Source organism: Arthrobacter antioxidans (genome assembly GCF_023100725.1).
GTDB lineage: Bacteria > Actinomycetota > Actinomycetes > Actinomycetales > Micrococcaceae > Arthrobacter_D > Arthrobacter_D antioxidans.
Window position 1 is genome coordinate 1246826 of record NZ_CP095501.1, and the last position, 56451, is coordinate 1303276.

58 protein-coding genes (2 of these 58 only partly in view) are annotated in these 56451 nt (G+C 70.8%); 46 read left to right on the plus strand and 12 right to left on the minus strand.

What is annotated here, in order from left to right:
• The 7 genes in view from MWM45_RS05715 to MWM45_RS05745 are tightly spaced (at most 44 nt apart) and all read left to right on the plus strand, a layout consistent with a single transcriptional unit that may run on beyond the window.
• Positions 1–1387 carry the 3' portion of a carboxyl transferase domain-containing protein gene (locus MWM45_RS05715; protein WP_247828619.1) on the plus strand. 215 nt of this gene lie to the left of the window's left edge, so only the last 1387 of its 1602 coding nucleotides appear in the window; the start codon falls outside the window, past its left edge; the stop codon is at positions 1385–1387.
• Positions 1388–1391: 4 nt separating this feature from the next.
• Positions 1392–3509, plus strand: a complete 2118-nt coding sequence (locus MWM45_RS05720; protein WP_418909739.1) for an acetyl/propionyl/methylcrotonyl-CoA carboxylase subunit alpha — start codon at positions 1392–1394, stop codon at positions 3507–3509.
• A complete protein-coding gene (locus MWM45_RS05725; protein WP_247828620.1) occupies positions 3506–4678 on the plus strand; it encodes an acyl-CoA dehydrogenase family protein in 1173 nt (390 codons plus the stop codon). Before MWM45_RS05720 ends, MWM45_RS05725 begins: the two co-directional genes overlap by 4 nt.
• A gap of 44 nt (positions 4679–4722) precedes the next feature.
• On the plus strand, positions 4723–5517 hold the full coding sequence (locus MWM45_RS05730; protein WP_247828621.1) for a CoA transferase subunit A: 795 nt from the start codon (positions 4723–4725) through the stop codon (positions 5515–5517).
• Between the two features lie 2 nt (positions 5518–5519).
• The gene (locus MWM45_RS05735) at positions 5520–6170 is read left to right on the plus strand and encodes a CoA transferase subunit B (protein ID WP_247828622.1); all 651 of its coding nucleotides are present in this window, start codon (positions 5520–5522) and stop codon (positions 6168–6170) included.
• Positions 6167–6673, plus strand: a complete 507-nt coding sequence (locus MWM45_RS05740; RefSeq protein ID WP_247828623.1) for a MaoC family dehydratase — start codon at positions 6167–6169, stop codon at positions 6671–6673. The genes MWM45_RS05735 and MWM45_RS05740 overlap by 4 nt, the downstream gene beginning before the upstream one ends.
• The gene (locus MWM45_RS05745) at positions 6670–7494 is read left to right on the plus strand and encodes an HpcH/HpaI aldolase/citrate lyase family protein (RefSeq protein WP_247828624.1); all 825 of its coding nucleotides are present in this window, start codon (positions 6670–6672) and stop codon (positions 7492–7494) included. Before MWM45_RS05740 ends, MWM45_RS05745 begins: the two co-directional genes overlap by 4 nt.
• A gap of 1173 nt (positions 7495–8667) precedes the next feature.
• On the opposite strand, the gene MWM45_RS05750 is transcribed toward MWM45_RS05745, so the two are convergent.
• Entirely contained in the window at positions 8668–10233 is a 1566-nt protein-coding gene (locus MWM45_RS05750) for an HNH endonuclease signature motif containing protein (RefSeq protein WP_247828625.1), read from the minus strand.
• A gap of 343 nt (positions 10234–10576) precedes the next feature.
• On the opposite strand from MWM45_RS05750, the gene dxr reads away from it, so the two are divergent.
• The 9 genes from dxr to MWM45_RS05795 all read left to right on the plus strand — a co-directional run bounded on the left by dxr (position 10577) and on the right by MWM45_RS05795 (position 19550).
• Positions 10577–11851: a 1-deoxy-D-xylulose-5-phosphate reductoisomerase gene (dxr, locus tag MWM45_RS05755; RefSeq protein WP_247828626.1), complete on the plus strand. Its 1275-nt coding sequence runs from the start codon at positions 10577–10579 to the stop codon at positions 11849–11851.
• On the plus strand, positions 11848–13191 hold the full coding sequence (locus tag MWM45_RS05760) for a M50 family metallopeptidase (protein ID WP_247828627.1): 1344 nt from the start codon (positions 11848–11850) through the stop codon (positions 13189–13191). The genes dxr and MWM45_RS05760 overlap by 4 nt, the downstream gene beginning before the upstream one ends.
• 39 nt (positions 13192–13230) lie before the next feature.
• Positions 13231–13851 (plus strand): MarR family transcriptional regulator, encoded by a 621-nt coding sequence (locus tag MWM45_RS05765; protein ID WP_247828628.1) that lies wholly within the window; start codon positions 13231–13233, stop codon positions 13849–13851.
• Positions 13852–13922: 71 nt separating this feature from the next.
• Complete coding sequence (locus MWM45_RS05770; protein WP_043447457.1) at positions 13923–14369, plus strand: hypothetical protein; 447 nt, start codon at positions 13923–13925, stop codon at positions 14367–14369.
• 10 nt (positions 14370–14379) lie between these two features.
• Positions 14380–14670 (plus strand): YciI family protein, encoded by a 291-nt coding sequence (locus MWM45_RS05775; RefSeq protein WP_247828629.1) that lies wholly within the window; start codon positions 14380–14382, stop codon positions 14668–14670.
• 99 nt (positions 14671–14769) lie between these two features.
• Positions 14770–15936 (plus strand): flavodoxin-dependent (E)-4-hydroxy-3-methylbut-2-enyl-diphosphate synthase, encoded by a 1167-nt coding sequence (gene ispG, locus MWM45_RS05780; protein WP_247828630.1) that lies wholly within the window; start codon positions 14770–14772, stop codon positions 15934–15936.
• Positions 15937–15973: 37 nt separating this feature from the next.
• On the plus strand, positions 15974–16792 hold the full coding sequence (locus MWM45_RS05785) for a GNAT family N-acetyltransferase (protein ID WP_247828631.1): 819 nt from the start codon (positions 15974–15976) through the stop codon (positions 16790–16792).
• 140 nt (positions 16793–16932) lie between these two features.
• Positions 16933–18732, plus strand: a complete 1800-nt coding sequence (locus MWM45_RS05790) for a proline--tRNA ligase (protein ID WP_247828632.1) — start codon at positions 16933–16935, stop codon at positions 18730–18732.
• Positions 18733–18734: 2 nt separating this feature from the next.
• Entirely contained in the window at positions 18735–19550 is an 816-nt protein-coding gene (locus tag MWM45_RS05795; protein WP_247828633.1) for a sulfite exporter TauE/SafE family protein, read from the plus strand.
• 16 nt (positions 19551–19566) lie between these two features.
• On the opposite strand, the gene MWM45_RS05800 is transcribed toward MWM45_RS05795, so the two are convergent.
• Together MWM45_RS05800 and MWM45_RS05805 are read right to left on the minus strand one after the other, a co-directional pair.
• Positions 19567–20613 (minus strand): aminoglycoside phosphotransferase family protein, encoded by a 1047-nt coding sequence (locus MWM45_RS05800; RefSeq protein ID WP_247828634.1) that lies wholly within the window; start codon positions 20611–20613, stop codon positions 19567–19569.
• Positions 20606–21868, minus strand: coding sequence for a DUF4439 domain-containing protein (locus tag MWM45_RS05805; protein WP_247828635.1), 1263 nt, complete (start codon positions 21866–21868; stop codon positions 20606–20608). The genes MWM45_RS05800 and MWM45_RS05805 overlap by 8 nt, the downstream gene beginning before the upstream one ends.
• Positions 21869–21976: 108 nt before the next feature.
• Here MWM45_RS05805 and MWM45_RS05810 point away from each other — a divergent pair, with 108 nt between their 5' ends.
• The 5 genes from MWM45_RS05810 to rbfA all read left to right on the plus strand — a co-directional run bounded on the left by MWM45_RS05810 (position 21977) and on the right by rbfA (position 27708).
• On the plus strand, positions 21977–22603 hold the full coding sequence (locus MWM45_RS05810; protein ID WP_052274526.1) for a ribosome maturation factor RimP: 627 nt from the start codon (positions 21977–21979) through the stop codon (positions 22601–22603).
• 10 nt (positions 22604–22613) lie between these two features.
• Positions 22614–23603, plus strand: a complete 990-nt coding sequence (gene nusA, locus MWM45_RS05815) for a transcription termination factor NusA (protein ID WP_043447478.1) — start codon at positions 22614–22616, stop codon at positions 23601–23603.
• 105 nt (positions 23604–23708) lie between these two features.
• Complete coding sequence (locus MWM45_RS05820) at positions 23709–24059, plus strand: YlxR family protein (protein WP_082046451.1); 351 nt, start codon at positions 23709–23711, stop codon at positions 24057–24059.
• Between the two features lie 124 nt (positions 24060–24183).
• A complete protein-coding gene (infB, locus tag MWM45_RS05825) occupies positions 24184–27162 on the plus strand; it encodes a translation initiation factor IF-2 (protein ID WP_247828636.1) in 2979 nt (992 codons plus the stop codon).
• 108 nt (positions 27163–27270) lie between these two features.
• Complete coding sequence (gene rbfA, locus MWM45_RS05830) at positions 27271–27708, plus strand: 30S ribosome-binding factor RbfA (protein ID WP_043447483.1); 438 nt, start codon at positions 27271–27273, stop codon at positions 27706–27708.
• Positions 27709–27785: 77 nt separating this feature from the next.
• Here rbfA and MWM45_RS05835 read toward each other — a convergent pair whose 3' ends face one another.
• Complete coding sequence (locus MWM45_RS05835; protein WP_247828637.1) at positions 27786–28964, minus strand: pyridoxal phosphate-dependent aminotransferase; 1179 nt, start codon at positions 28962–28964, stop codon at positions 27786–27788.
• Between the two features lie 55 nt (positions 28965–29019).
• On the opposite strand from MWM45_RS05835, the gene truB reads away from it, so the two are divergent.
• The 8 genes from truB to MWM45_RS05875 all read left to right on the plus strand — a co-directional run bounded on the left by truB (position 29020) and on the right by MWM45_RS05875 (position 37031).
• On the plus strand, positions 29020–29922 hold the full coding sequence (truB, locus tag MWM45_RS05840; RefSeq protein WP_247828638.1) for a tRNA pseudouridine(55) synthase TruB: 903 nt from the start codon (positions 29020–29022) through the stop codon (positions 29920–29922).
• Between the two features lie 2 nt (positions 29923–29924).
• The gene (locus MWM45_RS05845) at positions 29925–30293 is read left to right on the plus strand and encodes a hypothetical protein (protein ID WP_247828639.1); all 369 of its coding nucleotides are present in this window, start codon (positions 29925–29927) and stop codon (positions 30291–30293) included.
• Positions 30290–30733 carry a hypothetical protein gene (locus MWM45_RS05850; protein ID WP_418909740.1) on the plus strand — a complete coding sequence of 148 codons (444 nt, stop codon included), beginning with the start codon at positions 30290–30292 and terminating at the stop codon, positions 30731–30733. Before MWM45_RS05845 ends, MWM45_RS05850 begins: the two co-directional genes overlap by 4 nt.
• A gap of 125 nt (positions 30734–30858) precedes the next feature.
• A complete protein-coding gene (locus MWM45_RS05855) occupies positions 30859–31539 on the plus strand; it encodes a DUF4345 domain-containing protein (protein WP_247828640.1) in 681 nt (226 codons plus the stop codon).
• Positions 31540–31669: 130 nt separating this feature from the next.
• The gene (locus MWM45_RS05860; RefSeq protein WP_247828641.1) at positions 31670–32665 is read left to right on the plus strand and encodes a bifunctional riboflavin kinase/FAD synthetase; all 996 of its coding nucleotides are present in this window, start codon (positions 31670–31672) and stop codon (positions 32663–32665) included.
• 103 nt (positions 32666–32768) lie between these two features.
• Positions 32769–33038, plus strand: coding sequence for a 30S ribosomal protein S15 (gene rpsO / locus MWM45_RS05865; protein ID WP_043447493.1), 270 nt, complete (start codon positions 32769–32771; stop codon positions 33036–33038).
• A 254-nt stretch (positions 33039–33292) separates the two neighbouring features.
• Positions 33293–35548, plus strand: coding sequence for a polyribonucleotide nucleotidyltransferase (locus tag MWM45_RS05870; protein WP_247829151.1), 2256 nt, complete (start codon positions 33293–33295; stop codon positions 35546–35548).
• A gap of 112 nt (positions 35549–35660) precedes the next feature.
• Positions 35661–37031 (plus strand): M16 family metallopeptidase, encoded by a 1371-nt coding sequence (locus MWM45_RS05875; protein WP_247828642.1) that lies wholly within the window; start codon positions 35661–35663, stop codon positions 37029–37031.
• A 24-nt stretch (positions 37032–37055) separates the two neighbouring features.
• On the opposite strand, the gene MWM45_RS05880 is transcribed toward MWM45_RS05875, so the two are convergent.
• A complete protein-coding gene (locus MWM45_RS05880) occupies positions 37056–37613 on the minus strand; it encodes a glycosyl-4,4'-diaponeurosporenoate acyltransferase CrtO family protein (protein WP_247828643.1) in 558 nt (185 codons plus the stop codon).
• A gap of 88 nt (positions 37614–37701) precedes the next feature.
• Here MWM45_RS05880 and MWM45_RS05885 point away from each other — a divergent pair, with 88 nt between their 5' ends.
• Together MWM45_RS05885 and MWM45_RS05890 are read left to right on the plus strand one after the other, a co-directional pair.
• Positions 37702–38088: a PadR family transcriptional regulator gene (locus MWM45_RS05885; RefSeq protein WP_247828644.1), complete on the plus strand. Its 387-nt coding sequence runs from the start codon at positions 37702–37704 to the stop codon at positions 38086–38088.
• On the plus strand, positions 38085–38801 hold the full coding sequence (locus MWM45_RS05890; RefSeq protein WP_247828645.1) for a hypothetical protein: 717 nt from the start codon (positions 38085–38087) through the stop codon (positions 38799–38801). The genes MWM45_RS05885 and MWM45_RS05890 overlap by 4 nt, the downstream gene beginning before the upstream one ends.
• 16 nt (positions 38802–38817) lie before the next feature.
• Here MWM45_RS05890 and MWM45_RS05895 read toward each other — a convergent pair whose 3' ends face one another.
• From MWM45_RS05895 to MWM45_RS05905, 3 genes are all read right to left on the minus strand, one after another.
• The gene (locus MWM45_RS05895) at positions 38818–40257 is read right to left on the minus strand and encodes a DUF6297 family protein (RefSeq protein ID WP_247828646.1); all 1440 of its coding nucleotides are present in this window, start codon (positions 40255–40257) and stop codon (positions 38818–38820) included.
• 121 nt (positions 40258–40378) lie between these two features.
• Complete coding sequence (locus tag MWM45_RS05900; RefSeq protein ID WP_336296694.1) at positions 40379–41065, minus strand: ABC transporter ATP-binding protein; 687 nt, start codon at positions 41063–41065, stop codon at positions 40379–40381.
• A gap of 32 nt (positions 41066–41097) precedes the next feature.
• Positions 41098–41676 (minus strand): TetR/AcrR family transcriptional regulator, encoded by a 579-nt coding sequence (locus MWM45_RS05905; protein WP_247828647.1) that lies wholly within the window; start codon positions 41674–41676, stop codon positions 41098–41100.
• A gap of 51 nt (positions 41677–41727) precedes the next feature.
• Here MWM45_RS05905 and MWM45_RS05910 point away from each other — a divergent pair, with 51 nt between their 5' ends.
• The 4 genes from MWM45_RS05910 to MWM45_RS05925 all read left to right on the plus strand — a co-directional run bounded on the left by MWM45_RS05910 (position 41728) and on the right by MWM45_RS05925 (position 44397).
• Complete coding sequence (locus MWM45_RS05910; protein WP_247828648.1) at positions 41728–42459, plus strand: DUF998 domain-containing protein; 732 nt, start codon at positions 41728–41730, stop codon at positions 42457–42459.
• A 104-nt stretch (positions 42460–42563) separates the two neighbouring features.
• Positions 42564–43271, plus strand: a complete 708-nt coding sequence (locus MWM45_RS05915; RefSeq protein WP_247828649.1) for a DsbA family protein — start codon at positions 42564–42566, stop codon at positions 43269–43271.
• Positions 43272–43295: 24 nt separating this feature from the next.
• Positions 43296–43931, plus strand: a complete 636-nt coding sequence (locus MWM45_RS05920) for a vitamin K epoxide reductase family protein (RefSeq protein ID WP_247828650.1) — start codon at positions 43296–43298, stop codon at positions 43929–43931.
• Positions 43932–44106: 175 nt separating this feature from the next.
• Entirely contained in the window at positions 44107–44397 is a 291-nt protein-coding gene (locus MWM45_RS05925) for a methyltransferase family protein (protein WP_247828651.1), read from the plus strand.
• A gap of 80 nt (positions 44398–44477) precedes the next feature.
• Here MWM45_RS05925 and MWM45_RS05930 read toward each other — a convergent pair whose 3' ends face one another.
• Together MWM45_RS05930 and MWM45_RS05935 are read right to left on the minus strand one after the other, a co-directional pair.
• The gene (locus tag MWM45_RS05930; protein WP_247828652.1) at positions 44478–44714 is read right to left on the minus strand and encodes a hypothetical protein; all 237 of its coding nucleotides are present in this window, start codon (positions 44712–44714) and stop codon (positions 44478–44480) included.
• A gap of 113 nt (positions 44715–44827) precedes the next feature.
• The gene (locus MWM45_RS05935; protein ID WP_247828653.1) at positions 44828–45292 is read right to left on the minus strand and encodes a Fur family transcriptional regulator; all 465 of its coding nucleotides are present in this window, start codon (positions 45290–45292) and stop codon (positions 44828–44830) included.
• Positions 45293–45365: 73 nt separating this feature from the next.
• Between MWM45_RS05935 and MWM45_RS05940 the strand changes: the two genes are divergently transcribed.
• The 5 genes from MWM45_RS05940 to MWM45_RS05960 all read left to right on the plus strand — a co-directional run bounded on the left by MWM45_RS05940 (position 45366) and on the right by MWM45_RS05960 (position 50231).
• Positions 45366–47027: a catalase gene (locus MWM45_RS05940; protein ID WP_247828654.1), complete on the plus strand. Its 1662-nt coding sequence runs from the start codon at positions 45366–45368 to the stop codon at positions 47025–47027.
• A 364-nt stretch (positions 47028–47391) separates the two neighbouring features.
• Positions 47392–47826, plus strand: a complete 435-nt coding sequence (locus tag MWM45_RS05945) for a DUF7793 family protein (RefSeq protein WP_247828655.1) — start codon at positions 47392–47394, stop codon at positions 47824–47826.
• Between the two features lie 61 nt (positions 47827–47887).
• The gene (locus tag MWM45_RS05950; RefSeq protein ID WP_247828656.1) at positions 47888–48274 is read left to right on the plus strand and encodes a DUF7793 family protein; all 387 of its coding nucleotides are present in this window, start codon (positions 47888–47890) and stop codon (positions 48272–48274) included.
• 85 nt (positions 48275–48359) lie between these two features.
• Positions 48360–49862 (plus strand): CYTH and CHAD domain-containing protein, encoded by a 1503-nt coding sequence (locus MWM45_RS05955; RefSeq protein ID WP_247828657.1) that lies wholly within the window; start codon positions 48360–48362, stop codon positions 49860–49862.
• A 15-nt stretch (positions 49863–49877) separates the two neighbouring features.
• Positions 49878–50231, plus strand: coding sequence for a hypothetical protein (locus tag MWM45_RS05960; RefSeq protein WP_247828658.1), 354 nt, complete (start codon positions 49878–49880; stop codon positions 50229–50231).
• Between the two features lie 10 nt (positions 50232–50241).
• Here the strand turns inward: MWM45_RS05960 and MWM45_RS05965 are convergent, their stop codons facing one another.
• Both MWM45_RS05965 and moaA read right to left on the minus strand, forming a co-directional pair.
• Positions 50242–50493, minus strand: a complete 252-nt coding sequence (locus MWM45_RS05965) for a MoaD/ThiS family protein (protein WP_043447786.1) — start codon at positions 50491–50493, stop codon at positions 50242–50244.
• 1 nt (position 50494) lies between these two features.
• Complete coding sequence (gene moaA, locus MWM45_RS05970; protein ID WP_247828659.1) at positions 50495–51565, minus strand: GTP 3',8-cyclase MoaA; 1071 nt, start codon at positions 51563–51565, stop codon at positions 50495–50497.
• A gap of 197 nt (positions 51566–51762) precedes the next feature.
• Here moaA and MWM45_RS05975 point away from each other — a divergent pair, with 197 nt between their 5' ends.
• The 6 genes in view from MWM45_RS05975 to dapB are tightly spaced (at most 46 nt apart) and all read left to right on the plus strand, a layout consistent with a single transcriptional unit that may run on beyond the window.
• The gene (locus MWM45_RS05975; protein ID WP_247829153.1) at positions 51763–53310 is read left to right on the plus strand and encodes a molybdopterin-dependent oxidoreductase; all 1548 of its coding nucleotides are present in this window, start codon (positions 51763–51765) and stop codon (positions 53308–53310) included.
• A gap of 46 nt (positions 53311–53356) precedes the next feature.
• Positions 53357–54676, plus strand: a complete 1320-nt coding sequence (locus tag MWM45_RS05980) for a molybdopterin molybdotransferase MoeA (RefSeq protein WP_247828660.1) — start codon at positions 53357–53359, stop codon at positions 54674–54676.
• Positions 54673–55158, plus strand: a complete 486-nt coding sequence (gene moaC, locus MWM45_RS05985) for a cyclic pyranopterin monophosphate synthase MoaC (protein WP_247828661.1) — start codon at positions 54673–54675, stop codon at positions 55156–55158. Before MWM45_RS05980 ends, moaC begins: the two co-directional genes overlap by 4 nt.
• On the plus strand, positions 55155–55640 hold the full coding sequence (locus tag MWM45_RS05990) for a MogA/MoaB family molybdenum cofactor biosynthesis protein (protein WP_247828662.1): 486 nt from the start codon (positions 55155–55157) through the stop codon (positions 55638–55640). The genes moaC and MWM45_RS05990 overlap by 4 nt, the downstream gene beginning before the upstream one ends.
• The gene (locus tag MWM45_RS05995; RefSeq protein ID WP_247828663.1) at positions 55627–56064 is read left to right on the plus strand and encodes a molybdenum cofactor biosynthesis protein MoaE; all 438 of its coding nucleotides are present in this window, start codon (positions 55627–55629) and stop codon (positions 56062–56064) included. The genes MWM45_RS05990 and MWM45_RS05995 overlap by 14 nt, the downstream gene beginning before the upstream one ends.
• A gap of 9 nt (positions 56065–56073) precedes the next feature.
• On the plus strand, positions 56074–56451 hold the 5' portion of the coding sequence (gene dapB, locus MWM45_RS06000; RefSeq protein WP_247828664.1) for a 4-hydroxy-tetrahydrodipicolinate reductase. It continues 396 nt past the right edge of the window; 378 of the gene's 774 nt are visible here — the first part of the coding sequence; it begins with the start codon at positions 56074–56076; its stop codon lies beyond the right edge, outside the window.

Below are 56451 nucleotides of genomic sequence, written 5' to 3' on the forward strand. Positions count from 1 at the left end.
GATCGCGCCGCTGGCGGCGAACGGCATGTACGACGACGAGTGCCCGGGGGCGGGCGTGATCGCCGGGATTGGCCTGGTGCACGGGCGCCACGTCCTCGTGATCTCGAACGACGCGACCGTCAAGGGCGGCACCTACTACCCGATGACGGTGAAGAAGCACCTCCGCGCACAGGAGATCGCCCTCGAGAACAACCTGCCGTGCGTCTACCTCGTCGATTCCGGGGGAGCGTTCCTGCCCCGCCAGGACGACGTGTTCCCCGACCGCAACCACTTCGGCCGCATCTTCTACAACCAGGCCACCATGTCGGCGCGCAAGATCCCGCAGATCGCCGCGGTCCTGGGGAGCTGCACCGCCGGCGGCGCCTACGTCCCGGCCATGAGCGACGAGACCGTGATCGTCCGCAACCAGGGCACCATCTTCCTGGGCGGACCGCCGCTCGTGAAGGCCGCGATCGGCGAGGTGGTGACCGCGGAGGAGCTCGGCGGCGGCGACGTGCACTCCCGGGTCTCCGGCGTGACGGACCACCTGGCCGACAACGACCAGCACGCGCTCGAGATCGTCCGCGACATCATCGCCACCCTGCCGCCCGCCACCACCGTGCCGTCCGTGCCGGTCCTCGCGCCGGCCGTCGCGGAGGACGAGCTCTACGGGGCCGTGCCCACGGACGTCAACGCCTCCTACGACGCCCGCGAGATCATCGCGCGCCTCGTCGACGGGTCGCTCTTCCACGAGTTCAAGCGCGAGTACGGGACCACGCTCGTCACGGGCTTCGCGACCATCCACGGGCACCGCGTGGGCATCGTCGCCAACAACGGTGTCCTGTTCAGCGAGTCCGCGCTCAAGGGCGCCCACTTCATCGAGCTCTGCGACCAGCGCGGCGTCCCCCTCGTCTTCCTGCAAAACCTCTCCGGCTTCATGGTCGGCAAGGACTACGAGGCCGGCGGCATCGCGAAGAACGGCGCCAAGATGGTCACCGCCGTCGCCACCGCGCGCGTGCCGAAACTGACCGTCGTCGTCGGCGGGTCCTTCGGCGCCGGGAACTACTCCATGTGCGGCAGGGCGTTCTCGCCCCGGTTCCTGTGGATGTGGCCCGCCGCCCGCATCTCCGTCATGGGCGGCAACCAGGCGTCCTCGGTCCTCGCCACCGTCCGCCGCGACCAGCTCGAAGGCCGCGGCGAGGAGTGGGCGCTCGAGGACGAGGAGGCGTTCCGCGCACCCATCCGCGACCAGTACGAGGCGCAGGGCAACCCCTACTACTCGACGGCGCGGCTCTGGGACGACGGCGTGATCGACCCCGCCGACACCCGCACCGTCCTCGGCCTCGCCCTCGAGGTCTGCGCCAACGCGCCCCTGCCCGATACCTCCTTCGGCCTCTTCCGGATGTGACCAGATGACCCCCAGCCCGACCCCCGACACGATGCCCGCCCCGACCCCGACCGCTGCGTGGCCCTTCGACACCGTCCTCGTGGCCAACCGCGGGGAGATCGCCTGCCGCGTCATCCGGTCCGTCCGCGCGCTGGGCCTGCGCTCGGTCGCCGTGTACAGCGACGCCGACGCCGGCGCCCGGCACGTCCTCGAAGCGGACGTCGCCGTCCGTCTCGGTGCCGCCGCACCGTCGGAGAGCTACCTCTCCATCCCCGCCGTCGTCGAGGCCTGCCGCCGGACGGGCGCCGGGGCGGTCCACCCCGGGTACGGGTTCCTCAGCGAGAACGCCACCTTCGCCGATGCGCTGCAGGAGGCCGGGATCGTCTTCATCGGTCCGAGCGTCCACTCCCTGGACGTCATGGGGGACAAGATCCGGTCCAAGAACCACGTGGCCGGGTTCGGCGTGCCCGTGGTCCCGGGCATCGCCGAGCCGGGTCTGACGGACGAGGACCTGATCCGTGAGGCCGCCGCCGTCGGGTTCCCGCTGCTCATCAAGCCCTCGGCGGGAGGCGGCGGCAAGGGGATGCACGCCGTCCACCGCGCCGAGGACCTGCCCGAGGTGCTCACCACCGCCCGCCGCGTGGCCGCCCGCGCCTTCGGCGACGACACCCTGTTCCTGGAACGCCTCATCGAGCGGCCCCGCCACATCGAGGTGCAGGTCCTCGCCGACTCCCACGGCACCGTGATCCACCTCGGCGAGCGCGAGTGCTCGCTGCAGCGCCGCCACCAGAAGGTGATCGAGGAGGCGCCGTCGGCCCTGCTCGACGAGGCCACGCGCCGGCGGATCGGCGAGGCCGCGTGCAACGCCGCCCGCAGCGTGGACTACACGGGTGCCGGGACGGTCGAGTTCCTCGTCTCCGATGCCGCGCCGGACGAGTTCTTCTTCATGGAGATGAACACGCGCCTGCAGGTGGAGCACCCGGTCACGGAGCTCGTCACCGGGGTTGACCTCGTCGAATGGCAGATCCGCGTCGCCGCGGGGGAGCGCCTGCCGCTCACGCAGGAGGACGTCGTCCTCACCGGCCACGCCGTCGAGGCGCGCGTGTACGCGGAGAACCCGGAGGCCGGCTTCCTGCCGTCCACGGGCAGCATCCTGGCGCTCGCCGAACCGGCCGGGGACGGGATCCGCGTGGACAGTTCGCTGCTGCCCGGGGGCACCGTCTCGTCGTCGTACGATCCGATGCTCGCCAAGGTGATCGCCTGGGGAGCCGACCGCGCGCAGGCACTCGACCGCCTGGACGCGGCGCTCGCGGGCACGGTGGTCCTCGGCGTGGACACCAACCTCGAGTACCTGCGCCTGCTGATCGGGGACGACGACGTCCGGGCCGGGCGGCTCGACACCACCCTGATCGAGCGGAAGCTCCCCGACCTGGCCTTCCGGCACGTCACCGCGCAGGACCTGGCGCTCGCCGCGGTCCTCCTCGTCGAGCCCTCGGCTGAAGCCGGGGTCCGCGGCGGGTCGCCCTGGCGCCGCGGGGACGGCTTCCGCCTCGGCCCGGCGCGCCCGCACACCGTGCCCCTCGAGTACGACGGCGGCACGGCGACCGTCGCGCTGCTGCGCGACGGCACGGGCTGGACCGCCACGGTCGACGACGTCACCATCGCCGTCACCATCGCCGTCACGGTCGAGGCCGGCGTGCCGGGGGCGACCGTCGACGGCATCCGCTCGCGCCTCCTGTACGCGGTCGACGGCGACACCGTCTGGATCGGCGACGGCGGGTGGTCCACGCGCATCCGCCGGCCCGGCCGCCGCGAACTCGTCGACGCCGCACGGTCCCGCATCACGCGGGAGGAGGGCGCCGCGGATCCGCTGGTCCGCAGCCCCATGCCCGGGACCGTCGTGTCCGTCGCGGTCGCGGACGGAGCGACGGTCGAGGCCGGCGACGTCCTCGTCGCCGTCGAGGCCATGAAGATGGAACACCAGCTCACCGCCGGCCTGTCCGGCGTCGTCCGCCTGTCCCTCAAGCCCGGGGACCTCGTGAAGGCACAGCAGATCGTCGCCACCATCGAGGCTGCCCCGGTACCCGGCTCCACCTCCAGCACCGCCCGCACATCAGGATCCACGGAAGGGAACGCAGCATGAACTTCGAACTGAGCGAGGAATACCAGGACCTCGTGGACACCGTCCGCGAGTTCGCCGACGAGGTGGTGGCGCCGGTCTCCGCCAAGCACGACGCCGAACACAGCTTCCCGTACGAGGTCGTCAAGCAGATGGGCGACATGGGCCTCTTCGGGCTCCCGTTCCCCGAGCAGTACGGGGGCATGGGCGGCGACTACTTCGCCTTGTGCCTGGCCCTCGAGCAGCTGGCCCGCGTGGACCAGTCGGTCGCCATCACGCTCGAGGCCGGCGTCTCCCTCGGCGCCATGCCCGTCTACCGGTTCGGCACCGAGGAGCAGAAGCAGCAGTGGCTGCCGTCCCTCGCGTCGGGCTCGGCCCTGGGTGGTTTCGGCCTCACGGAGTCCGAGGCCGGCTCGGACGCGTCCGGCACGAAGACGACGGCGAAGCTCGAGGACGGGGTCAACGGTCCCGAGTGGGTGGTCAACGGCACGAAGGAGTTCATCACCAACTCCGGCACCGACATCACGTCCCTGGTCACCGTCACCGCCGTCACGGGCACCTCCGAGCGGCCCGACGGCTCGGTGAAGAAGGAGATCTCGACGATCCTCGTCCCCACGGACACGCCGGGGTTCACCGCGGAGAAGGCCTACAACAAGGTGGGCTGGAACGCCTCCGACACGCACCCGCTGACCCTGAAGGACGTCCGCGTCCCCGAGGCGAACCTGCTCGGCACCCGGGGCCGCGGCTATGCCAACTTCCTGCAGATCCTCGACGAGGGCCGCATCGCCATCGCGGCGCTCGCCACCGGCGCGGCCCAGGGGTGCGTGGAACAGTCCATCCGCTACGCCGGGGAGCGCATGGCCTTCGGCAACACCATCGGCGCCTACCAGTCCATCCAGTTCAAGATCGCCCGCATGCAGGTCCGCGCGCACACCGCGCGCCTCGCCTACTACGACGCCGCGTCCCGCATGCTCGCGGGCAAGCCGTTCAAGACGCAGGCGTCCATCGCCAAGCTCGTGGCCGGCGAGGCCGCCATGGACAACGCCCGCGATGCGACACAGATCTTCGGCGGTTACGGTTTCATCAACGAGTTCGTGGTGTCCAGGCACTACCGTGACTCGAAGATCCTCGAGATCGGCGAGGGGACCACGGAGGTCCAGCTCATGCTCATCGCGAGGGAACTCGGCCTCTAGGTCCATCCAGCCGACGACGGCGACGGCGACACGAAGGAGAAGCAGTGATCAACAAGGTGGTTGGCAGCGCGGCGGAGGCCGTGGCGGACATTCCCGACGGCGCATCGCTCGCGGTCGGCGGGTTCGGCCTCTGCGGCATCCCGGTGACCCTGATCGAGGCCCTGCACGCCCAGGGGACGGCGGAGCTCGAGACGGTGAGCAACAACTGCGGTGTGGACGACTGGGGGCTCGGGATCCTCCTGTCCGACCACCGCATCCGCCGGACCATCAGCTCCTACGTCGGGGAGAACAAGGAGTTCGCCCGCCAGTACCTCGCCGGCGAGCTCGAGGTGGAGCTCACGCCGCAGGGCACGCTCGCCGAGAAGCTGCGCGCAGGGGGTGCGGGCATCCCGGCGTTCTACACGACGGCGGGCGTCGGCACCCAGGTCAGCGAGGGCGGCCTGCCGCAGCGCTACGACGCCGAGGGGAACGTCGCTGTCGCCTCGAAGCCCAAGGAGGTGCGGTCCTTCGACGGCGTCGACTACGTGCTCGAGGAATCCCTGCGCCCCGACTACGCGCTCGTCCACGCGTGGAAGGGCGACCGCCACGGCAACCTCGTGTTCCATGCCACCGCCATGAACTTCAACCCGCTGTGCGCCCAGGCCGGCCGCATCACCATCGCGGAGGTGGAGGAACTCGTGGAACCCGGCGAGCTCGACCCCGGCCAGGTCCACACGCCCGGCATCTTCGTCCAGCGCGTCGTCGTCGCCCCGGACCCCGAGAAGCGCGTCGAGAAGCGGACGGTCTCGCTGGCCGCACCCGCCGGATCCGCCGCACCCGTCGCCTCCGAAGGAGCATGACCATGGCACTCACACGCAACGAACTCGCGGCCCGGGTGGCCCTGGAACTCGAGAACGGCCAGTACGTGAACCTCGGGATCGGCATGCCCACCCTCATCCCCAACTACATCCCCGACGGCGTCGAGGTGGTGCTGCACTCGGAGAACGGCATCCTCGGCGTGGGGCCGTACCCGGCGGAGGACGCCGTGGATCCCGATCTCATCAACGCCGGCAAGGAGACCGTGACCGCCAACGCCGGGGCCGCGTTCTTCGACTCGGCGTCCTCCTTCGGCATGATCCGCGGCGGGCACGTGGATGTCGCGGTGCTCGGAGCCATGGAGGTGGCCCGGAACGGCGACCTCGCGAACTGGATGGTGCCCGGCAAGATGGTCAAGGGCATGGGCGGCGCCATGGACCTCGTGTTCGGGGCCAAGCGCGTGATCGTCATGATGGAGCACGTGGACCGTGCCGGGCGGCCGAAGATCGTCGAGTCCTGCTCCCTGCCGCTCACCGGCAAGGGCTGCGTGGACAGGATCATCACCGACCTCGCCGTGATCGACGTCGAACCCGACGGCCTCGTGCTGCGCGAGACGGCACCGGGCGTCAGCACCGACGACGTCGTCGCGGCGACCGGTGCAACGTTGCGCGTGGAGCTCGGGGGAGCCGCGGCGTGAGTGGCACCGCAGCCGGCCGCCACGTCATCGAGCAGCGCGGCCTGTACTTCGACGAGCTCGAGGTCGGGTCCGTCTACGCGCACCGGCCGGGCCGCACGCTCACCGAGGCCGACAACGTCCTGTTCACCACGCTCACCATGAACACCCAGGCGCTGCACCTGGACGCGGCGTGGTCGGCGGGCCAGCCGTTCGGGCAGCGGCTCGTCAACTCGATGCTGACCCTGGCCACGCTCGTGGGGCAGTCCGTCTCCCAGCTGACGCAGGGCACCATCGTGGCGCAGCTCGGACTCACCGACGTCGCCTTCCCGAAGCCGCTCTTCCATGGGGACACCCTGTACACCGAGACGGAGATCACCGGAGTGCGCCCGTCGTCGTCCCGACCGGGGCAGGGCGTCGTGACCATGGCGCACACGGGGCGGAACCAGCACGGGGAGGTCGTGGCGACCGCGACCCGCAGCGTGCTCATGTGGTCCTCGACGGGGCCCCGGGACGGCCTGGCGTGAGCGGCATCGTCCTCGGCCCGGCCCTGCTGTTCTGCCCCGCGGATCGCCCGGAACGCTACGCGAAGGCGGCGGACCGCTCCGACACCGTCATCCTCGACCTCGAGGACGCCGTCGCGCCGGCCGCCAAGGAGTCCGCGCGGGAGGCGCTCGCCGTGTCCGCCCTCGACCCGGAGCGCACCGTGGTGCGCCTCAACGCCGTCGGGACACCGGACTTCGCCCCCGACTGCGACGCCGTCCGTCGCACGCCCTACCGCACGGTGATGCTCGCCAAGACGGAGTCGCCCGACGACGTCGCCGCGGTCCGTGCGGCGCTCGGCGCCGTGGACGTCATCGCCCTGTGCGAGACCGCGCGGGGAGTGGTGAACGCCGTGGAGATCGCCCGTACCGAGGGGGTCAGCGCCCTGATGTGGGGCGCCGAGGATCTCGTGGCCTCGCTCGGGGGGACGTCGAGCCGGCGTCCGGACGGCGCCTACCGTGCGGTGGCCCTCCAGGCGCGCTCGCAGGTGCTGCTCGCCGCCGGGGCCGCAGACCGGCAGGCCATCGACGCCGTGTACGTGGACATCGCCGACCTGGAGGGGCTCGCGGCGGAGGCCGACGACGCCGTGGCCTCGGGTTTCGCTGCGAAGGCCTGTATCCACCCGGGCCAGGTCGCCGCGGTCCGTGCCGCCTTCGCGCCGGCCGAGGCCGAAGTGGAGCGGGCGCGGGCGATCCTCGCTGCGGCCGAGAACGAGCGAGGGGTCTTCACGTTCGAGGGGCGCATGGTGGACGAGCCGATCCTCAGGCACGCGCGCAGTGTCCTGGGCAGGGCGTCGGGCAGCTAGGGTGCAGCATCGTTGGCTGTGCAGAGGCTCCGGCATGGAAGGCAGCAGATAGGGCCGCCAGATGTCGCTATCGCGCCGGATTTAGTTGTTGATCTGTGTGATGAGGAGTAGTTGGTGACTGAGGAGCAGCGGACCGGTCAGGGCCCGTACGAAGACCACTCGCTATCCGCGGAGGCGGCGGCGGACCGTCTTGGGATGACGGGAAAGGCACTACGCTCCTGGTTGCGGGTTCACCGCCCCGAAGGCGCTGTGCAGGTGCCTCCGCAGAAGAACGGGCGGTGGTACTTGGACGAAGAACTTGTGGCCGTTCTGGAAGCCGGTCGTCCGGTTCCCGCGCGAACACCCCCTGCTGGAACTACGGCGCATCCTGGTCCGGTGTTACGTCCGGAGAGCACGCAGCCTTCCTGCACGGACGAGACCGTGATCGGCGAACCGGTCACGGTGGACAGTGGAGAGGCTCTCGCAGGACCTGGACGTCGGGCGCTCGCGTGGTCCGACTGGGTGCCCTTCGCAGACGTCTTGGCGGTCGCTCCGCGCAGCCCCGGCGTCTACATGATGCGCTTGACTGCTGAACCTGAGCGAGGGCCGGTGTACATCGGCATGGCGGGGGAGCGAAAGGGCAACGGGGTGCGAGGTCGACTGGCCATCTACGTCAGCGGCCAGGGAGCCGCCTCAGGGCTCGGAGAACACGCCTTCGATCGTGCTCTCGCAGATCCGGATTGGGTGGAGGCGCGACTGGTGGAGGCGCGAGAGGGACGCTCCCTGCGAGCAAAGAGGGCTGCCCGTGCGGCTATCGACCACCTTGGACTGGAAGTGCGCTGGACGCCCGCTGCAACGCGGGCAGAGGCACTTCTGATCGAATCGCAGCTGATCGGACAGTACAGAGGTCGATTGTGGAACCGGTGATTGCTCGGACGTGGTGATCTGAAGGAGGTACTCCATTCTTTGAGGCGATCGCAGGCCATGGCCCCACGCTGTTCGCCGGTTTCTCACGGCACTTAGTTCTCCAGTTGGTGGATCGGCAGGAGGTCGGCTCGGGGGCTGTGGCCCTGCGGTACGAGCCACGCCGGTAGCCGTACGGTCCTGCCGCATCGAAGCTGCCTGTTCCCGGCGAGGCGATCGGACGCCGCTGCGCTCGCCGGAGGTACCGTGGCACCGCCGTCCGCCCGACCGTCAGAAGGGAGGCGGGGCTTCCTCATCAGCCATTCGCTCAGTGCGCATCGCCGTCCCGAGCCCGCGCAGGATCCGGGCGGTGGCCGACGCATCCGGGTCGCCGGGCGGTGGTTCAGGCGGCGTCGTATAGGTCCGACCACCCGGCGACAGCCAGGTCAGTCCACCGTCGGGATCGGGGCTCGGCGTCCAGTCTGTCTGGTGCTTCAGCATGTGGTGCCGCCTGCACGCGGGGTAGAGGTTGTCCGCACCGGTCGATCCGTCGTCGGCCCAGGCGAGCAGATGGTCGAGATCGCAGCGGCTTGCGGGGCGGGAACAGCCGTAGAAGCTGCAGGTCTTCTCACGGAGCTGGACCCAGGTCCGCAGGTCCTCGCTCGGACGGTACCGGGTCCGGTCGAGGCCGAGCGCCGCGCCCGTGTAGGGGTGGGTGAGCAGGCGCATCCACGAGGTGGCGTCCGCGGCCAGCTTCCGGGCGGCATCAGCGGGGATGGGTCCGTAGCCCTCGAGCTCGGCCGGTTCGTCGGTGAGCCCCATCAGCGAGAACACCGGGACGGTGACCACGATCTTCGCCACGGACGGACGGGCTCCCGGGCCGACGCTGCTCCCGTGGGCGCTGCTCCTTTCGGTGCCGCGCCCTTCGGGGGTCCCGCAGCTTCCGCCGGCGGAAGGATCGGTGCCGGTGGTCCTGCCACCGCCGAGCAGCAGGTCGGCCAGCACATCGGCCCGCAGCTGCGGCAGCGTCCGCGGCTCGTCGCCGCTGCGCAGGCTACGAGCCGCCGCGTCGACCGTGGTGTGGACTGCAAGGGCCTGCTCCGCGGGAAGGTAGGCGCTCAACCATGCCATCCCGTCCCGGTCCGGTTCGAAGACGACGCACCGGTCGGCAGCAGCCCGCACCCGGCGGGCGGTCAGCGTCTCGGGGTGGAGCCTCTCCCGCAGCCGACGGCACCGCGCGGTGAGCCTCGGCCGGTTCAGGTTACCTGCCACCTTCAGGATCTCGGTCTCGAATCCGTGCACGGCCTCGTCGGGGATGGTGCGGGACTGCTCGACGACGACCGACGCGCGCCCGGGGCAGATGGTGCCCTTCTCCAGGGCCGCCAACGTGTCCGTCAACTGGCCGGTCAACGTCAGCGACTCCGACACGAGCCGGGCGGCGGACCCTTCGGACATCGTGAGCAGTGCCGCGGTCTCGGCGACCGTCCCGGTGAAGGCCAGGGAGGAGGACGGGCCGGACCAGGAGTGGTGGTCCGGATTGCTGAAGGTGTGGACCCGGGCGACGAGGCGGGCCCGCTGCGCGGCGGCCCAGGACGCCAGCCGGTCCGCGGCCCGCAGCAGATCGAGGGTGGCCGGGAGGCTCGAAGGATCGGCTGCACCGGACGCGGCGCCCTCCAATCGGCCGATCAGGCCGTACGGCGTTGCGTCCTCGACCCGCGCACGGGCGTGCTCGTCGACCCCGTCGTCGTCGAATTCGCCGTCCGAACCGAGAAGCTCGTCGAACGCATCCGCGGGCCAGCCCTCGAGCGCCTCGCTGTAAGCGTCCTCGAGAGTCAGCAGCACCGATCCGGTGGTCATGGCTCCAGCCAATCACCTCGCACCGACAAAATGGGCCGCGATCGAAGGCACGAGAAGTGCTGATGCCTGGACTTCTCGATTGGTGGCTGCCGAGCACCGAGCGACCGCCGACTGCACCGTGGAAGGTCGGCCTGCCGCTGACCCGGGACGGCCGCCGGCCCTGAATCTGGACCACAGCCTGCCGGGACCCGAGCGACCCGAAGCCACGGCGCGAGGCGACCACCCGCCGCGGACCCGACAACCGCCGCCGCAGGTCTGCACGACAGCCTGCCGCAAGCGCGAAACGACCACCCGCCACGCATGCAGGAGGGCCGGCACCGGCAGTCTGCGGGATACTGGGGCCATGGATTTCAGCAACCCCACCCGCGGGCACCGGCGCGTCACCATCCTCGGTTCCACCGGCTCGATCGGCACCCAGGCACTTGACGTCATCGCCGCCGCCCCGGACCGCTTCAGCGTGGCAGGCCTCACCGCGGGCGGACGGAACCTCGACCTCCTCGCCCGCCAGGCCGTCGCCGTCCGGGCCCCCGCCGTCGGCGTCGCGTCCGCCACCGAAGCCGACCTCGAGCACGCCATCGCCCGCGCCGCCGACGACGCCGGCGTCACCGGCTACGCCCCGCACCTGTTCGCCGGCGACCGCGCCGCAGCCGACGTCGCCGCCTGGCCGGATGCCGACGTCGTGCTCAACGGGATCACCGGGTCGATCGGGCTGGAACCCACCCTCGCCGCACTCGGCGCCGGACACCTCCTCGCGCTCGCGAACAAGGAGTCGCTGATCGCCGGGGGAGCCCTCGTGCGGGCGGCCGCCGCACCGGGGCAGCTCGTCCCGGTCGATTCCGAACACTCAGCCATGGCGCAGGCGCTCCGCGGCGGGACGGCGGACGAGGTGGACCGGCTCATCCTCACGGCCTCGGGCGGTCCGTTCCGCGGCATGACCCGCGCGCAGCTGCAGCACGCGACCCCCAGCCAGGCCCTCGCCCACCCCACGTGGGACATGGGCCGCGTGATCAGCACCAACTCGGCGTCCATGGTCAACAAGGCCCTCGAGCTGGTGGAGGCGCATCTCCTCTTCGACATCCCGCTCGAGCGCATCGACGTCGTCGTGCACCCGCAGTCCGTGATCCACTCGATGGTCCAGTTCGTCGACGGATCCACCCTGGCGCAGGCGTCGCCGCCCGACATGCGCCTCCCGATCGCCCTCGGCATGGGCTGGCCGTTCCGCGTGCCCGGCTCGGCGAGGGCCTGCGACTGGAGCCGCCCCGAGGAGTGGACCTTCGAGCCGCTCGACGACGACGCCTTCCCCGCGGTCGCGCTGGCCAAGCGGGCGGCAGCGGAGGGCGGCACCCGCATGGCCGTCTACAACGCGGCGAACGAGGAAGCCGTGGACGCCTTTCACAGGGGAGTCATAGGTTTCACTGACATCGTGGACACGGTCTCCGCGGTCGTCGAGGAGCAGCGCGCGCAGGATCAGGGCGTAGCCGTCGGCGACCTCACCCTCGACGCCGTCCTCACGGCGGAACGCTGGGCACGCCGGAGCGCCCGTGTCCGTTGTGGGCTCGAGGAGTCGTCCCTGCCGGTCGGTGCAGGGGATGTGCAAGGCCAGAAGGAAACGCTGTGACTGTTCTGCTGTTCATTGCCGGAGTGCTCTTCGTCGTCGTCGGGATCGCCGCGTCGATCGCGCTGCACGAGGTGGGCCACCTGGTGCCCGCGAAGCTCTTCCGGGTCCGCGTCACCCAGTACATGGTCGGCTTCGGCCCCACCGTCTGGTCGAAACGCCGCGGCGAGACCGAGTACGGGCTCAAGGCGATCCCGGCCGGGGGCTACGTCGCCATGGTGGGCATGTTCCCGCCCGCGACGACGGAGGCCGGAGCCGTCCGCCAGTCCAGCACCGGCGTCTTCCAGCAACTCTCCGACGACGCGCGGCGGGCCGCCGCCGAGCAGCTCCAGCCCGGCGACGAGGACCGCGTGTTCTACAAGCTGCCCATCTGGAAGCGCATCATCATCATGCTCGGCGGGCCGCTGATGAACCTCCTGATCGGGACCGTCCTCTTCGCGATCCTCATCATGGGCTTCGGTTCCGCGCAGGCCACCACCACGGTCTCCGAGGTGTACCGCTGCGTCGTGCCCGCCAGCCAGCAGGCCGCCACGGGCCAGACCGACTGCGGACCGGACGACCCGGCCGCGCCCGCGTTCCAGGCGGGTCTGCAGCCCGGTGACCGCGTGGTCGCCTTCGACGGCCGCGAGGTCACCGGCTGGGACGAGCTGTCCGGCTGGATCAGGGATGCCGCCGGGCGCGAGGTCGCCATCTCCTACGTCCGCGACGGCGAGACCATCGACTCCAGGATCACCCCCCTGCTGACGGAGCGGCCCGTCGCCGCGGAGGACGGCACGGCGGCGGTCGACGACGACGGCACCGCGCTGACCCGGGAGGTCGGCTTCATCGGCGTCGGCTCCACGCAGGAGCTCGTGCCCCAGCCGGCCACCGAGGTACTGCCCGCCGTCGGCGACTCCCTCGCGAGCGTGGCCGGCGTGGTGCTGAACCTGCCGCAGCGCGTGGTCGAGGTGGGTCAGGCGGCGTTCTCGGACGCCCCGCGCGACCCCGAGGGCCCCATCAGCGTGGTCGGCGTCGGCCGGATCGCGGGGGAGATCTCCGCGATGGAGGAGGTCCCCGTCGCATCCCGTGCCGCGACCCTCATCGGACTGGTCGCGGGCGTGAACCTCGCCCTGTTCGTGTTCAACCTCATCCCGCTCCTGCCGCTCGACGGCGGGCACGTGGCCGGAGCGCTATGGGAAGGGCTCCGCCGCGGCGTCGCACGCCTGTTCAAGCGCCCCGATCCGGGCCCGTTCGACATGGCGAAGCTGCTGCCCCTCACCTACGCCGTCGCGATCCTGCTGATGGGCATGGGTGTCCTGCTGATCTACGCCGACATCGTGAAGCCGGTCGATCTCTTCGGCTGATCGGTTGTAAAACGGAATTCAACCTCATACGGTTGAAGAATGTTCGTCCTCACGATCGACCAGGCGGCCAGCCGTACCTCCCCGGACCGCATCCCCGAGTTGCTCGCCCTCCTGCGGCCCGTCCAAGCCGTCCTCCCCTGGGAACGCTCGGTGGGGGACGAGGCGCAGGGCGTCCTGGCCGATCCGGCCGACGTCGTCGACGCCGTCCTGCTGTGCCTCCGCGCAGGGGGCTGGTACGTGGGGATCGGCGTCGGCGTGGTCGAGGAACCCTTCCCGTCCTCGCCGCGGGAGGGCCGGGGCTCCGCGTTCGTCGCCGCCCGCAGGGCCGTGGACCGGGCCAAGAAGACCGGTGACCGCGCGCCGCTGGCCGTCGAAGGACCGGGCGGCCACGCCGACGTGGCAGCGGAGGCCGAGGGGGTGCTCGCGCTGCTCGGTCGGCATGTCATGGGGCGCTCCGAGGCGGAGTGGCGCATCCTCGATCTCCTGCAGCCCGGCGAGCGCGGCACCCAGACCGTCGTCGCGCGGAGCCTCGGCATCAGTCCGCAGGCCGTGAGCAAGGCGGCCGCCCGTGCGGCCTGGCATGAGGAGCGCACGGTCCGTCAGGCAGTTGCACGCCTCCTGGCCTGGGCGGACCGCCCCGACGGAGTCCTGACCCACTGAAGGGGGTGGCGTGCTGTAGACATGACGGACGACGGTGAGCGGCACGGTCGACGACCGTTCAGGAGGTATCGGTGGACGCACTGTGGATCGTGGTGGCCCTCGTCGCGGCGGGAGGCCTGGGCTCGCCCGTCACCATGCTCGTGCTGCGCCTGGCGCGATCGGTGGACACCGCGGAACGGCGCAGGGAACTCCCCGAGCCCGCCGACCAGCCACAGCTCGAGCTGCCGGAGCCCCCGGCCCACCCACCCCAGGCGCCGATCGACGCCCTGCCCCCGGGCGTGCTCCGCGGCGGACTGGTCATCGGTGTGCTCGAGCGCCTCGCCGTGACCGTCGCCATCCTCGGCGGCCAGCCCGTCGCCATCGCCTACGTCGTGGCGGTCAAGGCCCTCGGGCGCTACGCCGAGCTGAAGGAGACCCCCGCCGCGGCGGAGCGGTTCATCATCGGCACGCTGACCTCCCTGCTGTGGGCCGCCGGTGTCGCGACGATCGTCAAGGCCTACCTGCTGGGAGTCACGTAGGGTGAAAGCCATGAGTATCTTCGCCGTCGAGTACGTATACAACCCCGACCACGACCACCTCCGCGTCGAGCACCGCCCGGCACACCGCCAATGGCTCGAAGGACTCGTCGGCGACGGCCGCGTCCTCGCCTCCGGTCCCTTCGCCGACGGCACCGGGGCGCTCCTGCTCTTCGCCTCCGCGACCGAGGCCGATCTCAACCAGCTCGTGAGCGAGGACCCGTTCGCGCAGGCCGGGGCGATCTCCGCCGTCAAGACCACCGCGTGGAACCCCGTGATCGGAGCCTTCAGGGACCTCGTGTGACCTGCGTCCCGGCAGGACGACGCAGCGTCCGGCCGGGTGGATAATGAAACCAAGTATGTCGTCACACGTGCGGCCAGGGCCGCCAGCATGGAGGATGTTTTGACCTCGGTCAACCTAGGAATGCCAGCAGCACCGCCGCCCGTCCTCGCTCCCCGGCGCAAGACCCGCCAGATCAAGGTCGGCTCGGTAGGGGTCGGATCCGATTCCCCGATCAGCATCCAGTCGATGACGACGACGCCGACCACGGACATCAACGCGACCCTCCAGCAGATCGCCGAACTGACGGCCACCGGCTGCGACATCGTCCGGGTCGCCTGCCCCTCGGCGGACGACGCCGCGGCACTGCCGATCATCGCGAAGAAGTCCCAGATCCCGGTGATCGCGGACATCCACTTCCAGCCGAAGTACGTGTTCGCCGCGATCGACGCCGGCTGCGCGGCCGTCCGCGTCAACCCGGGCAACATCCGCAAGTTCGACGACCAGGTCAAGCAGATCGCCGACGCCGCGAAGGCCGCCGGCACCTCGATCCGCATCGGTGTCAACGCGGGATCCCTCGACCCGCGCCTCATGGAGAAGTACGGGAAGGCCACCCCGGAGGCGCTCGTCGAATCGGCCGTCTGGGAGGCGTCCCTGTTCGAGGAGCACGACTTCCACGATTTCAAGATCTCCGTGAAGCACAACGACCCCGTGATCATGGTCCGGGCGTACGAGCTCCTCGCCGAGCGCGGCGACTGGCCCCTGCACCTCGGCGTGACCGAGGCCGGGCCGGCCTTCCAGGGCACCATCAAGTCCGCCACCGCGTTCGGCGCGCTCCTGTCCAAGGGCATCGGCGACACCATCCGCGTCTCCCTCTCCGCACCGCCGGTCGAGGAGATCAAGGTGGGCAACCAGATCCTCCAGTCCCTCAACCTGCGCCCCCGCAAGCTCGAGATCGTGTCCTGCCCCTCGTGCGGCCGGGCGCAGGTGGACGTCTACACGCTCGCCGAGGAAGTGACCGCCGGCCTCGAAGGCATGGAGGTCCCGCTGCGCGTGGCCGTGATGGGCTGCGTCGTCAACGGACCCGGTGAGGCACGCGAGGCCGACCTCGGCGTCGCCTCCGGCAACGGCAAGGGACAGATCTTCGTCAGGGGCGAGGTCATCAAGACCGTGCCCGAGGACCAGATCGTGGAGACGCTGATCGAGGAAGCCATGCGGCTCGCGGAGGAGATGGGGGAGGCTGATGGCGAAACTGCTGGCCAGGGTGGCCCCATGGTTACCGTTAGCTAGGCCCCAGCCCGACCCGGAAGGGCCGTGGTCCTTCCGGGTGCTCGGCGAAGCCGACACCCCGGACCTCTGGGGCCTCGTCAACGCGGACCCCGTGGCCAACGTCTTCGTCGCCTCGCACCTCGAGGCGACGGGCAGCGCCGCGCCGTCGTTCGCCGGCGGCGAGGTCATCGGGATGTTCCGCCACCACGAGCTCCGCGCCGCCTGCTGGGCCGGGGTCAACCTCGTCCCGGTCGGCGTGACCGACGAGACCGGCGCCATCTTCGGCGACCACCTCGGCCGCTCGGGGCGCACCTTCTCCTCGATCTTCGGCCTGTCCGAGGGTGTGATGGACCTGTGGTCCACGCTCGAGGACTACAGCGCGGAGCCGTTCGACGTCCGGCCCACCCAGCCGCTCATGGCCATCGACACGGACCCCCTCATCACCCCCGCACCCGATCTGCGCTTCACGCGTCCCGAGGAACTCGACCGCCTGCTGCCCGCCTGTGCCGCGATGTTCGAGGAGGAAGTGGGCTACTCGCCGTTCATCGGCGGGTCCGACCACTACCGCCGGCGGGTCGCCTCCCTGATCGGCCGCCGGCATTCGCTCGCCGCGTTCGACGACGACGGCACCGTGATCTTCAAGGCCGAACTCGGCACCGTGTCCTCGCAGGCCGTCCAGGTGCAGGGGGTCTGGGTGAACCCCGACCACCGCGGCCGGGGGCTCAGCGCCGCCTACATGGCCGGCGTCGTCGTCGCCGCCCGCTCCCTCGCGCCCACCGTGAGCCTCTACGTGAACTCGTACAACGCGCGCGCCATCGCGGCCTACAAGCGCGTGGGCTTCGAGCAGGTGGACACCTTCGCGACGATCCTCTTCTGAGGACGGGTCCGTCGCGACGGCGACGGCGGCGGGGTGTGCGGACCGGCTAGATTGGTACCTGTTGTCTCCCGCCGGACGGCGGGGGAGTGGATGGCAGTGCTCGATCAAGCAGCGCCCGATGAATACGAACGGACACCCGCGTGGTCTTACGACTCTCGACCCTTTTCCTGCGCACCCTGCGTGACGATCCAGCCGACGCCGAAGTCGCCAGCCACCGCCTCCTGGTCCGGGCCGGCTACATCCGGCGCGCGGCCCCCGGCATCTACAGCTGGCTGCCCCTGGGCCTGAAGGTCCTCGCCCGCGTGGAGGGGATCATCCGCGAGGAGATGGAGGCCATGGGCGCCCAGGAGGTCCACTTCCCGGCGCTGCTGCCCAGGGAGCCCTACGAGACGACGAACCGCTGGACCGAGTACGGCGAGGGCCTGTTCCGGCTCCAGGACCGCAAGGGAGCTGACTACCTCCTGGCGCCGACGCACGAGGAGATGTTCACGCTGCTCGTGAAGGACCTGTACAGCTCGTACAAGGACCTGCCGCTGAGCCTGTTCCAGATCCAGACCAAGTACCGCGACGAGGCACGCCCGCGGGCCGGGCTCCTCCGTGGACGCGAGTTCATCATGAAGGACTCCTACTCCTTCGACATCGACGACGAGGGACTCGAGGCCAGCTACCAGCTCCACCGGGCGGCCTACCTGCGCATCTTCGAGCGGCTGGGCCTCGAGGTCATCCCCGTGATGGCGACCGCCGGCGCGATGGGCGGCTCGAAGAGCGAGGAGTTCCTGCACCCCACGCCCATCGGCGAGGACACCTTCGTCCGCTCGGCCGGCGGCTACACCGCGAACGTCGAGGCCGTCACCACCGTGGTCCCCGACGCCGTCGACCACTCGGATGCTCCGGCGGCCGAGGTGCGCGACACCCCGGACACGCCGACCATCGAGACGCTCGTGGCCGCCGCCAATGCCATGGCCGTCCGTGAGGACCGTCCCTGGACCGCCGCGGACACCCTGAAGAACGTCGTCCTCGCCGCCGTCCTGCCCACCGGGGCGCGCGAGATCGTCGTCGTCGGTGTGCCCGGCGACCGCACCGTGGACCTCAAGCGCATCGAGGCGAACATCGCGGGCCATCTGGAGACCGGCGGTGAGGTGGCCGTCGAGGCCGCCACCGAGGACGACCTCAAGAAGCACCCGGGGCTCGTGAAGGGCTACATCGGCCCGGGCCTGACGCCTGACGCCGCCGTCCTCGGGGCCGAGTCCGCCACGGGCCTGCGCTACCTCGTGGACCCCCGCGTGGTCAGCGGCACCGCATGGATCACGGGTGCCAACGAGCACGGGAAGCACGTGTTCGGCCTGGTCGCCGGCCGCGACTTCACCTGGGACGGCGTGGTCGAGGCCGTCGAGGTGCGCGAGGGCGACGAGGCTCCCGACGGCTCGGGACCGCTGGTCGCGGCCCGCGGCATCGAGATGGGGCACATCTTCCAGCTCGGACGGAAGTACGCCGACGCGCTGGGCCTGAAGGTCCTCGACCGCAACGGCAAGCTCGCCACGGTGACCATGGGCTCCTACGGCGTCGGCGTGACGCGCGCCCTCGCGGCCCTCGCCGAGGCGAACCACGACGACCGCGGCATCATCTGGCCCCGCAACGTGGCGCCCGCCGACGTGCACATCGTCGCCACCGGCAAGGGCACCGAGGTCTTCGAGGCCGCCGAGAAGCTCGCGGCGGAGCTCGAGTCCTCCGGCCTGACCGTGCTGTACGACGACCGCCCCAAGGTCTCCCCGGGGGTGAAGTTCGGCGACGCCGAGCTCATCGGCGTGCCCACCATCGTCGTCGTCGGGCGCGGGCTCGCGGACGGCGTGCTCGAGGTCAAGGACCGGCGCACCGGCGAGGCGCAGAACGTGGCCGTCGACGAGGCCGCCGCGCTGCTGCGCGAACTCACCGCGCACTGACCTTGGGAGGTTCGGGACTCGAGGAGCTGCACCTCGCCACGATCCTGCTGGTGCTCGTCGCCGGATACGCCGCCGGTTGGGTGGACGCCGTCGTAGGCGGCGGAGGCCTGCTGCAGCTGCCGGCGCTGCTCCTCGTCCCCGGCATCGCGCCCGTGGAGGCCCTGGCCACCAACAAGATGGGATCCATCTTCGGCACGACGACGAGCGCCATCACCTACTACCGGCGCGCCCATCCGGACCTGCGGACGGCGCTGCCGATGGCGGGAGTGGCCCTCATGGGCAGCTTCGGCGGGGCCGTGCTGGCGTCCTCGCTGCCGTCGTCGGTCTTCAAGCCGATCATCGTGGTGGCGCTCATCGCCGTCGCGGTGTTCACCGCGCTGAAGCCCACCGTCGGGACGCTCACCGAGCTGCGGTACCAGGGGGCCCGGCACTACGGGACGGCGTGTGCGATCGGGCTCGTCATCGGCTTCTACGACGGACTGATCGGCCCCGGCACCGGGTCCTTCCTGATCATCGCGATGGTCACGCTGCTGGGCTACAACTTCCTCGGCGCCAGTGCGAAGGCCAAGATCGTGAACATGGCGACCAACTTCGGCGCCCTCATGTTCTTCCTGCCCAGCGGGTCCCTCCTGTGGGGCCTCGGGCTGCTGCTGGGCGTCGCGAACATGGCCGGCGGCTACACCGGCTCGCGCATGGCCATCAGCCAGGGCAGCCGCTTCATCAGGATCGTGTTCCTCCTCGTCGTCGGCGCCCTGATCGTCAAGCTCGGCTACGACGTGTGGGTCGAGAACGTCCGCCCGCTGGTGGCAGGAGGCTGACGGCCGCCCGCGCCCGTCAGAGGGACGGCAGCGCTCCGACCGGCGGCAGGCCGTCCAGCGTCCGGCCCAGGACGGAGCTCGCCACCCACAGCGACCGCTGCGCGTCCCCGGGGAGGCCGTGGCCGAGGTAGGACAGCGCATTGCGGACCTCGCGGACCACGGTCCAGCCCCGGGCCAGCTCCGCGTCGAGGCCCGCGGCCTCCGCCAGCGCCCGGCAGTGCGCCTGCAGGTGACCGGCAGGATCGCCGGCGTCGAGCTCGTCGAGCCTGTTCCACAGCATGGGCGCCACCGCGTACTCCGCGTCACCCAGCACGGGCTTCGGGTCGATCGCGACGAAGTCCCCGAGCCGGTCCGGCGACGTCGGAAGGAGGTTGTCGTAGTGCAGGTCCGTGTGCACGAGGACGTCGCGCTCCGACCGTCGGCCGATGACCCCGCGCGACTGGCAGACCTCCAGCGCGGCCTCCATGAGCCAGCGCGGGAACGGTTCGCCGAGCTCGTCCCATTGTGCGGGGAGCGTGTCCGTCCACTGCTCGGCCTCGGACGCCAGGTGGGGGAAGGCCGCCCAGGGTGCGCTCGTGCCTGCCCGGAGGCAGAGCCGCCGCAGGACCTCGCCCCACGGTGCGGGCGTCTCGTCGAGCGGCACGTCCCGCAGCGAGTGGTCCCCGTCGAGACGCTGCAGCAGCAGGGCGTATTCGGGGCGAGACGACGCCAGCAGGCGGACCGCGCCCGTCCCGTCCCACAGCTCCAGCGCGTCGGGCTCGGGCAGGGCTTCATCGTGGGGGATGCTCAGTTTGAGGACGGCGTGGGGCGCATCACTGTCGCGGCGCAGTACCGGCACGACGACGGCGCACCGCCCGGCCCACGCGGCCTGCCCGGGCTGGAGGTCGAGGGCCAGGTCCCAGGCGTCGAGTCTGTCCGCCAGCAGACCGTGCCAGGCGCGCGTCCATCGGGCGCCGCCGTCGATCGTCGCCGCGGACCGGACGAGGGCCGGCGGGAGATCCGGGAGAGCCGTGACCCGGTCGGGGGCCGTGGACCGTCCGCCCGCGCCGGCTTCGCTAGCCACGGGGCTGCTCCGTCTGGTGCACGGGAGCCGGGTCCGGGGTGGCTGCCGACGTCGGGGTGCTGCCGGCCAGTCCGGGGAGCGCTTCCAGGGGGGTGCCGGCCTCGATACTGCGCTGGGCGGCGGCGCTGAACGAGGTGACGGCCCACGCCCGGGTCTCCGGACCGACCGTCGCGATGAGGCCCGCGTAGAGCTCGGCGTGCTCCTGTTCGATGGCGCGCGTCGCGGCGAGCGGATCGGCGCGGAAGTCCGGTCCGATCGCATAGCCCGCCGGCGTCGGGTCCGCGGGAACGCACAGGGCGGCGAGGCGATCGGATGCGGCGTCCGCCGCCTCCCGGTGGGTGGACGCCGCGTCCAGCGCCCGTGCGGGCTCCGGGAGCAGCGCCGCGGCGACCTCGTACGCGTACCGGGCCTGGTCCTCCGCGGTCCGCGCGCCGAGGAGGGCCAGGCGGTCGGCCTCGGGGCCGACCGCGGTCCCGGCGCACTCCGCGGGCGCCGCGGGTGCACCACCGAGCGGTTCTGCCGGTTCCGTCTGTTCTGGCAGGTCCGCGAACGGGCCGGTGCCGGCGGCGAGGTCCACGGCGGACAGCGCGCCCGGTGCGGGCAGCCCGGGGTCGGCCCCCAGGGCCTGGCCGAGCCGGAGGGTGTGCCGCCACTGGTTGACGCCGGCGGCGGCGAGCACGCGGCCGGGACCGGGGTCCGCGCGGGCCGCGTCCCGGAGGCTCAGGAGTGCGCTGTCGCGCAGGATCGCCAGGACGGCGGGCGCGTCGGCCGGTGCCGCGGAGGCAGCGGCGTCGCCGGCCGTGCGGGTACCCGTGCCCGCTCCCGGGTCCGCCGCGGGACCCGAGCCGCCCGGCCGTCCGTCCGGAACCGGGCTGGTGCGGGGCGGGGAACCGTCCTCCGCCGTCGGGCCGGGGGAGCGCGGCAGGGCGACGGCGTCCGCCTGCTCGTCTAGGTCCTCGGCGGCCGCTGCCAGTTCCGCGGCGGCCGCCGGGGCCAGCCCGGGGTCGGCCGCCGTGGTGCGCGCCCGGTCGGCCGCGGAACGGTAGCGGTGTTCGGCGTCGAGCTGTGCCTGTTCGGAGACGGAGTAGACGCGCGCCGGCGGCTCCGGGGCCCGCACGCCCAGTCCGACGCCGACCACGAGCAGCATCACGGCGAAGAGACCGGCAAGGCCCGCCGACCGCCGCGCCAGGCGTCCTGCGCGGGATCCGCGGCGCCCTCCGCCGGCCCGCTGCCTGTCCGTCTCCGCGCGCTTCATCACAGTTCCCGATGATGTCACGGTGCTTCCCGTTTCAGCCGCCGATACAGCCGGTGCCGCGGAATGTCGGTACTCTTGGAGCACAACATCATCGAGTGGGAGGCAGCCATGGCGGTCCGGTCCGGGAACGAAAATCATGCCTCGACCCGCAGGTCGGCCTCAGAGGTCGAACTGCAGGCCGAAGCGCAGCGCCTCTGGACCAGACTGAAGCCGGTGGTCGACCAGCACAACCTCTATCTGGAGGACGTCGAAGTCAAGATCGCCGGGTCCCATCGCACGGTCCACATCGTCGTGGACCTGCCCGAGGAGACCACGGGGAGCGTCGGTTTCGATGTGATCTCCGCCATCTCGACGGACCTCTCCGCAGCGATGGACAGCCTGGAGGACGACGACCGTCCGTACAACCTCGAAGTCTCGTCACCCGGGGTCTCCCGTCCCCTCACCGAACCGCGGCACTGGCGCCGCAACGTGGGGCGCATGGTCGAGGTGAAGCCCGTGACCGGCGACGCCGTCCTCGGCCGCCTGCAGGACGTATCGGACACCGGGATCCGGCTGCTGCCGCAGCTGCCGGTCAAGAAGGGCATGAAGCCCAAGCAGGGCGATCCGCTCGCCCTCGAGTTTTCCAAGATCCGCAAGGGGACCGTGCAGGTCGAATTCGCGCATCTCGAGGATGAACACCACGATGACAGCGATGGGGCCGATCCGGAGATCTCCGGCGCCGTGCACCACGCGTAAGGAGACCCACATGGATATTGATATGAGCGCGCTGAGACTCCTCGAGCACGAGCGCGAGATCCCCCTCGACAAGCTGGTTCCCACGATCGAGCAGGCACTGCTGATCGCCTACCACCGCTCGCCCGGCTCGCACGAGACCGCCCGCGCCGAGCTCGACCGCCGGACCGGGCACGTCACCATCTGGGCCACCGAGAAGGACGAGGACGGGGCGCCCGTCGGCGAGTTCGACGACACGCCCACCGGGTTCGGACGCATCGCGGCGAGCACCGCGCGCCAGGTCATCCTCCAGCGCCTGCGTGACGCCGAGGACGACAACATCCTCGGGGAGTTCCGCGGCAAGGAGGGCGAACTCGTCGCCGGCATGATCCAGCAGGGCACCAACCCGCACATGATCCAGGTGAACCTCGGCTCGGTGGAGGCGGTCCTCCCGCCGCCGGAGCAGGTGCCGGGGGAGAAGTACCTGCACGGCACCCGGTTGCGCGCGTTCGTGGTCGACGTGCACCGCGGCATGAAGGGGCCCTCCATCACGCTGTCCCGCTCGCACCCCGGCCTCGTGCGCAAGCTCTTCGAGCTGGAGGTGCCCGAGATCGCCGACAGGACCGTCGAGATCGTCGCCCTCGCCCGCGAAGCCGGACACCGCACCAAGATCGCGGTCAAGGCGAACATCCCGGGCGTCAATGCCAAGGGGGCCTGTATCGGCGAGATGGGCAGCCGCGTGCGCGCGGTCATGAACGAACTGAACGACGAGAAGATCGACATCGTGGACTACAACGACGACGCCGCCGCCTTCATCGCCAGCTCGCTCTCGCCGTCGCGCGTGACCTCCGTGACGATCACCGACGAAGCCACCCGCTCCGCGCGCGTCGTCGTCCCGGACTACCAGCTGTCCCTCGCGATCGGCAAGGAAGGCCAGAACGCCCGCCTCGCCGCCAAGCTCACGGGCTGGCGGATCGACATCGTGTCCGACGCCGCGCAGCAGGCCTCCGCGGCGAAGGCCTAGGCCTGCGGGTCGGGCGGCGGCATCGGAAGGGGTAGAATGGAAGGGACTGCTGCCCAGTCGCGCCCGGAAGAGGCTGTACGCCGAAACGATTCCGGGCACCGACCGATGGACGCACATCCGATACGCACCTGCGTGGGATGCCGCCGGCGGGACCGCCAGTCACACGTGATGCGGGTTGTTGCACGACCGATCGACGGCCAGATTGCCGCCGTCATCGATGAGCGGCGCCGGTTATCCGGACGGGGTGCTTGGCTGCACCCCGACCCGGCATGCATGGAAACAGCCGTCAAGCGGAAAGCCTTCAACAGGGCCTTCCGCGGGCCGGTGGACACTGCGCAGTTCGCAGCGTCCTTCCACGCATACCTGGAGCGTCGAGACGGACGCTCCGATTCAGCACCGTCCTCCCTGAAAGCGGGTCAGCACCCTTATGGAAACCCGATGAGCACCCAGCGATGAGTGCGCAACGATGACCAATCCGTTGCGCTCAGCATTCGATCTGCCAGACGCGTTCGCGACTGGGATCAGCAATAGGAAATAGACGGTTCGTGCCTGACTCGGTGCGGACCGAGACAGGAGAAATGTGGCCAAGGTCCGCGTACACGAGCTCGCGAAAGAGCTCGGTATAACCTCGAAGGACGCAGTTGCGAAACTGCAGGAACTGGGCGAATTCGTCCGTTCAGCGTCATCCACCATTGAAGCCCCCGTCGTGAAGAAGCTTCGCGGCGCCTTCCCGAATGCCGTCGCCCCCAAGGCCGAGGCAGCCCCCGCCCCCTCGCGCCCCTCGGCGCCCTCGCCGGGCCCGAAGCCGGGTGCCGCCCAGGCGGCTCCCGAGGCGCCCGCCCCGGCGGAGCCCGCAGCACCTGCTGCCCCGGCCCCGACCGCGCCGGCTGCACCGGCTGCACCCCAGGCGTCGCCGTTCTCCAACGGCTCCGTCCCCGCAGCCCAGGACGCTCCGGCAGCCCAGGACGCGCCGGCGGCACCGAGCACCCCTGCACCGGCAGTCCCGGACGCGCCCGCCCCGGCGCAGCAGGACACCCAGGCCGAGGGAACGAGCGAGGGTAGCCGTCCGGCGCCCCGCCCGGCCACCCCTCCGGCCGCACCGTCGGCAGGGACGACGCGCCCCTCGGGTGCCCGTCCCGGTGGCGCACCCCGCCCCGGCAACAACCCGTTCGCGCCCTCCCAGGGCATGGGCTCACGCCGCGGTGACACCGATCGTGGTGCCGAGCGCGGTGCGGATCGTCCCCCGCGTCCGGGCAACAACCCGTTCGCCCCGTCGCAGGGCATGCCTCGGCCCGGTCGTCGTGACGATGCCCAGCAGCGTCCCGCAGCCGGCGCGGGCGGACCCCGCCCCGCAGCCGGTGCCGGTGGACCCCGCCCCGCAGCCGGTGCCGGTGGACCGCGTCCCGGCGCACCGCGTCCGGGTGCACCCCGCCCCGCCGGAGCCCCGGGCTCGCGTCCCACTCCCGGCATGATGCCGAACCGCACCGAACGTCCCGCCGCCCCAGGCCGCGGAGCACCCGGTGCCGGTGCCGGTCCGCGCCGCGGACCCGGTGGAGCCCCGAACAGCCCCAGTGGGGCCCCCGCCGGCGGCGGTTTCGGCAAGGGCGGCCGCGGACGCGGCGGCACCGCCGGTGCCTTCGGCAAGGGTGGAGCCGGCCGCGGCAAGCAGCGCAAGTCGAAGCGTGCGAAGCGGCAGGAACTGGAGCAGATGTCGGCTCCTTCGCTGGGCGGCGTGAGCGTACCCCGCGGAGACGGCAACACCGTCGTCCGCCTGCGCCGCGGCTCGTCCATCACGGACTTCGCCGACAAGATCGAGGCGAACCCCGCAGCACTGGTCACCGTGCTGTTCCACCTCGGCGAGATGGCGACGGCGACGCAGTCCCTCGACGAGGACACCTTCCAGGTGCTCGGCACCGAGCTGGGCTACCTGATCCAGGTCGTCTCGCCGGAGGACGAGGAGCGCGAGCTCCTCAGCAGCTTCGACATCGACTTCGATGCCGAGCTGGAAGCCGAGGGCGACGAGCAGCTCGAGGCACGTCCGCCGGTCGTCACGGTCATGGGCCACGTCGACCACGGTAAGACGCGACTGCTCGACGCCGTCCGCAACACCAAGGTCGTCGAGGGCGAGCACGGTGGCATCACCCAGCACATCGGTGCCTACCAGATCCAGCACGTCCACGAAGAGACCACCCGCGCCATCACCTTCATCGACACCCCGGGCCACGAGGCGTTCACCGCCATGCGTGCCCGTGGCGCGAAGGTCACGGACATCGCGGTGCTCGTCGTCGCGGCGGATGACGGCGTGATGCCGCAGACCGTCGAGGCGCTGAACCACGCCCAGGCGGCCAACGTGCCGATCGTCGTGGCCGTCAACAAGATGGACAAGGAAGGCGCGAACCCGGACAAGGTCAAGGGCCAGCTCACCGAGTACGGCCTCGTCCCCGAGGAGTACGGCGGCGACACCATGTTCGTGCACGTCTCGGCGCTGCAGGGCATGGGTATCGACGAACTCCTCGAGGCCGTCCTGCTCACCGCCGACGCCGCGCTGGACATGCGGGCCAACCCCAACAAGGACGCCCGCGGTATCGCGATCGAGGCGAACCTGGACAAGGGCCGCGGTGCGGTTGCGACCGTCCTGGTCCAGTCCGGAACGCTGCACGTCGGTGACACCATCGTCGCCGGTACGGCCCACGGCCGTGTGCGAGCGATGTTCGACGAGAACGGCGACGTCGTCACGACGGCAGGACCCTCGCGTCCGGTCCAGGTCCTGGGCCTGTCCAACGTGCCCCGCGCCGGTGACACGTTCTTCGTCACCGACGACGAGCGCACCGGCCGCCAGATCGCCGAGAAGCGCGAAGCAGCGGACCGCAACGCGGCCCTCGCGAAGCGCCGCAAGCGCATCAGCCTCGAGGACTTCGACCAGGCCGTCGCCGAGGGCAAGGTCGACACCCTCAACCTCATCCTCAAGGGTGACGTGTCGGGTGCCGTCGAGGCCCTGGAGGACTCGCTGCTCAAGATCGACGTCGGAGAGGGCGTGCAGCTGCGCGTCATCCACCGTGGCGTCGGTGCCATCACGCAGAACGACGTCAACCTGGCCACGGTCGACAACGCGATCATCATCGGCTTCAACGTGAAGCCGGCGGAGCGCGTGGCGGACCTCGCCGAGCGTGAAGGCGTGGACATGCGCTTCTACTCGGTCATCTACGCTGCGATCGACGACATCGAGCTCGCCCTCAAGGGCATGCTCAAGCCGGAGTACGAGGAGGTGCAGCTCGGTACCGCAGAGGTCCGCGAGGTGTTCCGCTCCTCGAAGTTCGGCAACATCGCCGGTTCGATCGTCCGCTCGGGCATCATCCGACGCAACACCAGGGCCCGTGTCCTGCGCGACGGCAAGGTCATCGGGGACAACCTCTCCGTGGACTCGCTCAAGCGCTTCAAGGACGACGCCACCGAGGTCCGCACGGACTTCGAGTGCGGTATCGGCCTCGGCTCGTTCAACGATGTCAAGGAAGGCGACACCATCGAGACCTTCGAGATGCGGGAGAAGCCCCGCGCCTAGCAGGTAGGGCAGGTCGGGCGCTCCGGTTCTCCGGGGCGCCCGACCTGTCGGACCGCCGGAACCCCTCGCGGGTTCCTCTTCAGACCAGTTTCAGTAGGAGTAACAGCAATGGCAGATCCGGCCCGCGCCGCGCGGCTCGCGCAGCGCATCAAAGTCATCGTCGCCGAGGCGCTGCGGCGACGCGTGAAGGACCCCCGGCTGGAAGCCGTGACCATCACGGACTCCCGCGTCACGAACGACCTCCAGCACGCGACCCTGTACTACACCGTGCTGGGCGACGCGGAGGAGCAGCAGGCCACGCGGATGGCGCTCGAGTCCGCCCGCGGCGTGCTGCGGTCCGAGGTCGGTAAGAACATCACGGCGCGCCTCACGCCCACCCTCGAGTTCGTCCCCGACGAGGTGCCGGTCAACGCCAGCCACCTCGAGGAGCTCCTGCAGAAGGCGCGCGAGCGCGACGCCGAAGTGGCTGCGATCGCGCAGGGTGCCGATTTCGCGGGTGACGCGGATCCGTACCGCACGTCGGAGGACGACGAGGCGGCACGCTAGTCCCGGCATCGTCCGGGACCACCGCAGAAGGCAGCCGACCCCACGGGGCGGCTGCCTTTCGCGTGCTCCGGAGCGGGTCAGGTCCGCGGCAGGGAGGGGAGCCGGGAGAGTCCCTCGACGAGATCCTCCGTCCGGCCGCAGAGGGCGATCCTGACCCATCCCTCGCCGCGGGCGCCGAAGGCCGTCCCGGGGGCGAATGCCACGCCGCGGTCCGCGAGGAACGAGCGGGTCCAGGTGCGGACGTCGCCGCCGGTCGCATGGGAGAGGTCGGCCCACAGGTAGAAGGCGCCCCGGGCGTCGAGATAGCCGATGCCCAGCCCGTCGAGGACGGCGGTGGCCGCGTCACGGTTGGCCCGGTAGTGCCGCAGTGCCGTGGACACGTAGTCCTGGGGGCCGGTGAGGGCGGCGACGGCGGCGTACTGCGACGCCGCGGAGACGCAGGACACGGTGGCCTCCATGATGTTGCTGAGCAGCGGCTCCATGCCCGGCGGCGTGACGAGCGCCCCGATCCGCAGGCCCGTCAGGCCGTAGGTCTTGGACAGCGTCAGCGACGTGATCACGCGCGGCTCGTGGGCCTCCGGTACTGCTTCCGGTCCGCCGGCGTCGAAGCGTGCCGGGCTGACGTGGGGGACGTCGTAGGTGAAGGCCTCGTAGCACTCATCGGAGACGATCCAGAGATCCTGCTCGTGCGCGAACCGCACGAGCTCGCGGGTGAGCTCGTGGTCGAACACCGAGCCGAGGGGGTTCGACGGAGAGTTCAGCAGGAGCACCTTCGTCCGCTCGGTGACGAGTCCCCGCAGGTCCTCGATCCGCGGCTGGAAATCGTGCCCGGGTACCAGGGGGTAGGGCACCGGGACGCCGCCGAGCAGGCCGACGGTCATGGTGAACGTGGGGTACCCCGGATCCGGGAGGAGGACCTCGTCGCCCGCCCCGATCAGCGTGCTGAGGGCCAGGTGCAGGCCCTGCTGCGCGCCGGCGACGACGAAGACGCGCGACGGGTCGTCGTCGACCCCCGACCGCTGCGCGAACCGTTCCGCGAAGGCGGCCCGGGCCGGTGCGATCCCGGCATTGGGGGTGTAGTTGGTGTCGTCGCGGTCCAGGGCGGCCATGCCCGCCTCGAGGACGTGCCGTGCGACCGGGAAGGCCGGCTCACCGATGCTGAGCACGATGGCGTCGGGTGTGGCCCAGGCCGCCTGGGTGATCTCGCGGATCTGGTTGACCGGGACGTTCACCACGTGGGCTGGAGCGGAGGGCATACGGAGGATGGTATCGCGCACAGGGGGTCCCGGTGCGGACCATATACTGGGAGGCGTGAATGCCGGGCAGGTCCACTCAGGGCTGATTATCGTGGACAAGCCGCAGGGCTGGACCAGTCATGACGTCGTCGGGCGCCTGCGCCGCCTCGCCGGGACCCGCAAGGTCGGCCACGCCGGCACCCTCGACCCGATGGCCACCGGGGTCCTCGTCGTCGGGATCAACCGTGCCACCCGGCTCCTGACCTTCATCGTGGGCACCACGAAGACGTACACCGCCACGATCCGGCTGGGCCAGTCCACCCTCACCGACGACGCCGAGGGCGAGGTCACCGGCGGGAGCATCGCCGCGGCGGTGACCGAGGAGGAGATCCGCACCGCCGTCGCCGCGCTGACGGGTGGGATCCAGCAGGTCCCGAGCAGCGTGAGCGCCATCAAGGTCAAGGGCGAACGCTCGTACGCGCGGGTCCGCTCCGGCGAGGAGGTCCACCTCCCCGCGCGACCCGTGACCATCCACCGCTTCGACGTCCACGCCATCCGGCGCGTGAGCAACGGCCGGCTGCAGGACGTCGACGTCACCGTCGAATGCAGCTCCGGGACCTACATCCGCGCCCTCGCACGTGACCTCGGCGCGGCCCTCGGTGTCGGCGGCCACCTCACGGCGCTGCGACGGACCCAGGTGGGCCCGTACACGATCGACCAGGCACGCACCCTGGAGCAGCTCGCCGAGGAGCTGGAGGTCCTCTCGCTCGACGACGCCGGACGCGCACTGTTCCCGGTCAGGGAACTCTCGGACACCGAGACCGCCGATGTCTCCCACGGCCGGAAGGTGGCCCCGAACCAGGACCCCGACGAGCCGGTCGCGGCGTTCGCGCCGGACGGCACGCTCGTGGCGCTGCTCGAGAACCGCGGGGGAGCGGCCCGGACCGTCCTGGTCTTCGCTCCGGGGGGCAAGGAGTAGGCGTGGATCCCTTCTTCCTCGTCGGGGTGGTCGTGTGCGCCGTCTCCGCGGTGCTGTGCATCGGGGCCGGCGTGCTGCGCAGGCCGCCCAACGACATCACGATCCTCTCGATCGCCGCCGTCGAGCTCTTCCTCCTCGCCTACGCGGTCGGGGCCGTGATCCGGCAGCTCGCGGGGGAGCCGGTCCTCGGGGAGGCCTGGGAGTTCTGGGGCTACCTCCTCACGGCGCTCCTCGTGCCCGTCGGGGCGTTCTGGTGGGCGATCCTCGAGAAGACGCGCTGGAGCAATTTCGTGCTGGGCGCGGCGGGACTGACGGTGTTCGTCATGCTCGTCCGTATGGAGCAGATCTGGGACGGGGTGGCCGGACTGTGAGCAGGCCGAGGAACGGGACGGCATCCGCCGCGACCGCGGCGGACGGTACAGGCCGCGCGAGCGGGCCCGGGCGGCTCCTCATCGCCGTGTACGGCGTGTTCGCCCTCGCGGCGACGGCCCGGGCGGCGTACCAGATCGCGACGAAGTTCGGCGAGGCCCCGCTCGCGTACCTGCTGTCCGCGGCAGCAGCCGTGGTGTACATCGTCGCCACCATCTCCCTCGCCCGGCCCGGCGCCCGGGCGTACCGGGTGTCCGTCGTCGCCGTGACCACGGAACTGGTGGGCGTCGTCATGGTGGGGCTCCTCAGCGTCTTCGACGCCCAGGCATTCCCGAGCGAGACGGTGTGGTCGGCCTTCGGCCGCGGCTACGGGTTCGTGCCGCTCGTCCTGCCGATCCTCGGCCTGCTCTGGCTGCGCAGGAACCGGCCGGGCCGGGCCTGACGCGACGGTCGACCATAGCCCACCGCGCGGTCCGAGGGATCCCGTCCCATCCGCCGCCGGCGGTGCCCCGCACCGTGAGAGTATGACCGAAAGAGCACCATCCAGCCTGCCTCCAGGGAGCCGACATGACCAGCAACAGCCCCGAGCACGACAACTCCTCCGCGTCGGGCGGACGGCCCCCCGGGTCCGACGCCCGCGGGAGCGGCGGCGCCGGGCCGGTACCCTCCTCCTCGCGCGCCGCGACCCCCGCGGGCACCGGCGCCGGGACCCCGGGCTCCGCACCCGGGACCTCAAGCTCCGCGCCCGGGACCTCGGGCACGAGGGCCGGCACCCCCAAGGCCGGCACTCCGGCCAATGGGAAGAAGGCGGGCAAGCCCGCATCCACGGGCGGCGACTGGAACGTGTTCCGTACCGTCGTCGTCCTGGTGGGACTGGCCCTCGCCGCCTTCGGCGTCTACTACCTGATCCTCGGGACGGCGGGCCTGCCGGACACCGAGGGCACCCCGGTCAACCCCACCCTCGAGAGCCAGTTCCGGTTCTACTCGGCCATGATGGTGGGCGTCGGCGCGGCCTTCATCACCATCGCCATCAAGTTCCAGTGGGCCAACATGCTCTGGCTGGTGTGCCTCATGGTGTTCGTCGGCGGGATCGGGCGCGTCCTCTCGTGGGCGTTCTCCGGTACCCCCAACTACCTCCTGATCATCCTCATGGTCATCGAACTGGCGTTCCCGGCGGCCCTGCTCGTCTGGCACAAGTACATCGCGAAGACCACCGAACTCCGCAAGGAGTTCGCCCAGCGCAGCTAGCCGCCGGCCGCCGCCGGGCGGGCAGGCGATGCCGTCCGCGACGCGGCCTTCGGCCATAATGGGATCGGCGATCGACCCGCCGGACCACACCCGTGGTCCCGGGGGTCCGGCCGAATCCCGAAGGAGATGCGTGTACTACTGGAGAGACCTGGACAGTGTGCCCGAGGATTTCGGGCCCTCCGTCCTGACGCTCGGCAACTTCGACGGCGTGCACCGGGGGCACCAGCGTGTCCTGCAGCAGGTCGTCGAGGCCGCGCGGCAGCGATCCGCTGCGGCCGTCGTCGTGTCCTTCGACCCGCACCCCGCACAGGTCCACCGGCCGGACTCCGCGCCCGAGCTCATCATGGGCCTCGACGACCGCGTGGAGACCCTCGCCGAGACCGGCATCGATGCCCTGCTGATGATGCACTACACGCTGGACCTCGCCTCCAATTCGCCGGAGGAATTCGTGGAGCGCGTGTTCGTGCGGGCGCTCAAGGCCAAGGCCGTGGTCATCGGTCACGACGTCCGGTTCGGCAGGGGCAACAGCGGCGACCTCGACACCATGCGGGAGCTCGGCCGCACCCTCGGCTTCGAGGTCATCACCATCGACGACTTCGGCGCCAGCTACCCGGCGGACGCCACGGACGACGACGGCGACCGGCGCTGCTCGTCGACCTGGGTCCGGGAGGCGCTGGAGGCCGGCGAGGTGGGGACCGCGGCCCGCGTGCTCGGCCGGCTCCACCGCATGCGCGGCGAAGTGGTGCACGGGGCGGCCCGCGGCAGGGAGCTCGGCTATCCGACGGCGAACCTCGCCCCGTCCGCGCAGGGGTTCATCCCCGCCGACGGCATCTACGCGGGCTGGCTCATCGACCAGGCCGGGACGCGTTGGCCCGCCGCCGTCTCCGTGGGATCCAACCCCACCTTCGACGGCGTGGACCGCCAGGTCGAGGCGCACGTCATCAACCGTCCGCCGGAGCGCGTGCAAGATTTCGACCTGTACGGGCAGTCGGTCGTCGTCGAATTCGTCGAGCGGCTGCGCGGGCAGGTCACCTACACGGGACCCGAGGCACTGATCGAACAGATGAGGCTCGACGTCGACCGCGCGCGCGGCCTGCTTTCGACAGAACATCAGCCCAGACGCTAGACTTGGGGAAGATCCGGCTGCAGTCCGTGGTGGCTGGATTTTTCTGTGTCGTCGTGCAAGCGACGCTCAGCACATGTTCACGGTACAACTGTAGGAGTTACTCGTGGCCCTTGACGCCGCCATCAAGCAGGAAATCATCAAGGCTTACGCCCTCGCCGAAGGTGACACCGGTTCACCCGAGGTGCAGATCGCGATGCTTTCCCGTCGTATCCTCGACCTGACCGAGCACCTGAAGATGCACAAGCACGACCACCACACGCGTCGTGGCCTGCTTCTTCTCGTCGGTCGCCGTCGTCGCCTGCTGGACTACCTGCGGGACACCGACATCACGCGCTACAGGACGCTCATCGAGCGCCTGGGTCTGCGTCGATAAGTAGCATCGGAAGGCGGCATCCTCTCCCCGGGAGGGGGAGCCGCCTTCTTGCTGGAGACAGCATCGAAGTACCCAACGCATACCAGGAGTCAACCGGCACCACGCATTCGCGGTCCTCGGTAGTGATCTCCGGAACGCCGGACCGGCAGTTCCGTGGATCTCGATCGAAGACCGGGTGCTGTGGGCCGTCCATGAGGGACGGACCACGTCGGGTGCCGATTGCCTCCGCCTACCAGGAAACGGAGGTGACTCTCTTGGAGGGTCCCGAAATTCAGTTCGCCGAAGCAGTGATCGACAACGGTCGCTTCGGAACACGCACCGTCCGGTTCGAGACCGGGCGCGTCGCCCAGCAGGCCGCCGGCTCCGCCATGGTCTACATCGACGAGGACACCGCGCTGCTCTCGGCCACCACGGCCGGCAAGCACCCGCGCGAAGGCTTCGACTTCTTCCCGCTGACCGTCGACGTCGAAGAGCGCATGTACGCCGCGGGCCGCATCCCGGGCTCGTTCTTCCGCCGCGAAGGCCGCCCCTCGACGGAGGCCATCCTGGCCTGCCGCCTCATGGACCGCCCGCTGCGCCCCGCCTTCGTCAAGGGACTGCGCAACGAGGTCCAGGTCGTCGTGACCATCCTCGCGATCAACCCCGACGTCCGCTACGACGTCGTGGCCATCAACGCGGCGTCCATGTCCACGCAGCTCTCCGGCCTGCCCTTCTCGGGACCAATCGGTGGCGTCCGCGTCGCCCTCGTCTCCGACGGCAGCGGCCAGGACCAGTGGATCGCCTTCCCGAAGCACTCCGAGCTCGAGAACTCCGTCTTCGACATGGTGGTCGCCGGACGCATCGCCGGTGACGACGTCGCCATCATGATGGTCGAGGCCGAGGCCACCGACAACTCGTGGACCCTCATCAAGGAGAACGGCGCGACCGCTCCCACCGAGGAGATCGTCGCCGACGGCCTCGAAGCCGCCAAGCCGTTCATCCGCGCCCTGTGCGAGGCGCAGGCCGACCTCGCCTCCCGCGCCGCGAAGCCCACCGTCGAGTTCCCCGTGTTCCTCGACTACCAGGACGACGTCTACGCCGCCGTCGAGTCCGCCGGAGCCGAGAAGCTCGGGCAGGTCTTCCAGATCGGCGACAAGCAGGAGCGCGAGAGCGCGTCCGACGCCCTCAAGTCCGAACTCATGGACGCCCTCGGCGCCCAGTTCGAGGGACGCGAGAAGGAGCTCTCCGCAGCGTTCCGTTCGCTGACCAAGGCCGTCGTCCGCCAGCGCATCCTCAAGGACCAGGTCCGCATCGACGGCCGCGGGCTGAGCGACATCCGGAAGCTCACCGCCGAGGTCGAGGTCCTGCCGCGCGTGCACGGCTCCGCGATCTTCGAGCGCGGCGAGACCCAGATCCTGGGCGTCACCACGCTGAACATGCTCAAGATGGAGCAGCAGATCGACTCGCTGTCGCCCGTCACGCGCAAGCGCTACATGCACAACTACAACTTCCCGCCCTACTCCACCGGTGAGACCGGCCGCGTCGGTTCGCCGAAGCGCCGCGAGATCGGCCATGGAGCACTGGCAGAGCGCGCCCTCGTGCCCGTCCTGCCGACCCGCGAGGAGTTCCCGTACGCGATCCGCCAGGTCTCCGAGGCGCTGAGCTCCAACGGCTCGACGTCGATGGGCTCGGTCTGCGCCTCCACGCTGTCGCTGCTCAACGCCGGTGTTCCCCTCCGCGCGCCGGTTGCCGGCATCGCGATGGGCCTCGTGTCCGACGTCGTCGACGGCCAGACCCGCTACGCGGCACTGACGGACATCCTCGGCGCCGAGGACGCCTTCGGCGACATGGACTTCAAGGTCGCCGGAACGTCCGAGTTCGTCACGGCCATCCAGCTGGACACGAAGCTCGACGGCATCCCCGCCTCGGTGCTCGCCGCCGCCCTGAAGCAGGCCCGCGAAGCGCGCCTGCACATCCTGGGCGTGCTGCAGGCCGCGATCGACACCCCGGACGAGCTCTCCGAGTTCGCACCCCGGATCATCTCGGTGAAGATCCCCGTGGACAAGATCGGCGAGGTCATCGGCCCCAAGGGGAAGATGATCAACCAGATCCAGGAGGACACCGGAGCGGACATCTCGATCGAGGACGACGGCACCGTGCTGATCGGCGCGACGAACGGCGAGTCGGCGGAAGCCGCCCGCGCCGCCGTCAACGCCATCGCCAACCCGCAGGTCCCCGAGATCGGTGAGCGCTACCTGGGCACGGTCGTCAAGACCACGACCTTCGGCGCCTTCGTCTCGCTGACCCCCGGCAAGGACGGCCTGCTCCACATCTCCGAGCTGCGCAAGCTCGCCGGTGGGAAGCGCGTCGACAACGTCGACGAGGTCGTGTCCGTGGGCCAGAAGGTCCAGGTCGAGATCACCAAGGTCGACGACCGCGGAAAGCTCTCGCTCTCGCCCGTCGTCGCGGAGGACCTCTCCGAGGAGGACGCCGGCATCGAGCTGCCCGAGGCCACCGAGGGCGACGACTGACCTGTTGCCCCGCTCTCCCTGAGCACCGTACGGCCCCGGCGTTCCGATCGATTCGATCGGCGCCGGGGCCGTCTGCCGTTTCCCGCCCAGTCGACAGACCAGAAAGTCCAGGATGTCCCTGTCCTCCGTAGTGTCCCTGCCCCTGCTGCCCACCCCCCACACCGGGGAGGGCGCCGCCGATCCCACGTTCGTGGCCGGTGATCCCGGCGGCAACGTGGTGCGGCGCAGCGTGCTGCCCGGCGGCGTGCGCGTGCTCACCGAGGCGATGCCGGGCCAGCGGTCGGCGACGATCGGCTTCTGGGTGGGCGTCGGGTCGCGCGACGAGGCCGACGGCCAGCACGGCTCCACCCACTTCCTCGAGCACCTGCTGTTCAAGGGGACCGCGCGGCGCAGCGCCATGGACATCGCGTCGGCCTTCGACGAGGTGGGCGGGGAGTCCAATGCCGCCACCGCGAAGGAGAACACCTGCTACTACGCGCGGGTCCTCGACTCGGACCTGCCGATGGCCATCGACGTCATCGCGGACATGGTCACCTCCGCCGTGCTGGACCCCGAGGAGCTCGAGCAGGAGCGCGACGTGATCCTCGAGGAGATCGCGATGGACAGCGACGATCCCGCGGACGTCGCGCACGAGCGGTTCGTCGAGCTGGTGCTGGGGGAGCACCCGCTCGGCCGGCCGATCGGTGGGACGCCCGAGGCGATCCGCGCGGTGCCGCGCGAGTCCGTCCTCGCCCACTACCGCCGCTACTACACGCCCGCCGAGCTCGTCGTCACCGCCGCGGGCGGGCTGGAGCACGACGTCGTCTGCCGCCTCGTGCAGGAAGCGCTCGAGACCGCCGGCTGGACCCTCGACGAGGGCGCCCTGCCCGTCCCGCGCCGCCGGACCACCGAGGTCCCGGTCCGGGGGGAGACGGGCGTGCACGTGATCCGGCGCGCCGTCGAGCAGTCGAACATCCTCATCGGGTGCCCCTCCCTCACGGCGACCGACGAGCGCAGGTTCGCGATGAGTGTCCTGAACGCCGTCCTGGGTGGCGGCATGTCCTCGCGGCTGTTCCAGGAGATCCGCGAGAAGCGGGGGCTCGTCTACTCCACCTACTCGTTCTCGGCCGCCTACGCGGATGCGGGCTATTTCGGCATGTACGCCGGGTGCTCGCCGGCCAAGACCGCCCAGGTCATCGACCTGCTCGGCGCCGAGCTGGACCGGCTCGCCGCCGACGGCATCGACGCCGAGGAGCTCCGGAAGGCGGTCGGGCAGCTCTCGGGTGGCCTGGTCATGGCCCTCGAGGACAGCAGCTCCCGCATGTCGCGGCTCGGCCGATCCGAGCTCGTCTCGGGGGAATTCGTCGACATGGACACCTCGCTCGACCGCATCCGGTCCGTCACCGCCGCGGACGTGCAGGCGCTGGCCCGGGAACTCGCTGCCGCGCCGCGCACCACCGTCGTCGTCGGGCCCTTCGACTCGGAAGCCGACCTCGCCGGGTAGCTGCCGGCCCCGTCGGCGTACGGATCACCGCACCTCGGGCATGATGCTCCCCTTCCGGGATGTGCGGTCGACGATCATGGCGCGCACGATGCGCTGGATCATGACCGGGTAGCCGCGCAGGAGGAACCCGATCAGCAGGATCTGGGCTGCGCCCTGGGTGCGGGTCGTGGCCGCGGCACCGGCGGCCAGCACCGCGGTCGCCACGCCGCCGAGAAGATGGGCGGTCTCCGACTGCTCGGTTCCCCTCAGGAAGCGCGCCAGTCCCGAGGTCCCGCTCTCCGACCGGCGCATCCGTCCGACGACGTGGTTCCAGCCCACGACGTCGAGGGCCCGGCGGACCATCCCGGCGCCCAGCAGTGCGTAGACCAGTGGTTCCACAGGCCTGACCCGGTAGCGGGACCGGCCGGCGTCGACCACCGCGGGTCCCGCAAGCAGGGCCATGACGAGGAACGCACCCTGCACCACGACGGCGAAGACGATGTGGTCGGGCCCGATGGCGGACCAGCCGAACACCGCGAGACCGACGCCGATCGCGAGACCCGCAGCCGCTGAGCCGGCGTGTCGGCCACGCGTGGTCCCCATGCGTTCCAGTCTGCCGACGACCAGCACCGTCAGCAAGCCGACACCCGAGGCCCTTTACAGGCTAACTACTTAGATAGACAATCTAGTCATGGACGTCTCGAGTTCCGACCCGCGGACCACGGGGAGCGTGGACTGGCCGAGTGACTGGCTGCGTGCCACGCTGGGCCTCCTGGCCCTCCGTGCGCTGTCCGCCGGACCCTCCTACGGATACGCGATCATCAGTGAACTCGAGCGTCACGGTTTCGGCGCCATCAAGGGCGGGACCCTGTACCCGCTCCTGTCCCGCTATGAGGCCGCCGGCCTGGTGACCACGGAATGGCGTGCCGGCGACGGCGGTCCCGGCCGCAAGTACTTCGCACTGACGGACCAGGGACGCGCCGAACTGACCCGCCTGTGTGCCGATTGGCGGCGCTTCGCCGACACCAGTACCGGTTATCTCGACCCCGAGCGGCCCACGAAGGAGACTCCCGCATGATGCAGACGACCAGCGACAAGAAGTGGTTCGACCAGCTCGTCATGGAGCTCCGCCTGCGCCAGGTGCACGGGAGCGCCATCGGTGACACCGTCGCGAGCGCCCGGGAACTCCTCGGCGACACCGGCCAGCAGGCCGAGGAGGCGTTCGGCCCGGCCCGGGACTACGCAGCCGCGCTCGACCTCCCGGCCGCACCGGAACACGACTGGATCCGCAGGGCACTGTGGCCGTCGCTCCTGGGGCTCCTGGCCTTCCTGCTCTTCAACCAGGCCGTGGTGTCCTGGACCCGGTCGGAGCTGCTGCTGGTGTCCCCGGCGCAGGCAGCCCTCCTCGCCACGCCGGTCGTGCTCGTCGCCTGCCTGCCGCTCTATCTCGACGCCGTGGTCCGGCGCATCTGGGTCGGCATGGCCATCGCCGCTGCCTGTGCTGCCTCGGGCCTCCTCTCGGCGGTCGTGACCCCCACGGACCAGGCCGAGGCCTGGCTGGCCACGGACCCGCTGCCCTGGCTGGTCGGCAGCGCCCTGGTCATGGTGGCCCTGTCGATCATGAACACCGTCAGGTCGTCCCGCCCGGGGAACGACGACGACATCACCGATCCGCTCTCCGGGGCGGTGGACAGCGCCGGGACGGGTGCGCGGTTCCTGGTGCAGGTGACCCACTGGCTGTTCCCCCTGCTCGCCCTGGCCATGCTCGGCCTCGCGCTGGCCCTCCGCTAGGTCGGCAGGGGATCCTTCACCGGGACGGTGGGGTCGATGCCTGCACGGTGAGGGCGATGGAGGTGGCGACGAGTTGGGCGAGGACCAGCCAGGGATGGACGGTTCCCAGATAGAGGGCGACGAGGACCGGGATCATGGCCAGGGCGGTCGTGTCCGTCCCGCGGAGGAGCGACGATGCCTGATCGCGGGGGACGGCCCCGAAGGGGGTCTCCACGGGAGGTGTGGTCCAGTCGGTCGCCGGGCGGGCCGCCGCACGGACGGCGCCCGCGCCCATCCCGAGACCGGCGATCGCCCCGAGCAGGACGAGGGACACGGGGGCCGAGGAGACGGCCACGAACGCTGCGGTCAGGACACTCATCCATACCGCGAGACCCACTGCGGGCATGAGCATCCGGCTGCACCGGACGAGCACCGGGCTGAGGGGCAGAAGCAGGTCGAGTTCGGTGATGACGGCTGTTCGTCGGGCGACCGTCCCGGTGCCTGCTGCGGTGGCGCATCCGGCGACGAGGATCACCCCGAGCTGGACCGGAACGGGGAGGGCCGGTGTGCTGAGGGAGGCGGCGAGGCACAGCCCCAGCCACACCAGGGGACCGACGGGGGCCGGCTGGAGGCGCAGGAACGCGACGACGTCGGCGCGCACCACCGCGGTGACGGCCCACCGGGTGGGCCGGGCGTAGAACCTCGCGCCGCGCCTGCTGGTGCCTGCGCGCGGCCCTCCGGCCAGGGCGCGGCGCAGCTCGTTGACGTCGAGCAGGAAGACGGACGCAGCAGCATGCCCCGTGACGGCTCCGCCGCGCTGCACTTCGGTACCCGGAACGCCCCCGATCCGGGGAAGCACCCAGGCCACAGCGACCCCCGCCGCAGCCAGCGACACCACCAGTGGCCAGACGGCCGGTGCCAGCAGCGGCAGGACTGCCACGGGGAGGAGTCCGACGGCGACCGCTGCACGGTGCGCGGGGGACGAGCCGGGCGTGAGTTGAAGGACGGCCGCAGCGGTGACGGCCAGCAGGGCTCCGGCGCCGAACGTCACCGCCGAGCCCACATGGGCCCACGGGGACCGATCGAGGGCGGTCAGGACGCTGAAGGGGGCGTAGGCCAGCGAAGCCGCGGCCCCGACCAGGACAAGGCGACGGCGGAACGGGGGCAGGACCATGGGGAGACGATCGACCGGCAGCGGCAACCACCAGGCGGCCTGCGCACGGCTCACCGTCACAGGGCCGGCGCGGCGGGCGGTCACCGTGATCCCGACCAGCGCCAGATAGGTCATGGACATCCACAGGAAGTCCGCCGGCAGCAGCTGCCACCGTGCCGCCACCAGGCCCGCCCCGCCGAGGCTCCGGTCCATGAGTTCGTCCCTGAGCGCCACGACGAGTGACCCCGCCATCATCAGCACGCAGCCCACCGCCAGCGCGTTGGAGTACACGTCGACGGAGACGTCACCCGCCGAGGAGCGCACCCTGTTGTACTGCCTGGTCCTGGAGCGCGTGAAGTCGACGACCTCCCGTGCGCGAAGCGCAGTGCCCCCGTCGGGTGGGCTCCGATCGGGGCCGTCACGGCCGGGGATCGTCCCTGTCCGGTCAGGCCCCGGCAATGATCTCCGCTCCCCGCCGTGCTTCGATGTGCTCGACGACCTCGTCGACCAGGATGCACGCCGACGCCGTCCGCACGAGCAGCCGCGGATCGTGCGTGACGAGGACCACTGAGGTGCCCGTCGCGGCGCACTGTCGGAGGCGGTCGCCGAGGGCGTCCCGCATCACCGGATCCAGGCGCTGCTCGGGCTCGTCGAGGATCAGCAGGGAAGCCGGGCGGATGAACGCCGCAGCCAGGAGGAGCCGTCGGCGCTGTCCCGAGGACAGTGCGTCCGGGACGGTCTGCGACCGCTCCGTCAGTCCGAAGAAGTCCAGCTCTGCCTCGACGGCGGCGTCGGGAGCAGCCAGGGCGTGGCCGCGAGCGACCATCAGCAGATGCTCACGGACCGTCAGCGCCGGAAAGAAGGCGTCCTCATCGAACACGGCCGCGACCTGGCGGCGGAACCCTACGGCGTCGGGCACCACCGGCAAGCCCTGCACCCGCACGTCTCCGGCCAGCGGGTCCTGGCGTCCCGCCAGGGTCCGGACGACGGTGGACTTGCCCGCACCGTTGAACCCCACCACCGCCAGGACCTCTCCAGCGGCGACCCGCAGCGAGACCTCGCCGCATACCGGGGCGCCCGCGTACCCCACGACCAGTCGGTCGGCCTCCAGCACATCCCCCATGGCAGCCATCAGGCCAGCCTAGACGGACGGACGCTGATCCTTCATGGCGTCGCGGCATCCGTCGGAGGGGCGAGGCGTCCGAGGAAGGTGCTGATGATGTGATGGGCCCGCTGCGAGGTCATGCGCTCCGTCTCGGTGGCCCGGGCGATCGCGATGCCGTCCAGCAGTGCCATGAGCGTCGCCGCGTCGTCACGCCCCAGCGCCGGATCCACCTCGTGCAGCAGCGCAGTGAGCCCGTCCTCCATGAGGCGCCACGACTCCTGGTGTGCCACGGCCACCGTCTCGCTGGTCGTGGCTTTGGAGGCATACGCCAGCCAGACGATGGAGGCAGAGCGCGATGCGTCGTCGACCCCTCCGAGGATGCGGCATACCGCCGCCAGGTTCGACGCGGGATCGGCTCCGCGGTCCGTCACCGACTCGACCCGCTGGACGAACTCCTCGCTGACCTTGTCCATCGCTGCCATCAGCAGGTCGTCCTTGGTCCGGTGATGATGCTGCACGGCCCCGACGGAAACGCCGGCCGTCGCAGCAACGGTGCGGATCGTCACCTCCTCGATGCCGCGGCTGACGAGGAGGTCCTGCACCGCCTCGAGGATGCGTTCCGCGGCTGAAGGAGTCACCCACCGAGGCTACCCTGCCGGTGCAATACGATCGTATTGTACGCTTGCGCCATGACGCGACTTCGGTGGGGTGCCACCCTGTGGATCCTCGGCCTGTTGACCTTCCCGGCACAGTACGTCGCGGCAGCGCTGTGGCCGCAACGGTACTCGTGGGTGTCGAACCTCATCAGCGACCTCGGCGTGACGGCCTGCGGGACGTTCGACGCCGGTACCCGGGTGGAGCGCTACATCTGCTCCCCGGGGCATCTGCTGGCGAACGGATCGACGATCGCCAATGGTGCAGTCCTGGCCGTCGGCGCCGCCCTTCTGTGGTCCGCCTGGCCGCGACGGCGCACAGGGAGGCTCGCGATGGTGTTCCTTGCGACGGGCGGCGTCCTCGTCATGCTGGTCGGCCTCCTGCCGTGGGATCGCCACCCCGAGGCGCACGACGTCGTCGCCCTCGCGCAGGCGGGCGCCCAGTGGGCGGGCATGGTCGTCCTCGCGTTCGCCCTGAACGGCAGTCCTGCTGCCCGGTGGACGGCGATCCTGACGATCGTCGGCGTGCTGGTCTCCATCATCGGATTCGTGCTCTTCGTCGATGCGCTCAGCGGGGGTCCGTCGCTGGCGCTCGGTGTGGGCATCACCGAGCGCGTTGCCTTCGACACCCTCACCCTGTGGGGTGCTGCCGTGGGGTTCATGCTTCTCGCATCGAGCGTCGGCCCCGGCTCCACCACTGCGTCGCATCACGGCGGCGGGATGCCTGCGGCGGGGGAGTCGTCGGGGTCTTCCGGTGCCCGCCTTTAGTACATGATGCGGTGTACTATTGGGCGTGTACGCAGGAGCAGCGACGGCCGAACCGGCTGGGATGCCTGCGCGACGACGCCGTTCGACGACGAGGAGACACCACCGTGCCGACCCCCGCCCCCGCCCCCAGCGCGACGCCCGACGCAAAGAAGGGCGTGAGCCTGCCGAACCGGATCGCGATCGGTCTGCTCGCGGCCGCCGCCGTCGTCGTCGGTCTGGTGTTCCTCGTCAACACGCTCGGCGAGGACGAGGGCCGGACGGACGGTACGACGACGACCGCTGCCGAGGTTGTCCGGGAGGACAGCCACCGCCTGTCCCAGGCGCCGGACGAGAAGGCCGTGCTGGTCGAGTTCCTCGACTTCGAATGCGAATCCTGCCTGGCCGCGTACCCGGTGGTGGAGGACCTCTCCGAGGAGTACGGGGAGAACCTGACGGTGGTCTCCCGATATTTCCCGCTGCCCGGCCACCCGAACTCCGAGACCGCGGCCGCGGCCGTCGAGGCCGCCGCCCAGCAGGGCCGGTTCAAGGAGATGCACGCGCGCATGTACGAGACGCAGACCGAATGGAGCCACACCGCCGAGGACAGGTCGCCGGTGTTCCGGGGCTACGCGGAGGATCTCGGCCTGGACATGGCGGCCTATGACGCGGCGATCGCCGACCCGGCGACCATGGAGCGTGTGAACGCCGACAAGGACGACGGCATGGCGCTGAATGTCGAAGGGACCCCGACGTTCTTCCTCGAGGGACGCAAGATCCAGCCGGCGACGATCGAGGAGTTCCGCAGCCTCATCGAAACCGCCATCGCCGACTGATCGATCCCACCGGGAAGGAACACCATGGCGCACCCGACGGACGGCCACACCCTCGCCGGATCGGCGCAGGCCGCGGCGTCCCTGCCCGGGTTCGCGCGTCGGGTGCCGTTCGGGGTGATGCTCGTGGTCACGGGTGTCATCGGGTGGGTCGCCGCAGGCATCCTGATCCTCGAGAAGCTCGAGCTCTACCGGAACCCCGACCACGTCACCAGTTGTGACATCAACCCGTGGGTGTCCTGCGGGCAGGTCATGGAGACCTGGCAGGCGGAGCTTCTCGGCTTCCCCAACCCGTTCATCGGGCTCGTGGGTTTCACCGTCACCATCACCACCGGCATGGCCCTGCTCGCCGGGGCCCGGTTCGGCCGCTGGTACTGGGTGGGCCTGCAGGCAGGCGTCACCCTCGGTGCAGTGTTCGCGACCTGGCTGTGGAGCCAGGCCCTGTTCGACATCTACATCCTCTGCCTCTACTGCATGGTGGTGTGGGCCGCGATGGTTCCCCTGTTCATCCTCACCACCGTCCGCAACCTGGTCCACGGCATCATCCCCGCACCCGTCGGCTTCACGCGAAGCCTCGCAGCCTGGGTGGGGCCGGTCGTCGTCCTGACCTGGATCGCCATCGCCGCCTCCGTGTTCTTCCGCTTCCTCCACGTCTTCACCTGAGAATCCCGGAAACCGAAGCGAGGCGGCCCGTGTCCGAGGAAACGGCATCACTGCTCGCCCTGGGCCTCTATGCCACGGGGATCATCACCGCATTCGGCGTGAGGTCCTGGATCCATCGGCGCAGGACCGGTTCCACCGGTTTCCGCGGCACGAGTGGCAGACGATGGTCGGTCGAATGGTGGGGCACACGGACCTCGTCACCACAGGCCTGTTCGCCCTGGTCCGCAATCCGGTGTTCACCGCCATGCTCACCGCCAAGACCGGCATGGCACTCCTGGTGCCCACGCCGGTCGGCGCGGCGGCCCTGGCCTGCCTGGTCCTGGCAGTGGAGATCCAGGTGCGGCGCGTCGAGGAACCCTATCTGAACCTCGCACACCCCCACGCCTATCCCCGCTATGCCGCGACGGTCGGCCGCTTCCTGCCGGGTATCGGCCGATTGCGGGCAGCCGACGCCACGTGGGACTGACCACGTGCCGCAGCATCGCCGACGCCCGCGGCACGAGGGCCTCGATCAGTGGTGGAGCTGTCGTCGGGGCCAGGAGGCCGTCAGCCGGTGTAGGTGTACGAGCCGCCGGACACCGGGCGTCGCACCTCGGTGGTGACGTAGCCGTTGGGGGTGGCGGGTGCGGACCTGTTCGCCGTGACGTAGCTACCGGGTGCACGGAGGGTCTGGGGCATGGTGCGGCTCGTCGTGATGTAGCTTCCCCCGAGCGGGGATGCCGGCACGCTGCCGGCGGAGGCGGGGCGGAGATCGTGGCGGGTACTGGGCGCGATGAGGGTCAAGGTGTCTTCCTTCTCGGTTGATTTCGGGCATGCCGCACCAGGGCGGTGGGGCATGTGCCCGAACGGTGGATCACCGGACCGATGGTCGGTCGGTGACCAGTGGTATTTCTCGGCTACGGGTCGTCGGTGGCCGACGCGGTGGCGCGGCACTGCTCGCACAGGCCGTTGAACGTCACTTCGGCGGCGAAGACGGTGAACCCGGAATCGTCGGACGGCGCGAGGCAGGGTGCTTCCCCGATCACGCAGTCGACGTCCCTGATGGTGCCGCACGCCACGCAGACGAGATGGTGGTGGTTGTCCCCGACCCTGCATTCGAACAGGGCAGGCGAGCCCGGAGGATCGAATCGACGGACGATGCCGGCCCCCGTGAAGGCCGCCAGGATTCCGTACACCGCCTGCGGGGACGTGCCCGACAGTTCGTCCTTCACCCGGTCGAACACGCGTTCGGCGCTCGAGTGCGGGAGATGCTGCAAGGCGCGCAGCACGGCGACCCGGGGTGCCGTCACCTTCAGTCCCGAAGTCCGGATCGTGTGCTTTAGCACATCGATGTCGGTAACGGAAGTAGATGCGATCGGCATACCGACCACTGTACCGTTTGTTTTGAATTACTCAAAACAACCGTTGCCGAGAGTCCACCATGAGGAGCACCGCATGACTGATGTCGCCAGCCAGCCACCCGCCGAAGGGGACGACCGCGCCGTCCTGACCAATCGCCAGGGCCACCAGGTCTATGACAACCAGAACTCCCGGACGGTCGGCGCCCGCGGCCCGGCCACGCTCGAGAACTACCAGTTCCTCGAGAAGATCAGCCACTTCGACCGCGAGCGCATCCCCGAGCGCGTGGTCCATGCCCGCGGCTTCGTGGCGTACGGCGATTTCGAGGCGACCGGGACGTACGGTGACGAGCCCATCGCCACCTACACCCGGGCGAAGCTGTTCTCGGAACCGGGCAAGAAGACAGACGTCGCCATCCGTTTCTCCTCCGTCATCGGCGGCCGTGACTCGTCCGAGGCGGCGAGGGATCCCCGCGGCTTCGCCGTGAAGTTCTACACGGAGGACGGCAACTGGGACCTCGTGGGCAACAACCTCGCGGTGTTCTTCATCCGCGATGCGATCAAGTTCCCCGACGTCATCCATTCCCTGAAGCCGGACCCGATCACGTTCAGGCAGGAACCGGCGCGCATCTTCGACTTCATGTCGCAGACCCCCGAGGCCATGCATATGCTCGTGAACCTCTTCAGCCCGCGCGGCATACCGGCCGACTACCGCCACATGCAGGGATTCGGCGTCAATACCTACAAGTGGGTCAATGCCGACGGCGCCACGCAGCTCGTGAAGTACATCTGGCAGCCGCGCCAGGGTGTGAAGAGCCTGACCGAGGAGGACGCCGCCAACATCCAGGCGACGGACCTCGGCCACGCGTCGAAGGACCTGTACGAGGCGATCGAGCGTGGTGACTACCCGAAGTGGGACCTCTATGTGCAGCTGATGGACGACGGCGACCACCCGGAGCTCGATTTCGACCCGCTCGACGACACGAAGACCTGGCCGGAACAGGACTTCGAGCCGAAACTCATCGGCACCATGACGTTGAACCGGAACGTCACGGATCACCACAACGAGAACGAGCAGCTCTCCTTCGGGACGGGCGTCCTGGTGGACGGCCTGGACTTCTCGGACGACAAGATGCTCGTGGGGCGTACCTTCAGCTACAGCGACGCCCAGCGCTACCGCGTCGGCCCGAACTACCTGCAGCTGCCCGTCAACTCGGCGAAGAACGCCTCGGTCCACACCAACCAGAGTGGGGGACAGATGTCCTTCGGGACCGATCGGGCGCCCGGGCAGAATCCGCACGTCAACTACGAGCCCTCCATCACCGGCGGCCTGCGGGAGGGGCAGTACCCCACGCACGACGACCAAGGCCCCGAGATCCAGGGACGCCTGACGCGCAAGCGCATCCCGCTCACCAACGACTACCTGCAGGCGGGTCAGCGGTACCAGCTGCTGGAGCAGTGGGAGAAGGACGACCTCGTCGGCAACTTCGTCACGCTCATCGGGCAGGCGGCGCGCGCCGTGCAGGAGCGGATGGTCTGGCACTTCTACCTCGTCGACGACGAGCTCGGAGCCCGCGTCGGCGACGGCCTGGGCATCGCGGTCGACGAGATCAAGGATCTGCCTCCCCTCGCCAGCCAGACCCTGTCCGAGGACGAGTTGACGCGTCTGAAGAACCTGGGCAGCAACGGTGCCCGCGACATCGAGGGACTGACCATGACGCACTGCGTGCCCAACGAGCACGTGGTCGTCACCCGCTGAGCGGACGGCGCTGACCGGCTGACGACGAGGACCCGGACAGGCCCTACCCTGCGGAGGGTAGGGCCTGTCGTTCGTCCTTGAAGCTTGAAGTCCCACCCAAGCGGGCTGGAGTCGGTCATGCTCGAGCGACACCCCTACCCGGACAAGGACCCACCACTGCCGCTGTCTCACGGCGTCCCCCAGCCACTGCCACCCGTCGGCGCACGGCTCCGCGTCCCGTAGCCCCCGCTCCCGTGCGGACAAGCTGCGGAAAAGTTGCGGGTGCCCAGCACGTCAGGGGCCCCACCGGTTCATAGGATGAGTAGCTGACGACCACTGTGGCTGGGAGCTGATAGGTATCGACGATCGATATGCCGAGCAGGCGGTGCGGCCGAGCGCGGACCCGGCCCCTGCCTCCGGCTACGGCCGGACGGTCAAGGTGTCCGCGGCCGAGGGCAGGGCGACGCTCAGCCTGCTCCGCCCCGCCCTGCTCCGCCTGACGTGGGCTCCCGAGACCGAGGTCCAGGAAGCGGACGCCAGGGACGTCCTCAAGCAGAGTCTGGAGCTCGTCGGTCATGTCCCGTACGCGATCCTCGTCGACATGCGTCACATCACGATCATCAATGCGGGTGCCCGGGCAGCCTACGGATCCGAGAGGATGGTCCTCGCTGCCGCGATGCTCGGGGTCACGCCCGTGGACCGGGTCATCGCAGCGTCCGTGCAGCAATCGGTGCACGACGTCAGGTTCTTCACCGACGAGCAGGCTGCGCTGGACTGGCTGACCGGTCATCTCCCCGACCCGTCGTCCAGCTTCGGGTAGAAGCGCGGGTGGGCCCGATAGTCTGCGACTGGATGTCGAGCAGTGGGATGGAGAGGCAGCGATGATCGACGACGACTCGCAGGCGGTGGACGAGGCCTTCACGGCGACGATGCGCGACGGGGTCCTATGGGTCGAATGGTTCACCGGGACGAGTGTCGGGGAGGCGGATGCGATCGCCCTCGTCGAGCGGGCCGACGCGATCAGCCGGGGTGTGTGCCCGCCGATGCTGGTGGAACTCAACGGCATGGTGACGCTCAGCCGGACCGCACTCCTCCGGTTCGCCGGGGAGCTGAACATCGCGGCGATGGCGATCGTAGGACCGACCGCCGTCGACAAGGCGCTCGCGGCGTTCTTCGCGGAGGTCCACGATCCGCCGTATCCCACCCGGTACTTCCGGCACCGGGTGCACGCCCTGCCCTGGCTCACGGGCTGCCCCCACGCACCCTGACGGCATCGCGGGTAAGACGGGTCCTCGGCCTGCTGACGCCGACCGGTGAGCCGATATACAGTGCCCTATGCGTCCCGATCCATTGGTGGAGATTGAACGGAAGTTCGACGTCGACGACGACGCCGCGGTTCCTTTGTTGCACGACCTTCCCGGGGTGGGGAGGGTCGACCAGCCGGTCGAGTTTCGCCTCGAGGCCGAATACTTCGATACCGAGGACCTCCGGTTGGCTTCCCGGCGCATCACGGTGCGACGGCGAACCGGGGGTGAGGACGCCGGCTGGCACCTCAAGATCCCCGCCGGCCCCGACGAACGCCACGAACACCATGAGCCGCTGGGCAGGAAGGCCGATGGCGTCCCCACCACACTCCTGGACCTGATCCGGGTGCACGTCAGGGACAGGGCGCTGGTGCCGGTCGCCCGGCTGACGACGCGACGCATCGTGCACCACCTCCACGGCGAGGACGGCGGGGTCCTGGCCGACCTCATGGACGACCGCGTCCAGGCGGACGTGCTTCTTCCCGCACCGGCCGGCCTGCACTGGCGCGAATGGGAGATCGAGCTCGTCGACGGGTCGATCGACCTGCTCGATGCCGCGCAGGCACGGGTCACGGACGCGGGTGCGCGCCCGTCCGCCCACAGCTCCAAGCTGGAGCGGACCCTGGGCTCCATGCTCCGCACCGTCGCGGACGGGCGACCCACACCGACGCCGGACGGTCCGGCCGGGGACGTGCTGCTCGCCTACCTCCACGAGCAGCTGACCGTCCTCGAGCAGCAGGATCCCCAGGTGCGGCAGGACGCACCCGACGCGGTCCACCGCATGCGGGTCGCCACGCGGCGCGTGCGATCCGTCCTGGGCACGTACCGCTCCCTGCTGGAGGACGCCGGCGCCGTACGGCTCCTGCGCGAGGAACTGAAGTGGCTCGCCGGCGTCCTCGGCCGGGCACGGGATGCGGAGGTCATGCACGCGCGGCTCAAGGAGATGCTGGCCGACGAGCCCGCTGACCTCCTGCTGGGCCCGGTCGAGCGCAGGGTGGACCTGGAACTCGGGGACGGCTACCGGAAGGCGCATGCCAGGGCTCTCAAGGCGCTGGACTCGGAACGCTACTTCCGGCTGGTCGACACACTGGAGTCACTGCTGGCGGCCCCGGCCCTGACCGCACGGGCTGCCGAGCCGGCGGCCCGTGTGATCCCGGAGCTCCTGAACCGGGACATCCGACGCCTGCGCGCGGCCGTCCACGAGGCCAGGCACCACCCCGCAGGGCTGGGCGACCATCCCGCCCTCCATCAGGCGCGCAAGGACGCCAAACGGCTCCGGTATGCAGCGGAAGCCGCGGCGCCGGTCGGGCGGAAGAAGATCGCACGCGTCGCGGACGCCGCCCTGGGGATCCAGAAGATCCTCGGCGAGCATCAGGACAGCGTCGTGACGCGTGACCTGCTGCGCCGCCTCGGCGCCGCGACCTCGCAGCAGGGCGAGAACGGGTTCACCTACGGCCGGCTGCATGCCCTGGAGCAGGTCGCCGCCCTGCGGGCCGAATCGCGGTTCCGCCGGGAGTGGAAGTACTTTCCCACGGCGCTCGGCACGAAATAGGAACGGACTCCTGCCATGAGGTCCTACCCGCGGTACGAGACCGTCAGCTTCCTGCGCGCGGCGGGAGCCGGCTACATCGAGGGCCTGGTCCTGATGCGCTACGCGCAGAAGGCGGTCGAGGACCGCGGGCTCCCACCCCACGAGCGGGTGGCCCACGTCGAGGTCTGGGGTGAGGAGACCTGCGGCATGAGCAGCCACCAGGGGCATCCGGTGGACCTCACCGTCGAGAACAAGGCCATCTACTGGTACCGCGTCACCATCGAGGGGCCGCCGGAGGAACGGCGCCTGCTGCCGGACGCTGCTGTCCCGGCGGGAAGCCTGATCGACGGCGTCGAGCACGCGCAGGTCGAGGGCGCCGCCGCCCCCTAGCCTCCGCTCCCTAGCCTCCGGCGAAGGGCGGCAGGACGTCCAGCACGTCGTCGTCCCCGAGGACGGTCGAGGTGTCCCGCAGCGCCACCTCGTTGAGCAGGAAACTGCTGCGCCCGAGGACCGTCGCCAGCGACGGAGCGCCGGGCGAGGCAGGGCGTGCGCGCAGCTCGTCGAGCACGGCGGAAAGCGTGCGCCCACCGGGCAGCCGCTCCTCCCCGACGCCGGTGGCGGCCTTCGCCGCCCCGAAATACCTCACGAGCACCTCAGCCACCGATGGCGCTCATCGACCGGTCGGGCTGGACGAAGTCGTCGGCGCCGAGTCCCGTATGGCTCATCCCGTGCGCCCGCGGCTTCAGCCACATGGCGTCCCGCCAGCGCTGGGCCACGGCCTCGTCGTCCGCGTCGGAGCGCAGGAGGCCGCGCAGGTCCGTCTCCTCGTGGGAGAAGAGGCAACTCATGATCTTGCCCTCGGCCGTCACGCGCGTCCGTCGGCAGTCGGCACAGAACGGCTCCGTGACCGACGCGATGATGCCGACGGTCCCGAGGACGACGTCGGGAGCGGCCTTCGACCGGACCTCCCACCGCTCGGCGGGCGCGCCGTCGCGGTTCCGGGGGTCCGGGGTGAGGACGAAGCGCGTCTCGACCAGCGCGCGCATCTCCGCGGCGGTCACCATGCCCTCCTTCGTCCAGCCGTGATCGGCGTCGAGGGGCATCTGCTCGATGAAGCGCAGTTCGAAGCCGCGGGACACCGCCCATTCCACGAGATCGGGCGCCTCGTGGTCGTTGATGCCGCGCATCAGCACGGCGTTGATCTTCACGAGGCCCAGCCCGGCTTCGGCGGCCGCCTCGATGCCCCGGAGCACACGGTCCAGGAACGGCCGGCGGGTCAGCTGGGCGAAGGTCTCGGGGTGCAGGGAGTCCATGGAGACGTTGATGCGTGTGAGCCCTGCGTCCTTCAGCTGCACGGCACGGCGGTCCAGGCCGAGGGCGTTGGTCGTCATCGAGATCGGCAGGTCGGCGTGGTTCGTGCGGATGTCACGGATGATGTCGAGCAGGTCGGCCCGGACGAGCGGTTCCCCGCCCGTCAGCCGCAGCTCACGGACACCGAGCAGGTCCACGCCGATGCGCACCAGCCGGACGATCTCCTGGCGGGACAGCACCTGGTCCTTCTGCAGCCAGTTCAGGCCCTCGGCCGGCATGCAGTAGGTGCACCGCAGGTTGCACTTGTCCGTCAGCGACAGGCGCATGTCCGTCGCCTGCCTCCCGTGGGTGTCCAGAAGGCCTTCGACCGTGCCCCCGCGGGCGACGCGCGGCATTCCCAGTTGGATTCCCATGGAATCGAGGTTACGCCCTCCGTCGGCCCGGACCCTACCCGGGCGCACACGGCCGGGCGGGGCTTCCGCCCGGCGTCGCCGCCCTGTAGAACGCGGGGAACCTCCCTCCACCCGCGGTCGTGTAAGCAACGGACCCGTCCGGGCGGACAGCGGAGCGGCCGGGACACGACGGAAAGGCAGGAATTCCCCCAGTGAGCATGCGACGCCCCGCGTGGGCAGCCGTCTCCGGCGCGCTGGCGGTGGGGCTGGGGGTGATCGCCGGTGAGTTGGCGGCAGCCGCACTGAGCCCCTCCGTCAGCCCGGTCAGCGCGGTGGGCTCCTCCGTCGTCGACCGCGTGCCCCCGGCCGTCAAGGACTGGGCGATCGCCTGGTTCGGGACCGCGGACAAGGCCGTTCTCCTGGCGACGATCGCCGCCGTCATCACCGGGATCGCCCTCGCCGCCGGTGCGCTCGAGTACCGGCGGGCCTTCGCCGGCAGGGCTGTCGTCGTCGGCTTCGGGATCGTCGGTGCGCTCGCCGTGGCCTCGCGCCCGCAGTCCTCCACCGTCTCCCTCGTTCCCCCCGCGGTGGCCACGCTCGTCGCGATCCTCGTCCTCGGCGCGCTCATCAGGGCGCTGCGCACGTGGTCCCGGGCGGCCGACGACGGCGTGGAGGGCTCGCTCCCGGCGCGCCGCCGGTTCCTCCAGGGCGCCGGAGGCACCGCCGTCGTCGCCGTCGCCACCGGCGCGGCGGCCACCGGCGTGCGCTCCTCCCAGTCCGCCGTGACGCAGCAGCGCTCGTCGATCACGCTGCCCGCGCCCGCCGGGGCGGTGCCGCCTGCGGAGGGGTCCTTCGTCCCCGAGGGCGCGGACCTCGGGATCGAGGGCATCAGCGGGCTCGTCACGCCGACCGAGGACTTCTACCGGATCGACACCGCCCTCGTGGTGCCCGTCGTCGACGCCGCGGACTGGTCCCTGAAGGTCACGGGACTCGTGGACCGCGAGATCGAGATCACGTTCGACGAACTGCTCGCCCTGCCCCTGATCGAGCGCCACGTGACCCTGGCCTGCGTGTCCAACACCGTGGGCGGAGACCTGACCGGCAACGCGCGCTGGCTCGGCTGGCCCGTGCGCGAGCTCCTGGCCCGGGCCGGCGTGCGGCCGGAGGCCGACATGGTGCTGTCGCGGAGCGTCGACGGCTTCACCGCCGGCACGCCGCTCGACGCCCTGACCGATGCGCGGGACTCGCTGCTCGCCGTCGGCATGAACGGGGCGCCGCTTCCCGTGGAGCACGGATTCCCGGTCCGGCTCGTGGTCCCGGGTCTCTACGGCTTCGTGTCCGCGACCAAATGGGTGACCGAGCTGAAGGTCACCCGCTTCGCCGACGACACGGCGTACTGGTCCACGCGCGGCTGGTCCGAGCGCGGCCCTGTCAAGACCTCCTCCCGGATCGACGTGCCGCGTCCGAGGGCGAGCGTTCCCGCGGGCGACGTCGTCGTCGGCGGGGTGGCCTGGGCGCAGCACCGGGGCGTGGAGGCCGTCGAGGTGAGGGTCGACGGCGGCCCGTGGCAGCGTGCCGCACTCGCACGGCCGATCTCCGCCGACACGTGGTGCCAGTACAGCGCCACGCTGTCACTGCAGGCCGGCGAGCACACCCTCCAGGTGCGGGCGGTGGACCGGGAGGGCGGCGTGCAGTCCGAGGACACGGTGCCCCCGGCGCCCGACGGCGCCGAAGGGCTGCACACGGTAACGTTCTCGGTGACCTAGGCCACGCCCGCCGGGCGTGCCCGGCACCAGCGCGCGGAAGGCAACCATGAGACGAACCGTCGCCGAACACCAGGCCGCGGTGGCCGCACTCCTGCACCCGGGCAGCGGGTACCGCCGCACGGCTGCGGAGGTGCTCGCGCTCGGCGACGCGCTGGGCCGGGCACTGGTGGAGGACGTGCACGCGCCGGTGAGCCTCCCACCGTTCGACAACTCCCAGATGGACGGGTACGCCGTCCACGCCGACGACCTCGCGGGGACGGCCCCGCTCACGGTGGCCGAACCCATCCCGGCCGGCATCGTGCCGCCGCCGCTCCGGCCGGGGACGGCCGCCCCGATCATGACCGGCGCCATGCTGCCGGCCGGCGCCGCCGCCGTCGTGCCCATCGAGCGGGCACAGCCCGACCGGTTCTACTCCGCAGCGGACCGGGCGGCCGGGACCGCGACCGTGCGCCTCCCCGGCGGCATCGACGCCGGACGCTTCGTGCGGCGGGCCGGCAGCGACATCGCCGAGGGCGGGATCGCGCTGCCGGCCGGCACACTGCTCGGTGCCGCCCAGCTCGGGCTCCTCGCGGCCTGCGGTGTGGGCGAGGTCCGTGTGGCCCCGCGCTTCCGCGTGCTGCTCCTGTCCACCGGGGACGAGGTGGCCGAGCCCGGCACGGACCTCGCCCCGGGACGGATCTACGACGCCAACACGACGCTCCTCGAGGCGGCGCTGCGGGAGGCCGGCGCCCACGTCACCCGCCACCGCCTGCTCGGGGACGATCCGGCCGTGCTCCGGGAGGCCCTCGCCGGCATCACGGCAGGCAGCACCGACCTCGTCCTCAGCAGCGGGGGCATCAGCCAGGGTGCCTACGAGGTGGTGAAGCAGGCGCTGGCGGCGAGCGGCGTGGAGTTCTCCTCGGTGGCCCTGCAGCCGGGCGGACCCCAGGCGCACGGCACCATCTCCGGCGTCCCGTTCCTGGGGTTCCCCGGCAACCCGGTGAGCGCGATCGTCTCCTTCGAGATGTTCCTGCGGCCTGCCCTCCACCGGCTGACCGGTGTCCCGGCGCCCCGCCCCGTGCTGGAGGCGGTCCTCGCCGAGGGCGTGGACAGCCCTCCCGCCAAGCACCAGGTGCGTCGCGGCGTCTACCGCGCCGGGAGGGTGGCGCTCGTGGGCGGCCCCGAGTCCCATCTGCTGCACGCCCTGGCCGCCGCCAACTGCCTCGTCCACCTGCCCGAGGGTGTCGCCTCGCTCGCCCGGGGCGACCGCGTCATGGTCACGCTCATCGGTCCCATACCGGCGGACCCCGTGGCAAGCGACGGCCCGATCACGGCGGACGGGGCCGGATCTGGTGGAATGGACTCCGCAGAAAGGACTCCATCATGAGCACCCCACCCCCCACCGAGGGCCTCTCCCACGTCCGGTCCGACGGCACCGCCCACATGGTCGACGTCTCCGGCAAGCAGGCGACCGTCCGCCAGGCCGTCGCCGAGGCGACCCTCGAGACCACGCCCGACGTCGTCGCCCTCATCACCGACGGCAGCCTGCCCAAGGGGGACGCCCTCGCCGTCGCCCGTGTCGCCGGCATCATGGCGGCCAAGCAGACCTCCACCCTGATCCCGCTGTGCCACCCGCTGCCGCTGTCGAAGGTGACCGTCGACTTCGAGCCCGACGGCGGCCGCGTGCGGGTCGTGGTGCTCGCGAAGACCACCTCGCTCACGGGCGTCGAGATGGAGGCCCTGACGGGCGCGTCCGTCGCCGCGCTGACCCTCTACGACATGATCAAGGCCGTGGACAAGCACGCCGTCATCACCGGCACGCGCGTGCTCTCCAAGTCCGGCGGCAAGAGCGGGGACTGGACCGTATGACCCCGCTGCGCACCGCCGCCGTCGTCATCGCCTCCACCCGTGCCGCCGCCGGCACCTACGAGGACGAGTGCGGCCCGGCCATCACCCGCTGGCTCTACGACCACGGCTACGCCGTCGCCGACGCCGTCGTGGTCCCCGACGGCGACGCCGTCGGCACCGCGATCGGTGCCGCCCTCGAGGCCCGCCCGGCGGTGCTGATCACGAGCGGGGGGACGGGGCTCAGCCCCGACGACGCCACGCCCGAGCAGACCGCCCCGTACCTGACGCGCAGCCTGCCCGGCGTCATGGAGGCCGTCCGCCGTGCCGGGGCCGACGCCGTCCCGACGGCGGTCCTCAGCCGCGGGCTGGCGGGCACCGCGGGCCCCACCTTCGTCATCAACCTGCCCGGATCGCCCGGGGGAGTCCGCGACGGACTCGCCGTCCTCGCCCCGCTCATCGACCACATCTGCTCCCAGTTGGAGGGCCACAATGACCACCGGTGAAGTCGTGCACGCCGCCGTCGCCGACACCCCCATCACCCCCGAGGAGGCGCACGCCGGCGTCGACTCGCCGTACTGCGGGGCCGTCGTCGGCTTCAGCGGCGTGGTGAGGGACCACGACGGCGGCCGCGACGTGAGCTCGCTGAGCTACTCGGCGCACCCGAGCGCCGGACGCGTCATCCGCGAGGTGGCCGAGGAGATCGCCGCGCGGCACGACGGCATCCGGATCTGGGTGGCCCACCGCGTGGGACCCCTCACGATCGGGGACCAGGCGCTCGTCGCCGCGGTCGGGGCCGCGCACCGCGGCGAGGCGTTCCGGGCCTGCTCGGACCTCGTGGACCTCGTGAAGGAGCGCGTCCCCATCTGGAAGGAACAGTTCTTCGTGGACGGCAGCGTGGAATGGGTCGGGGCAGGGGCGGAACAGTAGGCTTGGGGCATGACTGAACTACTGCCGGTGGCCGTGCTGGGTGCCAGGGGACGCATGGGATCCGAGGCCGTCCGCGCGGTCGAGGCGGCCGACGACCTCGAGCTCGTCGCGGCCCTCGGCAGCAGCGACCCCCTCGACTCGCTCGTCGCCGCCGGTGCCCGCGTCGTCGTCGACCTGACCGTCCCCGACGCGACCGTCGGGAACGTCGGCTTCGCCGTCGAGCACGGCATGCACGCCGTCGTCGGGACCACGGGCTGGACCGCCGAACGCCTGGCCCGGCTGGAGGCCCTCCTGGCCGCCACACCGGCCACGGGCGTCCTGATCGCCCCGAACTTCGCGCTCGGATCCGTGCTCGCCACGGCGTTCGCCGCCGCCGCGGCACGCTAC

What these genes read in the sequence shown, in the direction of transcription:
- MWM45_RS05725 (WP_247828620.1), top strand. Translation starts at nt 3,506, where the DNA reads ATGAACTTCGAACTGAGCGAGGAATACCAGGACCTCGTGGACACCGTC.
- MWM45_RS05890 (WP_247828645.1), top strand. Translation starts at nt 38,085, where the DNA reads ATGATGCAGACGACCAGCGACAAGAAGTGGTTCGACCAGCTCGTCATG.
- moaA (WP_247828659.1), bottom strand. Translation starts at nt 51,565, where the DNA reads ATGGGAATCCAACTGGGAATGCCGCGCGTCGCCCGCGGGGGCACGGTC.
- MWM45_RS05935 (WP_247828653.1), bottom strand. Translation starts at nt 45,292, where the DNA reads ATGCCGATCGCATCTACTTCCGTTACCGACATCGATGTGCTAAAGCAC.
- MWM45_RS05820 (WP_082046451.1), top strand. Translation starts at nt 23,709, where the DNA reads ATGGACGCACATCCGATACGCACCTGCGTGGGATGCCGCCGGCGGGAC.
- MWM45_RS05975 (WP_247829153.1), top strand. Translation starts at nt 51,763, where the DNA reads ATGCGACGCCCCGCGTGGGCAGCCGTCTCCGGCGCGCTGGCGGTGGGG.
- MWM45_RS05910 (WP_247828648.1), top strand. Translation starts at nt 41,728, where the DNA reads ATGACGCGACTTCGGTGGGGTGCCACCCTGTGGATCCTCGGCCTGTTG.
- MWM45_RS05960 (WP_247828658.1), top strand. Translation starts at nt 49,878, where the DNA reads ATGAGGTCCTACCCGCGGTACGAGACCGTCAGCTTCCTGCGCGCGGCG.
- MWM45_RS05775 (WP_247828629.1), top strand. Translation starts at nt 14,380, where the DNA reads ATGAGTATCTTCGCCGTCGAGTACGTATACAACCCCGACCACGACCAC.
- MWM45_RS05940 (WP_247828654.1), top strand. Translation starts at nt 45,366, where the DNA reads ATGACTGATGTCGCCAGCCAGCCACCCGCCGAAGGGGACGACCGCGCC.
- MWM45_RS05835 (WP_247828637.1), bottom strand. Translation starts at nt 28,964, where the DNA reads ATGCCCTCCGCTCCAGCCCACGTGGTGAACGTCCCGGTCAACCAGATC.
- MWM45_RS05920 (WP_247828650.1), top strand. Translation starts at nt 43,296, where the DNA reads ATGGCGCACCCGACGGACGGCCACACCCTCGCCGGATCGGCGCAGGCC.
- MWM45_RS05900 (WP_336296694.1), bottom strand. Translation starts at nt 41,065, where the DNA reads ATGGCTGCCATGGGGGATGTGCTGGAGGCCGACCGACTGGTCGTGGGG.
- moaC (WP_247828661.1), top strand. Translation starts at nt 54,673, where the DNA reads ATGAGCACCCCACCCCCCACCGAGGGCCTCTCCCACGTCCGGTCCGAC.
- MWM45_RS05810 (WP_052274526.1), top strand. Translation starts at nt 21,977, where the DNA reads ATGGCGGTCCGGTCCGGGAACGAAAATCATGCCTCGACCCGCAGGTCG.
- MWM45_RS05880 (WP_247828643.1), bottom strand. Translation starts at nt 37,613, where the DNA reads ATGGGGACCACGCGTGGCCGACACGCCGGCTCAGCGGCTGCGGGTCTC.
- nusA (WP_043447478.1), top strand. Translation starts at nt 22,614, where the DNA reads ATGGATATTGATATGAGCGCGCTGAGACTCCTCGAGCACGAGCGCGAG.
- MWM45_RS05925 (WP_247828651.1), top strand. Translation starts at nt 44,107, where the DNA reads ATGGTGGGGCACACGGACCTCGTCACCACAGGCCTGTTCGCCCTGGTC.
- MWM45_RS05990 (WP_247828662.1), top strand. Translation starts at nt 55,155, where the DNA reads ATGACCCCGCTGCGCACCGCCGCCGTCGTCATCGCCTCCACCCGTGCC.
- dxr (WP_247828626.1), top strand. Translation starts at nt 10,577, where the DNA reads ATGGATTTCAGCAACCCCACCCGCGGGCACCGGCGCGTCACCATCCTC.
- MWM45_RS05980 (WP_247828660.1), top strand. Translation starts at nt 53,357, where the DNA reads ATGAGACGAACCGTCGCCGAACACCAGGCCGCGGTGGCCGCACTCCTG.
- MWM45_RS05995 (WP_247828663.1), top strand. Translation starts at nt 55,627, where the DNA reads ATGACCACCGGTGAAGTCGTGCACGCCGCCGTCGCCGACACCCCCATC.
- MWM45_RS05720 (WP_418909739.1), top strand. Translation starts at nt 1,392, where the DNA reads ATGACCCCCAGCCCGACCCCCGACACGATGCCCGCCCCGACCCCGACC.
- rbfA (WP_043447483.1), top strand. Translation starts at nt 27,271, where the DNA reads ATGGCAGATCCGGCCCGCGCCGCGCGGCTCGCGCAGCGCATCAAAGTC.
- MWM45_RS05750 (WP_247828625.1), bottom strand. Translation starts at nt 10,233, where the DNA reads ATGACCACCGGATCGGTGCTGCTGACTCTCGAGGACGCTTACAGCGAG.
- MWM45_RS05855 (WP_247828640.1), top strand. Translation starts at nt 30,859, where the DNA reads ATGACCAGCAACAGCCCCGAGCACGACAACTCCTCCGCGTCGGGCGGA.
- MWM45_RS05885 (WP_247828644.1), top strand. Translation starts at nt 37,702, where the DNA reads ATGGACGTCTCGAGTTCCGACCCGCGGACCACGGGGAGCGTGGACTGG.
- MWM45_RS05765 (WP_247828628.1), top strand. Translation starts at nt 13,231, where the DNA reads ATGTTCGTCCTCACGATCGACCAGGCGGCCAGCCGTACCTCCCCGGAC.
- MWM45_RS05875 (WP_247828642.1), top strand. Translation starts at nt 35,661, where the DNA reads ATGTCCCTGTCCTCCGTAGTGTCCCTGCCCCTGCTGCCCACCCCCCAC.
- MWM45_RS05950 (WP_247828656.1), top strand. Translation starts at nt 47,888, where the DNA reads ATGATCGACGACGACTCGCAGGCGGTGGACGAGGCCTTCACGGCGACG.
- MWM45_RS05805 (WP_247828635.1), bottom strand. Translation starts at nt 21,868, where the DNA reads ATGAAGCGCGCGGAGACGGACAGGCAGCGGGCCGGCGGAGGGCGCCGC.
- MWM45_RS05735 (WP_247828622.1), top strand. Translation starts at nt 5,520, where the DNA reads ATGGCACTCACACGCAACGAACTCGCGGCCCGGGTGGCCCTGGAACTC.